The organism is Streptomyces sp. SID9727, from assembly GCF_010550605.1.
Taxonomy (GTDB): domain Bacteria; phylum Actinomycetota; class Actinomycetes; order Streptomycetales; family Streptomycetaceae; genus Streptomyces.
This window is the reverse complement of the sequence record NZ_JAAGNI010000245.1, coordinates 1-57190: the sequence shown is the minus strand read 5'-3', so window position 1 is coordinate 57190 and position 57190 is coordinate 1. Positions and strand designations below refer to the sequence as shown.

Below are 57190 nucleotides of genomic sequence, written 5' to 3'. Positions count from 1 at the left end.
CCAGGCCGCCGTGGTGGGCGCGGCGACGGCGACGAGCGAGTACGTGGAGGGCGACCTCGACACGGCCAAGCGGGCCCAGGACGCCGCCAAGTCCGTCCGCCTGGACGTGCTCAAGGACATACAGGCGGGCAAGTGAGCGAGAACGAGGCGGTCACCCCGTCCGGCATACCGGTCTTCACCGGCAACCTCGCCCTGCTGGACACCAGCGTGGCCACGCTGACGAAGAGTGCGGCGTCGACCGCCACCGCCGCCGGTGACGTCCACAGCAGCTTCGGCGGCCTCCAGGCGTTCTACAAGGCGCCGGAGGCCGACCAGCTGTTCGCGACGACGCAACCGGTCGCGGACCGGGGGACCTCCCTGAAGTCGGAGCTGGAGACGATCACGGCCGCGCTCTCCACGTACGCGTCGGACGCCGCCCCGCTGGTCGACAAGCTGAGGGAGCTCAAGCGCGAGGCCGAGTCCTTCGTCGTCCGGATCAAGGACGACGACAAGTGGCGCGAGGACGGGGACCTGGTCGAGGAGAACAACCGCCGCCACGACGAGATCGCCGAGACCTGGGCGGCGTTCCAGGCCGTGGAGCGGACCTGCCACGACAAGATCGTCGCCCTGGTCGGCGGGCCCGCGCTGAAGACCGACGACGGCTCCGGCAAGAAGGGCACCTACGGTTACGACGCCGAGACCCTCAAGCACGCCGAGGGCCTGCCCTGGGGCGACCCGGTCCAGGAGTCCAAGCCCTGGTGGCAACTGCACGAACACGTTTGGGACTTCGCCAAGGGGTTCTTCGTCGACGGCGTCTGGGGCACGATCAAGGGCCTGGGCACCCTGGTCGGCACCGACGGCTGGGACTCCGCCAAGCAGGCGTGGTCGGGCCTGGGGAAGCTCGCCACAGGCGTGGTGATCTCCGCCACCCCGTTGGCCGGCCTGTACTGGGGGCTGCCGGACGACCAGCTCCCCGCCTATCTGCGGGACTCCCGCAAGGCGATGAAGGAGACCGGCAAGGCGCTCCTGGCCTGGGACCAGTGGAGCGAGAACCCGTCCCGGGCGCTGGGCGCGGTGTCGTTCAACGTCGTCACGACGGTGTTCACCGGCGGTACGGGCAGCGCGGCCTCCGGTGCGGGAAAGGCGGCCGTCGCGGCGAAGGCCCTGTCCACGGTGGGCAAGGTGGGCCGGGTCGTGGACCCGATGACGTACGTCTTCAAGGGCGCGGGCATGGGCCTGACGAAGATCGGCGACGGCCTGGCGGCGCTCAAGGGCCTGGGGCAGCTCGAGATACCCACCTTCCCCGAGGGCACGGTCACCCTCCCGGAGGGCGCGTTCAAGCTCCAGGACGGCACCCTGCACCTGCCGGAGGGCGCGGCGGTCCCGGAGGCCGCGTTCGAGGTCCCGGCCAACTCCTTCAAGCTCCCGGCCGGCGCGGAGATCCCCCCGGGAGCCCTGGACCTGGGCGACGGCGTGGTCCGCCTCCCGGAGGGCGTACACCCCCCGGAGGGCGCCCTCCGCATACCCGAGGGCGCGTTGAAACTCCCCGAGGGCACGACGGCCCTCCCGGAGGACGTGATCCCGGGCGTGGACAAGCACGGCAACACGGTCTACCTGGACCGCCCGGGCAACGTCCTCGCGGAGGACGGCACCCTCCTCCAGCACAACTCGGCGGCCCGGCAGGAGGGGGCGGGGGCGCGGGCTTCGGCCTCGCCGGAGGAGGCGCTGGCCGGGGCGGGACGGTCGTCGGACACGGCGACGCACCATGCGGGCGGGGCAGGGCACGCCGTCGACAGCGGCGGCCCGGGGCCGTCCCGGCATCCGGCCGGTTCCGGCTCAGGCGGTACGCCTCCCCTCGGCCACGGAGGCGCCGGCTCCGGCTCCGGCGGAACCTCGGGACCGGCGCGCCCACCGGTGCCGCGTCCCGCTTTCATGGCCGACGGCCCGAACCCGTACGGCAAACAGGGTTCGCTGACCCGGGAGCAGATCGAGGAGATCCAGGTCTATCGGGCGAACGAGGAGCCGGGGTACCGCGAGCACTATTACCGAAAGGACGGCACCCGCAGGGACACCGATGTCCTCGACGCGAGCGGATTCGCGCCTCCGCAGCTCACACAGCTGGTGGACAACGGCCCGTGGGTCCGCGCCAAGGACGCCCCCGCACCGCCGAAGCCCCGCTTCCTCGACCCCGAGTACATCCGCGTACGGGCGGACACGGTCACCAGTCGCGTAAGGCTCAGAATCCTTGATGTCGCGGCCCAGAAGCGATTCGCCGCCATTCAGCTCGACAACCTCATGGAGAAGTGGAAGGCAGAGGCCGGCAGCCTCCACGACACGCACAAAGATATTGAGTCCGATCAGCTTCTGAGAGAGTCGACCGACCTCTACAAGCAAACCCACAGGGACATGGGCGAAGCAGCTGAAGAGTTCGGGGAGGCGGCAGCTGAGCATCACTACATAGCGGAACGCTATCCGGACTTCAAACGGCAGGAACTGCGCGGTCCCGCGAATGGAAACGACCAGTTCGACCAGGTGTGGGTACACGAGGACGGCCGCGTGGTCGTCATCGAGGCGAAGAGCAGCACCGGTACGGAACTCGGTCAGCGCAAGCTGCCAGACGGATCGAAGGTCTCCCAAGGAAGCAAGGAGTACTTCGAGGACATCCTCAATCAAATGGAAAGGAGAAATGAGACAGTAGCGCTCGACGCCATCAGAAAAGCAGCGAAGAGCGGCGACCTTGAATATGTCGTAGTCAAGGGCGAGAGAAATTCGGGCCGGTACACTGGCTACCGGTATCGAAGGTTCGACATCAGCAAGGGGACTCTTTCATGACGGTAGTTGTTGCGCGCCACGACCTCCAGGGGGAGGCTGACACAGAGGCACTGGCCAACCGGCTGAGCGAGCGCCTGGTCGAGGAAATCAACGACTTGGAGGAGTCAGCAGCCCTGCTCGATTTCACGTTCGGTTCCTCCATTCTGGGGTTCCGTGCCCGCTGTGCCATCGATCCGCGGGCCTCCAAGGTGGAGACGTGGGAAGCCACGGTCAACGCCATGCAGGTCAGCTCAGCTCTGTTCGCCGCAAGCGCGGTGAACGAAGGAACCGTCGAGTGCCGGATCAACCGGAAGCTGCGCACCATCCCCGCCGCCGGCTCCATGGTCCTGGCCAACGCGGGTAACTGGCTGTCCGCCTTCTGGCTGGCCGTCATCTGCCGTGACCAGGAACGGATGACCCTGCTCAGCGAAATCCCGCTGGAGCGGCTGCGGTCGCCGCAGGGGCAGTACGACGAGTACATCTACCACTGGGTCGACGCCCTTCAGACCTGGTGGCTCCGTGGCCCCGGCCTCGCCGACAAACTGATCGCCACCATCGAGGCATCCGACCCGGCCGTCGCACGGATCGCCCCCCGAGACCTGATGGACGGCGTCCTCTACCCGCCCATCAACCTCTTCTACCACTACGTCCGCCAAGACCGAGACGGCTTCACTCCCGCCCTTGCCGACGCGCTGAAACTCCACAAGGCGTACTGGACCCTCACCGAGGACCGGACCACTGACATCGACGGCAGCGTCGCCCTCGGCCCCCTCGCCATCGCCTGCCTCGCCCACGACGCCGACTTCCCCCTCGACATCGAATCCGACTACCTCCCCCACCACCTCCTCCAGCGCACCTGGATCGGCGAATTCCCCACCTGAGGAAGCAAAGCGCGAACGCGCTATTCCCCGGGACGCCCGAAGAGTTCCGCTCCCGAACGCAGCGCGGCGACCATGTCCACCCGGTTCACGGGTCCGCTCGCCTTGTGGCCCGTGATCACGGCGCGGGGAAGGTAGTCGCTCTCCACGGCAGGGGTCCAGCCCCGGCGGCGGTACGCCAGTGCGGCGAGCGCCAGAGGTGTGAGCGGCAGGAGGGAGCTGGGGTGCGTACTGACTTCACCGAACGACCTGTACGTGAGAAGCAGTTGGCTCATCGCCGCGTCGAACCCCTCCCCGTCCCCGGCCGCAAGGGCGCGCAGCGCCAAGAGGGCGAGGTAATCGGTGCGCCCCCCGACGTCGCTCCCCAGTTCGGCGCCGAACGCGCGGATCCGGGCGAGCCCGCCGTCGAGCGCCGCGAGCACCTGCGCCTCCGTGGGCGGGTAGTCCGCGTCGTCGTCGCCCAGGTCCCCCAGTACGTACGCCATGAGGCCGTCGGCGAGCGCGTCCACGGGGAAGCGGGCCTCCTCCCGAGGCTTCCGCGCGTGGTAGAACGCCTCCCGGTGGCGCTCGACCGTATCCGTGAGCACCGCCAGGCAGAAGGCGTCGAGCCAGTCGGACGGCCCGAGGGAAACAGGGCTTCCGTCCGCACCCGCGTCGTAGGACACCCCGAAGTTCACGTAGTCCAGGGAGACCGTGAAGGGGTGGCCCGGGAAATACGCGGCGAAGGCTACGGCGCCCGTCGCCGCCTGCTCGGCGGCACGGAGGACGAATTCCGCCTGCGGGGTGTCGAGCGCGGGGTGAGTGACGGACAGCGCACCGAGATGGTCGAGGAACTCCCCCGCCAGCAGGGACCAGTCGTTGGCGGTCATCCGCTCGGAGGACAGGCTCCGCACGAGCCCGCCGATCCGCCCCTCGAATCCGTCCCGCGCAGCCGAGACGCGTGCCTCGTCGATTACATGCCGCTCGATGTGCACAGCTCCACCGTTTCGTCTCGCTCGTGTCCGGCCGGGCGCAGGTCGCGCATCACCCTACTGACCGACCGTCCCCGCGTGCTCAGCATCACCCTGGACAGCCCCGTGACCGCCGGGTAACTTTTAACCATGACTGAGCAAGCGCTTAGCCATGCCCCAGAAGACGTAGCACCAGAAGACGCAGAACTCGCAGCCGACCAGGGAGGCACCCCGTGCGCCGTACGGTATTCAACGAGGACCACGAGGCGTTCCGGGAGACCATCCGGGCGTTCATCGCGGCCGAGGTCGTGCCCGTGTACGAGGAGTGGTTCGCCGCCGGGCAGGCTCCGCGCGACTTCTACAAGCAGCTCGGTGAGCTGGGCGTCTTCGGGATCAACGTGGACGAGGAGTACGACGGGGCGGGCATCGACTCGCACAAGTACGAGGCCATCATCTACGAGGAGACCGCCCGGGCCGGCGTCTCCTTCGGCGGCTCCGGCGTGCACACGCTGCTCGGCCTGCCGTACATCAAGATGCTCGCCACCGACGAGCAGAAGAAGCGCTGGCTGCCGAAGTTCGTCACCGGCGAGGAGATGTGGGCCCTCGCGATGACCGAGCCGGGCACCGGGTCGGACGTCGCGGGCATGAAGACCACCGCGAAGCTCTCCGAGGACGGCACGCACTACGTCCTCAACGGCGCCAAGACGTTCATCACCGGCGGCGTCCACGCCGACCGCGTCATCGTCTGCGCCCGCACCTCCGCCCCGCGCGAGGACGACCGCCGCTTCGGCATCTCGCTGTTCGCCGTGGACACCAAGTCCGAGGGCTACTCCATCGGCCGCAAGCTCGACAAGCTGGGCCTGAAGGTCTCCGACACCGCCGAGCTGGCGTTCGTGGACGTCAAGGTGCCCGCCGAGGACCTCCTCGGCGAGGAGAACAAGGGCTTCGGCTACCTCGGGACCAACCTGGCCTCCGAGCGCTGGGGCATCGCCTTCGGCGCGTACGCCCAGGCCGCCGCCGCCGTGCGGTTCGCCAAGGAGTACGTCCAGGAGCGCACCGTCTTCGGCAAGACCGTCGCCTCGTTCCAGAACACCAAGTTCGAGCTGGCCGCCTGCCAGGCCGAGGTGGACGCGGCCCAGGCCGTCGCCGACCGCGCCCTGGAGGCGCTGGACGCCGGTGAGCTGACCGCCGCCGAGGCCGCCTCCGCGAAGCTGTTCTGCACCGAGGTCGCGCACCGCGTGATCGACCGCTGCCTCCAGCTGCACGGCGGCTACGGCTTCATGAACGAGTACCCGATCGCCCGCCTGTACGCGGACAACCGCGTCAACCGCATCTACGGCGGCACCAGCGAGGTCATGAAGTCGATCATCGCCAAGTCCATGGGCCTGTAGGGACCGCCTTCCTCCCATGAGCACCGCACTCGATTCCCTGCTCGATCTGCTCGACCTGGAGCGGATCGAGCAGGACATCTTCCGGGGCGCCAGCCGCTCGGCGGTCGTGCCCCGGGTCTTCGGCGGACAGGTCGCGGCCCAGGCGCTCGTCGCCGCGGGCCGCACCGTCCCCGTCGACAGGTCCGCCCACTCGCTGCACGCGTACTTCCTGCGCATGGGCGACCCGGGCGCGCCGATCGTCTACACCGTGGACCGCATCCGCGACGGCCGCTCCTTCGCCACCCGCCGGGTCGTCGCCGTCCAGCACGGGCAGCCGATCTTCCACCTCTCCGCGTCCTTCCAGACGTACGAGGACGGTCTTGAGCACCAGGCGGACATGCCGCCCGCCCCGGACCCGGAGACGCTGCCCACCGCCGCCGAGATGCTGCCCCGCTACGCCGACCGGTTCAGCGAGCCGGGCATGGTGGACCGGCTGGTCGAGGCCCGGGCCGCGGTCGATCTGCGGTACGTGGACGCGCCGCCGTTCGGCACGGCGGGCGAACCCCGCGAGCCCCGGTCGCAGGTGTGGTTCCGTACCAACGGCAAGCTGGCCGACGACCCGCTGCTGCACGTCTGCATGGCGACGTACGTCTCCGACATGACGCTGCTCGACTCCGTGCTCCTCGCCCACGGGCGCGGCGGCTGGGCGGTCGGGGACGTCGTCGGGGCCAGCCTGGACCACGCGATGTGGTTCCACCGGCCGTTCCGGGCCGACGAGTGGCTGCTGTACGACCAGGAGTCGCCGTCCGCTTCCGGCGGGCGCGGCCTCGGCCAGGCCCGCATCTACACCCAGGACGGCCGTCTCGCGATCACCGTCATCCAGGAGGGTGTGGTCCGGGTCCCCCGGTGACCGGCCGCGCGTCGGACATGAGCGGGCCGTGCGCGGACATACTCACCGGCATGACTGACGCGAAAAGCAGTGGCGGGGGGTCCACGTTCACCGTCGTCGTCGCGGCGCTGGCCAATCTCGGCATCGCCGTGGCGAAGGCGGTCGCCGGGCTGATCAGCGGGTCGAGCGCGATGCTCTCCGAGGCGGCCCACTCCGTCGCCGACACCGTCACGGAGGTCCTGCTGCTCACCGCGCTCAAGCGCAGCGAGAAGCCGGCCGACGACGACCACCCGCTGGGGTACGGCCCCGAGCGGTACATCTGGGCGCTGCTGGCCTCCGTCGCCACGTTCGTCGGCGGCGCGGTCTTCTCGATCTACGACGGGGTGCACACGCTGCTCGCGGGCGAGGACCTGGGTTCGCCGCTGCTCTCGTACCTGGTACTGGTGGTGGCGTTCCTGCTGGAGGGCTTCTCGCTGCGGACCGGGCTCAAACAGGTCCGCGAGGAGGCCGAGGAACTGGGCGCGCCCGCCCGGCACTACTTCCGGCGCACCCCGGACACCGCCGTCAAGGCCGTCGTGATGGAGGACTCGGCGGCCCTGCTCGGCCTGCTGCTCGCGGCGGGCGGGCTGCTCGGCGGCCAGCTGACCGGGTCCGGGGTGTGGGACGGCATCGCCTCACTGCTGATCGGGGCGCTGCTGGTGTACGTGGCGTGGGTGCTCGGCAAGTCCAACATCCAGCTGCTGATCGGGCGGCCGGTGTCGCGGCCGATGCGGGACGGCATCCGGGAGGAGCTGCTCGGCGTCGAGCACCTCATCTCCGTACTGGAGCTGACCACGCTCATCCAGGGACCGGACGAGATCCTGGTCGCCGCGAAGGTCGACTTCCGGGACACCGTCACCGCCGAGGAGGTCGAGACGGCGTGCGAGGAGGCCGAGCGCCGGCTGCGGCAGCGCTACGCGTCCATCAAACGGGTGTACCTGGACCCCACGTCGGGGCGCGAGGCACGCCGCCGGGCGCGGGCGGCGGCGGAGGATGAGGAGGGGTCCTGACGCCTCAGAGCAGCCCCGCCGCGTCCAGCAGGTAGTCCGTCATCGGGTCGTAGAAGCGCGGGTCGAGGACGTGGTCGTCCAGCGGGACCGCCACCTGGAGGGTGCCCTCGGACTCGCCGAGGAAGAGCGCGGGGTCGTTGCAGTCCGCGTAGCCGATGGCGTCCAGGCCGCGCTGGGCGGCGCACCCGGCCCAGCCGTGGTCGGCGACGACGAGGTCGGGCAGCGGGCGTCCCTCGCGCTCCAGACCGTCGAGGATGGCCGCCATCGGGGCCGGGGAGTGGGTGTGCCAGAGCGTCGCGCCGCGCTCCTGGACGGCGACGTCCGCGAACTGGAAGACCATGCCCTCGTCGGCCATCAGCCCGCCGGGGATGCGGACGATCTCGCAGCCCGCCGCCCGCAGCGCCTGCGCGGTCTGCCGGTGGACGTCCAGCAGGCCGCCGGGGTGGCCGGTGGCGAAGAGGACCCGCTCGGCGCCCTCGACGGCCTTGCGGAGCCGGGCGGCGGCCCGCTCCAGGGCGTCCACGGTCAGCTCGGGGTCGATGGTGTCCTGGCCGAACCGGTGCTCCGGGTCGTCGCTGACCCCGCACCGCTCGGCCATCACGGCCAGCACGTCCTGCTCGTCGCGCCACCGGTCGCCCAGCTCCAGGCCCAGCCAGTAGTGCCGGTCCCCGTTGGCCAGGCTGCGGTAGTGGGCCAGGTTGTTGTCGCGCGGGGTGGCGACGTCCCCCGCGATGCGCGTACGGACGAGGTGTTCGACGAGGGCGGCGCGGCTGGGTATCGGCATGGGGCCATTGTGCCGTGGCGCGTGCCCGGCGTCCCGGGCGTCCGGGGGCCGGTCAGTCCCGGCCGGACTCCGGCCGGTCCCCCGCCGCCGCGAACGCGCCCCGGGCCAGCCGGTGCAGCAGCGCGGCCGTCTCGGTGCGGCCGGGCAGCGCGCCGGGACTCCGGACAGACCCCAGGTGCGGGGTGGAGTTGAGCAGGCCGAAGACCGCGTGGACGGCGGCGCGGGCCTCGTGCTCCGGGAGGTCCGGGTAGAGGTCGCGGACGACGGCGACCCAGACCTCGACGTACTGCCGCTGGAGCCGGCGCACCCGCTTGCGGTCGGTGTCCCGCAGGCGGTCCAGCTCCCGGTCGTGCAGGGTGATCAGGGGGCGGTCGTCGAGGGCGAAGTCGATGTGGCCCTCGATGAGCGCGTCCAGCAGGGCCTCGGGCGACCCGTCGCCGGAGGCGGCGTCCTCGGAGACCCGGAGCTCGCCGCCGGCCAGCAGCCGCTCGCTGATGCCGACGAGGAGCTCGGCGAGCATCGCGTCCTTGCCGGGGAAGTGGCGGTAGAGGCCGGGGCCGCTGATGCCGACGGCGGCCCCTATCTCGTCTACGCCGACCCCGTGGAAGCCGCGCTCGGCGAAGAGCCGGGCGGCCTCCCGGAGGATCTGCTCGCGGCGGGTGGGGGCCGCGACGCGGGCGGCGGCATGGGTGCTCATGAGCAGCCATTCTAGACAGGCGGGTTAGCGCTCGTTAACCTGTAGCCACGTTAACGCTCATTAACACGGTGGCGTTGGCGATCGGAACGGCGCGGTACGGGCAAGGGGGCTCGACACGATGCAGCAGGCACCGGTGCTGACGAGCGCGGCGGATCCCGCCTCGGCGGCCTGGCAGGCCAACGAGGCGGCGCACCACGCGCTCGCCGACGAGCTGCGCAAGCGGCTCGCCACGGCCAGGCTCGGCGGAGGTGAGAGGGCCCGCGCCCGGCATGTGGCGCGCGGCAAGCTGCTGCCCAGGGAGCGGGTGGACACCCTGCTCGACCCGGGCTCGCCCTTCCTGGAGCTGGCCCCGCTGGCGGCCGAGGGGCTCTACGGGGGCGCGGCGCCGGCCGCCGGGGTGATCGCCGGGATCGGCCGGGTCAGCGGCCGGGAGTGCGTGGTCGTCGCCAACGACGCGACCGTCAAGGGCGGCACGTACTACCCGATGACCGTGAAGAAGCACCTGCGGGCCCAGGAGGTGGCGCTGGAGAACCGTCTCCCCTGCCTGTACCTGGTGGACTCGGGCGGCGCCTTCCTGCCGATGCAGGACGAGGTCTTCCCGGACCGCGAGCACTTCGGCCGGATCTTCTACAACCAGGCCCGGATGTCGGGCGCCGGCGTCCCGCAGATCGCGGCGGTCCTCGGCTCCTGCACGGCCGGCGGGGCGTACGTCCCGGCGATGAGCGACGAGGCCGTCATCGTCCGGAACCAGGGCACGATCTTCCTGGGCGGCCCGCCGCTGGTGAAGGCCGCCACCGGCGAGGTGGTCACGGCCGAGGAGCTGGGCGGCGGCGAGGTGCACTCCCGTACGTCGGGCGTCACCGACCACCTCGCGGAGGACGACGCGCACGCACTGCGCATCGTGCGGAACATCGTGGCCACGCTGCCGGACCGGGGCGCGCTGCCCTGGTCGGTGCGGCCGGTCGAGGAGCCGAAGGTGGACCCGGCCGGGCTGTACGGCGTGGTCCCGGTCGACTCGCGCACGCCGTACGACGTGCGCGAGGTGATCGCCCGGGTGGTCGACGGCTCCCGGTTCGCCGAGTTCAAGGCGGAGTACGGCACGACGCTGATCACCGGCTTCGCGCACATCCACGGCCACCCGGTCGGGATCGTCGCCAACAACGGCATCCTGTTCTCCGAGTCCGCCCAGAAGGGCGCCCACTTCATCGAGCTGTGCGACCAGCGCGGCATCCCACTGGTCTTCCTGCAGAACATCTCGGGGTTCATGGTCGGCCGGGACTACGAGGCCGGCGGCATCGCCAAGCACGGCGCGAAGATGGTCACCGCCGTCGCCTGCACCCGGGTGCCGAAGCTGACCGTCGTCGTCGGCGGCTCCTACGGCGCGGGCAACTACTCCATGTGCGGCCGGGCCTACAGCCCCCGGTTCCTGTGGATGTGGCCCAACGCCAAGATCTCCGTCATGGGCGGCGAGCAGGCCGCGTCCGTCCTCGCCACGGTCAAGCGCGACCAGCTGGGCGACGACTGGAGCGCCGAGGACGAGGAAGCCTTCAAGGCCCCGATCCGCGAGCAGTACGAGACCCAGGGCAACGCGTACTACGCCACCGCCCGGCTCTGGGACGACGGGGTGATCGACCCGCTGGAGACCCGGCAGGTGCTGGGGCTCGCCCTGACCGCGTGCGCCAACGCGCCCTTGGGCGACGCCGGCTTCGGCGTCTTCCGGATGTGAGGAAGAGATGACGATGTTCGACACGGTCCTCGTCGCCAACCGCGGCGAGATCGCGGTCCGGGTCATCCGGACCCTGCGCGAGCTGGGCGTGCGCTCGGTCGCCGTCTTCAGCGACGCGGACGCCGACGCGCGGCACGTACGGGAAGCCGACACGGCGGTCCGGATCGGCCCCGCGCCCGCCTCCGAGAGCTACCTCGACGCCGACCGCCTCCTGGAGGCCGCCCGCCGCACCGGCGCGCAGGCGGTCCACCCCGGCTACGGCTTCCTGGCGGAGAACGCGGCGTTCGCCCGGGCGTGCACGGAGGCGGGGCTGGTCTTCATCGGGCCGCCCGCCGCCGCGATCTCGCTGATGGGCGACAAGATCCGGGCCAAGGAGACGGTCGCCGCGGCGGGCGTCCCCGTCGTGCCCGGCTCCTCCGGGAGCGGGCTGAGCGACGCCGAGCTGGCGGAGGCGGCGGCCGGGATCGGCATGCCCGTGCTGCTGAAGCCCTCGGCGGGCGGCGGCGGCAAGGGCATGCGGCTGGTCCGGGACGCGGCGCTGCTCGCGGACGAGATCGCGGCGGCCCGGCGCGAGGCCCGCGCCTCCTTCGGCGACGACACGCTGCTGGTGGAGCGGTGGATCGACCGGCCACGCCACATCGAGATCCAGGTCCTGGCCGACGCGCACGGCAACGTGGTGCACCTGGGCGAGCGCGAGTGCTCGCTCCAGCGCCGCCACCAGAAGATCATCGAGGAGGCCCCGTCCGTCCTGCTGGACGAGGCGACCCGGGCCTCGATGGGCGAGGCGGCCGTCCAGGCGGCCCGCTCCTGCGGGTACGTCGGCGCGGGCACGGTGGAGTTCATCGTCCCCGGCAACGACCCGTCCTCGTACTACTTCATGGAGATGAACACCCGCCTCCAGGTCGAGCACCCGGTGACCGAGCTGATCACCGGACTCGACCTGGTGGAGTGGCAGCTGCGCGTCGCCGCCGGCGAGCCGCTGCCGTACGGGCAGGAGGACATCACACTCACCGGGCACGCCGTGGAGGCCCGGGTCTGCGCCGAGGACCCGGCCCGCGGCTTCCTGCCCTCGGGCGGTACGGTGCTCGCGCTGCGCGAGCCGCAGGGCGGCGGGGTCCGCACCGACTCGGGGCTCGCCGAGGGCGGCGAGGTCGGCAGCCTGTACGACCCGATGCTGTCCAAGGTCATCGCGTACGGCCCCGACCGGGCGACCGCCCTGCGCAGGCTGCGGGTGGCCCTCGCGGACACCGTCGTCCTCGGCGTCCCGGTCAACGCGGGCTTCCTGCGCCGGCTGCTGGCCCACCCGGCCGTCGTGGCGGGCGAGCTGGACACCGGCCTGGTGGAGCGGGAGGTGTCCGCGCTGGTCCCGGACGGCGTGCCGGAGGAGGTGTACGCGGCGGCCGCGCTGCTGCGGCAGCACACCGCGTCCGCCGCCGCCCGCCCCGCCCCCGGCGCCTGGGCCGACCCGTTCTCCGCCGGGAACGGCTGGCGGCTCGGCGGCGCCCCGGCCCGGACGGTGCTCGACTTCCACATCCCGGGCCACGAGCCGGTCCAGGTGGGCCTGCGGCCGTGCGGCGGCGGGGACACGGAGCTGACCTTCGGCCATGTCGGCGAGGGCGCGGGCCCGCCCACCCCGGAATCGGGCTCCTGCGGACCGCTGGGACCGCTGCCCGGCACGGCGGAGAAGGCCAGGACCCTGTCGGCCGGTGACGGCCGGATCGCGTTCGAGCTCGCCGGGGTCACCCATGTGTTCGCGTACGCGGTCTCCCCGGAGGGGCACTGGCTCGGCCGGGACGGCGACAGCTGGCACGTCCGCGACCACGACCCGGTCGAGGCGTCGCTGACCGGTGCCGCCCGCTCCGGCGCGGACACGCTCGCCGCGCCCATGCCCGGGACGGTGACCGTGGTGAAGGTGGCCATCGGGGACGAGGTGGCCGCCGGGCAGAGCCTGCTGGTGGTGGAGGCGATGAAGATGGAGCACGTCATCTCCGCGCCGCACGCCGGCACCGTGACCGAACTCGACGTGACCGCCGGGACCACGGTGGCCATGGACCAGGTGCTCGCCGTGGTCGTGCCCGCCGCCGGCGCCGGGGAGGAAGCGTGACCACCACCACCCGTGCCCTGCCGATGACCGTGCCCGCCGAGGGGCTGCCCGCCCGGGTCCGCATCCACGAGGTCGGCGCCCGTGACGGCCTGCAGAACGAGAAGGAGGTCGTCCCGACCGAGGTGAAGGCGGAGTTCATCCGCCGGCTCGCGGTCGCCGGGCTGACCACCATCGAGGCCACCAGCTTCGTGCACCCCAAGTGGGTTCCCCAACTGGCCGACGCCGAGCGGCTGTTCCCGATGCTCGGCGACATCGCGGACGTCGGCGACGTGGCGCTGCCGGTCCTCGTGCCGAACGAACGCGGGCTGGACCGGGCGCTGGCGCTCGGGGCCCGCGGGATCGCGGTGTTCGGCTCGGCGACGGAGACGTTCGCCGCCCGCAACCTGAACCGCACGGTGGACGAGTCGCTGGCGATGTTCGCGCCGGTGGTGGCCCGGGCCAAGGCAGAGTCGGCGCACGTGCGCGGCTACCTGTCGATGTGCTTCGGCGACCCCTGGGAGGGCGCCGTGCCCGTCCCGCAGGTCGTCCGGGTCGCCAGGGCGCTGATGGACCTCGGCTGCGACGAGCTGTCCCTCGGCGACACCATCGGCGTCGCCACCCCCGGCCACGTGACCGCGCTGCTGACCGCGCTGAACGAGGCGGGGGTGGCCACCGACGTGATCGGGGTGCACTTCCACGACACGTACGGGCAGGCCCTGTCCAACACCCTGGCCGCGCTGCGGCACGGCGTGTCCACGGTGGACGCGTCGGCCGGCGGCCTCGGCGGCTGCCCGTACGCGAAGAGCGCGACCGGAAACCTCGCCACCGAGGATCTCGTGTGGATGCTCGACGGCCTCGGCATCGAAACCGGGGTCGACCTCGACGAGCTCACCGCCACCAGCGTGTGGCTCGCCGGACACCTGGGCCGACCCAGCCCTTCCCGCACCGTCCGCGCACTCGCGGCGCAGTGAACGCCCACAAGGAGAACGTTTCCATGTCCCTGGACCACCGGCTGACCGCCGAGCACGAGGAACTGCGCCGTACCGTCGAGGAGTTCGCGCACGACGTCGTCGCCCCGAAGATCGGCGACTTCTACGAGCGGCACGAGTTCCCGTACGAGATCGTGCGCGAGATGGGGCGGATGGGCCTGTTCGGGCTGCCCTTCCCGGAGGAGTACGGCGGGATGGGCGGCGACTACCTCGCGCTCGGCATCGCCCTGGAGGAGCTGGCCCGGGTCGACTCCTCGGTCGCGATCACGCTGGAGGCCGGGGTCTCGCTGGGCGCGATGCCGGTGTACCGCTTCGGCACCGAGGAGCAGAAGCGGCGGTGGCTGCCGAAGCTCTGCTCGGGCGAGGCGCTGGGCGCGTTCGGCCTGACCGAGCCGGACGGCGGTTCGGACGCGGGCGGCACCCGGACGACCGCCGTGCGCGACGAGGCCACGGGCGAGTGGGTGATCAACGGCTCCAAGTGCTTCATCACCAACTCCGGTACGGACATCACGGAGTTGGTGACGGTCACGGCGGTGACCGGCCGCAAGGAGAACGGCGCCCCGCTGATCTCCTCGATCATCGTCCCCTCCGGCACCCCCGGCTTCACGGTGGCCGCCCCCTACTCCAAGGTCGGCTGGAACGCCTCGGACACCCGCGAGCTGTCCTTCGCCGACGTGCGCGTCCCGCTGGAGAACCTGCTCGGCGAGGAGGGCCGGGGCTACGCGCAGTTCCTGCGCATCCTGGACGAGGGCCGCATCGCCATCGCGGCGCTCTCGACGGGCCTGGCGCAGGGCTGTGTGGACGAGTCGGTGAAGTACGCCGCCGAGCGGCACGCCTTCGGGAAGCCGATCGGCGCCAACCAGGCCATCCAGTTCAAGATCGCGGACATGGAGATGCGGGCCCACATGGCCCGCATCGGCTGGCGCGACGCGGCCTCCCGCCTGCTGGCGGAGGAGCCGTTCAAGAAGGAGGCGGCCATCGCCAAGCTGTACTCCTCGACGGTGGCCGTGGACAACGCCCGCGAGGCGACCCAGATCCACGGCGGCTACGGCTTCATGAACGAGTACCCGGTGGCCCGGATGTGGCGCGACTCCAAGATCCTGGAGATCGGCGAGGGCACCAGCGAGGTCCAGCGCATGCTGATCGCCCGCGAGCTGGGGCTGCAGGCCTGAACCCACGAGGCCGGGCGCGCCACGGGGCCGCCCGGCCGAAGGACCTTCAGTCCGTCCCTCCCGAATCGCTCCGTTGACCGGGACTCCCGTGGGGATGGCCGGAGCTCCAGGTCTGAGGCACTCCGCACGGTCCGGCCCGCGTGCGATGCGTAAAACGCACCTAGGGCGTGTTTCGAAAGTCCCACCTGTCCGGCGACGCCTGGCACGCACGCTCGCCGCGTTGTCGGGATCACCCCGATACACCCAGTATCGGGGCGACCCTCCGCCTTGCGATCGCACGCACCAGACGCCGCCGGACCCGCCCTCCGGGCGGACGGCGCTACGTTCGAAACACGCCCTAGCCCGCAGGGGGCTCGATGGCCAATGATCGGAGCATGCGCGCACAGGACAAGCAGGACGCCGCCCCTCGCCCGGTCCGTACGGAGCCCGCTGCCGCGCGCTCGGCCGCCGCCGCGGGTCCGGCCGTGGTCTCCGGGGCCGTGGGGCCGTCCGGACCGGTCGGCCTGGTCGGGATGGCCGGTCTCACCGGTCCTACGGACGCGGTCGGCTCCGGAGGCGCGGTGCCCGGGGGCCGGCTGGGGGCGTTGCAGCGCTCCCTGGGCAACGCCGCCGTCGTCCGGGCGCTGGAGGGGCAGTGGCAGGCCGACTGCCGCGTCCCCGGTCTCCCTCACGGGCACGGCCAGTCGGCGCCCGTACAGCGCCATGAGCATGGGCCGTCCTGCGGGCGCGGCGAGCCGGCTCCCGTACAGCGCTCGTCCGTGCCGGACGTGCTGCGTGGCCCCGGGCGGCCGCTGGGCGAGGCCGTGCGTACGGAGATGGAGGCACGGCTCGGCGCCGACTTCTCCGACGTGCGGCTGCACACCGGGCCGGCCGCCCAGCGCTCGGCGGCCGAGGTCGGGGCCCGCGCCTACACCTCGGGCGCCCATGTCGTCATCGGTTCCGGCGGCGCGGACCGGCACACGCTGGCCCATGAGCTGACGCACGTCATCCAGCAGCGCCAGGGGCCGGTCGCGGGCACCGACAACGGGTCGGGGCTCCGGATCTCGGACCCCTCCGACCGCTTCGAGCGAGCGGCGGAGGAGAACGCCCGCCGGGTTCTGGCCGGTCCCGCGCCCACCGGGGCGGCGTCCGTGCAGCGGACGGCGGACGGCCCGGCCCGTACCGGCGGGAAGGTCGCCGTACAGCGCGTGAGGGAGGGCGAGGTGCCCTTCGACCACGCCCAGTACTACGCGCACACGGACTGGCAGGCGTCGGCCGAGCAGTTCGAGCAGCGGCTCGGCGGGTACGCCTTCCGGCATCCGAAGGCGCTCGCGGCGGCGCGCAAGACGGTGAACCGGCTCAAGCAACTGCTCATCAAGTACAGCCGTATCGAGCACAAGGACTCCGCGCTCGCCAACAAGTCGTTCTTCAAGGACGACCGGACGAGCGCCGGGCAGGTGGGCGAGAAGATGACCACCGCCCAGATCAACGACTTCTTCTCCCGGGACGGCAACGTCCGTGAGCTGATCACGGCCGTCTACAACGCCGCCTACTACAACAAGGGCGCCGAGCTGTCGCTCAAGAACATCCTCAACAGCATCATCGGGCCCAAGCCGCAGCTGGCGTCGACCCTCGGCATGAATCAGGAGGAGCTGAAGAAGCACTCCGCGTTCCTCAACGGCTGGTCCCGGCTGCCCCTGTGGGCCGGGGCGAGCGCCGTCGGCAAGGGGTACAACTACGAGAAGGACCCGTATGCCCTGGGCGGCCTGCTGTGGCAGTCGGACTCGGAGACCGTGGCCGGCGACACCCGCGAGATGATCAGCAGCCAGGGGCCGCGCAAGGAGCGCAGCGCGGCCGGAAAACTGGCCAACCGCAAGACCCCCCGTGACTACGAGACCCGCGGCGCCCCGCTCAGCGCGCGCGAGCTGGAGTTCGCGGGAAAGCCGGGGCCCGACGACAAGCTGCCCTGGAACGAGGGCGCGGCCTACTGGGAGATCCAGCAGAACGAAAGCTGGCCGAAGGCGAACGCCGAGCGAGGCATCCCGATCGTCGCCGGCATGTCCGGCACCACGACCCGGATGCTCAAGACCTTCCAGTGGATCAACGTGCCCGGGGTGGACGCCTTCGACTACCGGATGGCGCTGATGGGCTGGATGCTGCCGTCCTGGGACCACTCCCTCTACGAGATCCTGCGCGGCTCCTGGGCGGCCGGGGTCAAGGGACCGGGCGAGACAGCCGCCCGGGCGGGCAAGGGCGCGGCGCTGATGTACCAGACGATCGCGCCCTTCACGGAGGAGGAGCTGCGGGAGAACGTCTGCGTCGACGGGCAGTTCCCGCACGAACTGATGTATCTCGCGCAGGCCAACACGGCCCGTGCGGTCGACCCCGCGGCGAGCGGCTTCATGGAGCCCGGCCAGGTCACAGCCGGTGAAGTACCGGGCAGATACGCCGACTTCCTCGCGGGAGACACGACGCCCACGCCGGAGATCGCCGATTGGAAGGCGCGGAACAACGGCGCCTCCACCGAGACCCTCGCGAAGCGGCTCAAGCCCGCCCACGCGACCGCGCTGATGGCCTACACCGGGGGCGCGCACCAGATGATCAACTCAGTGGTGCGCAGCCGGCTGCTGCCCGAGGGGTACGCGCCGTACGGCACCACCGGCCTGGCCGCCGCAGGTGCCGAAGCGCTCTCACTGCAACAGATCAAGAGGCAGCTCAAGTGGGCCGCGCAGGACCCCGGTGCCGAGGAGGTGAACACCCTCGACGAGGACCCGGTGATCGCGCCGCAGCTCGCGGCCGCCCGGGGCGCGGACCCGGCGGCCAAGAAGGCGGCCGTCGCCGTCATCGACGCGCGCGTCGACCTTCTCGCGCCCGTGCTCTTCGAGGAGATGAAGGCGCACGCCGACATGACGATGGAGGCGCTGAAGCGGCTTCCTCCCGTCACCGGCACCGTCTTCCGCGGCGACTGGAACGCGGGCGGCGACGAGTCGGTGTACCGGCTCGGCAAGCAGGCGGCGCTGAACTACCGGCCGGGATCCGTCTTCACCACCTCCTTCGACAGCACCAGCCGGGACGAGCCCGTGGCCATGGACTTCATGCGCGGCCAGAAGGTCTCCGGCAAGACGACGCACCGCATTCTGCTGGAGCTGACGCTGACCGGGAAGTACGGCCGCGACGTCGAGCCCTTCCACCGCTACCAGGCCACCGAGGCGGAGGTCCTGCTCATGCCGGGCGCGAACTTCAAGGTGACCAGGAGCGAGTGGAAGCAGGATCCGCACCACGACGCGACGAAGGGCGGCAGCGCCTGGTACGAGCATGTCTGGGCGACGGAGGCATGAGGGCGGCGCCCCGTCCACAGGGCCGGACCCGGTAGACAGGTCGACAAACACTGAGGTTAGGCTAGCCTTCCTTCGAACGTGTCACCGGCCGGTCTCCGGCTCGTACGAAAGCGGACTCCGTCATGAGCACAACCAGAGCGTTCCGTCCCACCCGTCGCGGCCTGCTGGCCATGGGCGGCGCCGTCGGTCTCGGCGCCGTACTGGCGGCCTGCGGCGGCGGCGACGCCGAGGACTCCGCCGGATCGGGTCCCAAGAGCACCGACACCGGGCCGTGGAAGTTCAAGGACGACCGGGGCCAGGTCGCCGAGGCGAAGTCCGTCCCGAAGAACATCGTCGCCTTCACCGGTGTCGCCGCCGCCCTCCACGACTACGGCGTCGAGGTCAAGGCGGTCTTCGGCCCGACCAAGGGCAAGGACGGCAAGCCGGACGTGCAGGCCGGCGACCTGGACATCAGCAAGGTCGAGATCCTCGGCAACGTCTGGGGCGAGTTCAACGTCGAGAAGTACGCGGAGCTCGGCCCGGAGCTGCTGGTGACGGCGATGTGGGAGAAGGACGCCCTCTGGTACGTGCCGGACCAGTCCAAGGACAAGATCCTGAAGCTGGCCCCGAGCGTCGCCCTGTGGGCGGCCGAGACCACCATCCCCAAGGCGATCCAGCGCCACGAGGACCTGGCGGCCTCGCTCGGCGCCGATGTGAAGTCCGCGAAGGCCACCGCCGCGAAGACGCGGTTCGAGAAGGCGGCGGCCCGGCTGCGCGCCGCCGCGAAGTCGAAGCCGGAGATCAAGGTCATGGTCGGCTCGGCCAGCCAGGACCTGTTCTACGTCTCGCTCGCCAAGATGTCCGCCGACACCCTGTACTTCCAGGAGCTGGGTGTGAGGTTCGTGGAGCCGAAGGTGAACGCGGCGGGCTTCTTCGAGGAGCTGAGCTGGGAGAACGTCGACAAGTACGGCGCCGACGTGATCATGATGGACAACCGCTCGTCGGCCCTCCAGCCCGAGGCGCTGACCTCCAAGCCGACCTGGGCGCAGCTCCCGGCGGTCAAGGCGGGCCAGGTCGTTCCGCGTACCACGGAGCCGATCTACAGCTACGACAAGTGCGCGCCGATCCTGGAGGACCTGGCGAAGGCCATCGAGAACGCCAAGAAGGTCGCCTGACGCGGCCGTTCACCGCCCCGCCGCCCGGAAGCCCGGCCGGCGGGGCGGTGCCGCCTCACTTGCCGCCGGTCTCCGAAGCGGGCCACGGGACCTGGGGCGAGCGGTAGTAGTCGATGCCCTGGGCGGTGAACCGCTCCCCGAGCGCCGCCAGCCGCAGCTTGTACGTGTCCCAGTCGTGCGTCGACGCCGGCGACCAGGCCAGCTCGGCGGCGCCGGGCAGCCTCGGGAAGGCCATCGCGTCGATGTCGTCGCTGTCGGTCAGGGTCTCGGCCCAGATCGGCGCCTCCACGCCGAGCACGGAGCTCTCCGGGGCGCCGGCGAGGTACGTCCCCGGGTCCCAGTCGTAGCTGCGCTGGACCTCGACCGTGCCGGCCCACTTGAGGCCCAGCACGGTCTCGTCGTTGTACTTCATGTCGAGGTACACGCGGTCCGCCGGCGACAGCACCAGCTTCGTGCCGTTCTTCGCGGCGTCCGCCACCTGCTGCCGGTCGGCGGCGCTGGTCTTGTCGTAGCCCCAGTACTGGGCGACGGCGCCCTTCACCGGGTGGGCGCCGGTCAGCTGGTGCCAGCCCATCACGGTCTTGCCGTACTTCCCGACGATCGCCTGGGCCCGGTCCATGATCTCCACGTAGTCCTCGTGGGTGGTGGAGTGGGCCTCGTCGCCGCCGATGTGGACATAGCGGCCGGGCGTGAGCGCGGCCACCTCGCCGACGACGTCGTCGATGAAGTCGTACGTGACGTCCTTGCCGGCGCACAGCGTGCTGAACCCGACCTTGATGCCGGTGTAGAGCGGTGGCGCGACGCCGTCGCAGTTCAGCTCGGCGTACGAGGCGAGCGCGGCGTTGGTGTGGCTCGGCATGTCGATCTCCGGGACCACCTCCAGGTAGCGGGAGGCCGCGTACCGCACGATCTCCTTGTACTGCTCCTTGGTGTAGTAACCGCCGGGCCCGCCGCCGACCTCGGTGGAGCCGCCGTACGTGGCCAGCCTCGGCCAGGAGTCGACGGCGATGCGCCAGCCCTGGTCGTCGGAGAGGTGGATGTGGAAGGTGTTGATCTTGTACTGGGCGACCTGGTCGATGTAGCGCTTGACCTCGTCCACCGAGAAGAAGTGGCGCGCGACGTCGAGCATCGCGCCCCGGTAGGCGTAGCGCGGGGTGTCGGTGATGGAGCCGCCGGAGACCCGCCAGGGGCCCTTCTGGCGGGTGTCGCGCTCCACCTGGGCCGGAAGCAGCTGGCGCAGCGTCTGGACGCCGTGGAAGAGCCCCGCGGGCTGCCTGGCGGTGATGGTGACGTTGTGGCGCCCGGAGGTGAGCGTGTAGCCCTCCGCGCCCAGCTTGCCGGCGCGGGGGTCGAGCCTGAGCCGGATGCCGTCGGCGCCGTCCTTGGTGGTGACCGGCAGCGCGAAACCGGTGGAGGGGCGCAGCAGGCCCGCCAGGTAGTCGCCGATCTTCCGGGCCTCGCCGGAGGCGCCGACGGTCCGGATCCGGGTGGAGCCGTTGAGCTGGTAGGGCTCGCCGCCGGGTCTCACCGAGGCGGGGGCGGGCACCACCTGGCCGAGCGGCCTGGGCGCCCAGGCCACCCGGGTGGCGCCCGCGGCGGATGCCTGCGGGGCGGCGCACGCGCTGGAGACACCGGCCGCCGCGACGAGAAGCAGCGAGCCGAGGAGCCGGGGAAGAGTACGGGGAAGAGCACTGCGGCCTACCGTGTGCAGTCTCACAAGCCGGGTCCCTTTCTGGGGGTCACTCTGCTGGGTCTCCTGACCTTTCTCCGTCGCCATGCGTACCGCGCGTCTCACGGGTGGTCAAGGTGTAGACCACTTACCGGCGTTGGTCACCCAGGCGCCCTGATGAGCTTTTGCGGCTTATGTGCACATTCACCCCTTCAGCTCCGACCACTTCCTCGCCGACCCCTCCCCCACCCCCTGCGGCACCCCGCACAAAATCCACCCAAGCCAGAAAAAGGGGGTCAGTATCGCGCTTCCCTGCCCGATAACGGGCAGGATTGTTGCGCTCAGCCTCCTTCCGCCGCAGTATCGACGGGTGCTCGAACGCCTCTCGTCGTACGACGACCTCATTGACCACGTGGTGCGCAGCACCACGCTGCCCCGCGGCGAAGCCGCCCGGGTGATCCTCGACGTGCTGGCGTACTTCGACGAGACGACCGAGGTCTTCGTCCGCCGCCGCCACCGCGAACTGCAGGCCGGCGGCCTGGTGAACACGGAGATCTTCGAGCGGATCGCGGCCGAACTGCCGCACCGCGCGGTCGCGCCGCCGGAGCTCTCGCTCCGCCAGCTGCGCCGGATCGTCTACGGCTGAGGCCGCCTCACGGCCGGGCACCCCTTAACTTGTTCGTCGTCGGAGGACAGAACGCTCTATGTGCGGAATCGTCGGTTACATCGGAAAGCGTGACGTGGCCCCGCTGCTGCTGGAGGGCCTGCAGCGGCTGGAGTACCGGGGTTACGACTCCGCCGGGATCGTGATCACCGGGAAGCCCGCGGCCGGGAAGCCCGCCGCGCTGAAGTCGGTCAAGGCCAAGGGCCGGGTCCGCGAGCTGGAGTCCCGGGTCCCCAAGCGCTTCGCCGGCACGACCGGCATCGCCCACACCCGCTGGGCGACCCACGGCGCCCCCAGCGACGAGAACGCCCACCCGCACCTGGACGCGGAGGGCAAGGTCGCCGTCGTCCACAACGGGATCATCGACAACGCCGCCGAGCTGCGCACCCGGCTGACCGCCGAGGGCGTCGTCTTCCTCTCCGAGACCGACACCGAGGTGCTGGTCCACCTGATCGCCCGCTCGGACGCCGGGACCCTGGAGGAGAAGGTCCGCGAGGCCCTGCGCTCCGTCGAGGGCACCTACGGCATCGCCGTCCTGCACGCCGACTTCAACGACCGCATCGTGGTCGCCCGCAACGGCTCCCCGGTCGTCCTCGGCATCGGCGAGAAGGAGATGTTCGTCGCGTCCGACGTCGCCGCCCTGGTCGCCCACACCCGCCAGGTCGTCACCCTGGACGACGGCGAGATGGCCACCCTGAAGGCCGACGACTTCCGTACGTACACCACGGAGGGCTCGACCACGACGGCCACGCCGACCACCGTGGAGTGGGAGGCCGAGTCGTACGACATGGGCGGCCACGACACGTACATGCACAAGGAGATCTCGGAGCAGGCGGACGCCGTCGACCGGGTGCTGCGCGGACGGATCGACGACCGGTTCTCCACGGTGCACCTGGGCGGCCTCAACCTGGACGCCCGCGAGGCGCGCGGGGTCCGCCGGATCAAGATCCTGGGCTGCGGCACCTCGTACCACGCGGGCCAGATCGGCGCCCAGCTGATCGAGGAGCTGGCCCGCATCCCCGCGGACGCCGAGCCCGCCTCCGAGTTCCGCTACCGCAACCCGGTCGTGGACCCCGACACGCTGTACGTCGCGGTCTCGCAGTCCGGTGAGACGTACGACGTGCTGGCCGCCGTCCAGGAGCTGAAGCGCAAGGGCGCCCGGGTCCTCGGTGTGGTCAACGTGGTCGGCTCGGCGATCGCCCGGGAGGCGGACGGCGGCACGTACGTGCACGCGGGCCCCGAGGTGTGCGTGGTCTCCACCAAGTGCTTCACCAACACCGTGGTCGCCTTCGCGCTGCTCGCCCTGCACCTGGGCCGCATCCGGGACCTGTCGGTCGCCGACGGCAAGCGGATCATCGAGGGCCTGCGCAGGCTGCCCGCCCAGATCAGCGAGATCCTGGCGGGCGAGGACGAGATCAAGCGGCTGGCCGCCGAATACGCGGACGCGAAGTCGATGATGTTCATCGGCCGGGTGCGCGGATACCCCGTGGCCCGCGAGGCGTCGCTGAAGCTCAAGGAGGTCTCGTACATCCACGCCGAGGCCTACCCCGCCTCCGAGCTGAAGCACGGCCCCCTCGCCCTGATCGAGCCCGCGATGCCGACCGTGGCGATCGTGCCGGACGACGACCTGCTGGAGAAGAACCGCGCCGCCATGGAGGAGATCAAGGCCCGCAGCGGCCGCATCCTCGCGGTGGCCCACCAGGTCCAGGAGAAGGCCGACCACACCATCGTGGTGCCGAAGAACGAGAACGAGCTGGACCCGATCCTCATGGGCATCCCGCTCCAGCTCTTCGCCTACCACACGGCACTGGCCATGGGCCGGGACATCGACAAGCCCCGCAACCTGGCCAAGTCGGTCACCGTCGAGTAGTCACGTTCCGAAGACGAGGCCCCGCGGTCGGTGACCGCGGGGCCTTCGGCGTACGGCCCGGAATCGGCCCCGGGGCGGCCGGGAAGGGCCCACGCGGCGTTTTCCACAGGCGAGTTGACGCCACGGGCCCGGGGAGTCGCCCGGACGGCTACGGGATGACCACGACCGGCCGCTGGGCGCGGCGGGCCAGCCGGCCGGCCACCGAGCCGAAGATCTTGCCCACCAGGCCGTGGGTGGAGCCCACCACGATGGCGTCCGCCGAGTACTCCCGGCCGACCTCCTCCAACTCGTGGCAGATGTCACCGCCGCGCTCCACGAGCACCCAGGGCACCTCGGCGAGGTAGTCCGCGCAGGCGAGCTCCAGGCCCAGGACCTCGGTGCGGTGGTCCGGCACGTCGACGAAGACGGGGGGCTCGCAGCCCGCCCAGACCGTGGTCGGCAGCCGGTTGGCGACATGGACGATGATCAGACCGGAGCCCGTCCTGCGGGACATGCCGATCGCATAGGCGAGGGCCCGCTCGCTGGACGTCGAGCCGTCGAAGCCGACGACGACCCCATGCCGGAAGGCGGGATCGCACGGACGGCGCGCTTGTTCGGCCGCCAGCGGGTCCGACAAGGCGTCGGCTACCTGCTTGCGGTCCGCGGGTTCGGGGATTTCGTGACCGGCCATCGGTGTCTCGGCGAAGAGAGTCCTCGTGAGGAGAGCGGCGTGGGAAGGTGCGTCAGCGGGGCGGTGTCGTGGTGTCCGGGAATCATCTTCCCAACCCCTTACCCCCAAGGGTACGGCGCCACTCCTCCATTGCCCGCCCCGCGCACGGCGCGTGCGGCGTTTTCCGGAGCATGCCCGAGACCGGGCCCCGATGGCAATGCCGGTTGCCCTCTACACAGACGTACCGGCCACCGCTACGGCCCCTTGCGGCGCTTGGCGGAACCGTCCCGGAGGGGCTCGCGCCGACGGTCCTGGGGCGTCGCCCGCGAGGAGCGGAACCCACCCTTCCGGGGGAGTCGGCCGACTCTCGGGGTCCGTCCGGAACCCACCGCGCGGTCTGCTCCCGGGGCGGCCGGTAGAGCGGTATTCGGCTGCCCGCCCGGACCGGTCCCCGGCCGGGCGCGCCGGCCCCGCCGCAGGGGCCGCCGATCCCTGCGCGGGGGCGCGCAGAGGCGGACGGGCGCCCCGGGTTGTGCGCCGGTAGAACGACTGATTTCCGCACACGCGACCGTACATTTTCAGCCAACTTCAAGGACCGGTCCATTCCTTGTCGAAATGGCCGATCAACCCCCTTGCCACCAGGCAGGAAGAGACCGCCCGGTACGCTTCCGCCCAATGGGGACGGGCCATCAACGCCGGACGCACTTCCCTGCACGAGCCGCGAGTGAAACGCTTCGTGATCGAACGCTTCCCGCCAGGTTGCCTTGTCGACAATGAGCCGGTTGGTGAACTTGTCACGACGGCACCACGGGACGCAGTAGATTCGATCTTGGGCGTCGAAGGCCGGGGACTCGTGCACGACCGAGGGGACATGTGCAGGTGCGACAGGCCCGTAAGGACCAGGAAGACGCGAACACCGAGGGGGGCTTAGCGTCATGAGCCAGGACTCCGCCACCGCAACGGAGGCTGTAAGGAAGCTGGGCGGAAGACGACGCCGGGAAGTCGTCGCCGTCCTGCTCTTCAGCGGTGGCCCCATCTTCGAGAGCTCCATTCCGCTGTCGGTGTTCGGAATCGACCGCCAGGACGCGGGAGTTCCGCGCTACCGGTTGCTCGTGTGCAGCGGCGAAGAGGGACCGCTGCGCACCACCGGAGGACTCGAACTGACCGCGCCCTACGGGCTGGAGGCGATCAGCAGGGCCGGCACCGTCGTGGTGCCCGCCTGGCGCTCGATCACCTCCCCGCCGCCCGTCGAGGCGCTGGACGCCCTGCGCCGCGCCCATGAGGAGGGCGCCCGCATCGTCGGCCTGTGCACGGGGGCCTTCGTGCTCGCCGCCGCCGGGCTGCTGGACGGCCGCCCGGCCACCACCCACTGGATGTACGCACCGACGCTGGCCAAGCGCTATCCGTCGGTGCACGTCGACCCACGCGAACTGTTCGTGGACGACGGCGACGTGCTGACCTCCGCCGGGACGGCGGCCGGCATCGACCTGTGTCTGCACATAGTCCGCTCGGACCACGGCACGGAGGCCGCCGGGGCACTCGCCCGCCGGCTCGTCGTGCCGCCCCGGCGCAGTGGCGGTCAGGAGCGCTACCTCGACAGGTCTTTACCTGAAGAGATCGGCTCCGACCCGCTCGCCGAGGTCGTCGCCTGGGCGCTGGAGCATCTGCACGAGCAGTTCGACGTGGAGACGCTGGCCGCGCGCGCCTACATGAGCCGGCGGACCTTCGACCGGAGGTTCCGCTCGCTGACGGGCAGCGCACCGCTCCAGTGGCTGATCACCCAGCGGGTGCTGCAGGCGCAGCGCCTCCTGGAGACGTCGGACTACTCGGTGGACGAGGTCGCGGGCCGCTGCGGCTTCCGCTCGCCGGTCGCGCTGCGCGGGCACTTCCGCCGCCAGCTCGGCTCCTCCCCCGCCGCGTACCGGGCCGCCTACCGAACCCGCCGTCCGCAGGGCGGGGCACCGGAGCCGGTCATGGTGACGGAGGTGGCGGTGCCCAGCCAGGGCACCGCCCAGAGCCGCCGTCCCGCCGTCCCCGGCCCGTCCGGCGCCGCACCCGCGGCGCTGGAGACGAAGGCGGGCACCGACGTCTTCGCCCCGGGGCGCCCGGCCCTGCCCGGGCAGCGGAGCGCCCCGTAGACAGGGCCTGTCCGACAATTCCCGTCTGCCGCCCCGGCCCGTCCTCCGGGCGGACGACGGGAACTTTCAGACAGGCCCTAGGGTGGAGGCCATGAACGACCGCATGGTGTGGATCGACTGCGAGATGACCGGGCTCTCGTTGGCGGAAGACGCACTCATCGAGGTGGCCGCGCTGGTCACCGACTCGGAGCTGAACGTGCTCGGCGAAGGGGTGGACATCGTGATCCGCCCGCCGGACGCGGCGCTGGAGACCATGCCCGAGGTGGTGCGGCAGATGCACACCGCCTCGGGCCTCCTCGACGAACTGGCCGGCGGCACGACGCTGGCCGACGCCGAGGAGCAGGTCCTCGCCTACGTGCGCGAGCACGTGAAGGAGCCCGGCAGGGCGCCCCTGTGCGGGAACTCGGTCGGCACCGACCGCGGCTTCCTGTCCCGGGACATGCCCCTCCTGGAGGGTTACCTCCACTACCGGATCGTGGACGTCTCCTCCATCAAGGAGCTGTCCCGCCGCTGGTACCCGAGGGCGTACTTCAACAGTCCGGAGAAGAACGGCAACCACCGGGCGCTCGCCGACATCCGCGACTCGATCACGGAGCTGCGGTACTACCGCGAGGCGGTCTTCGTCCCGCAGCCCGGCCCGGACTCCGAGCAGGCGAGGGCGGCCGCCGCGCGGGTCTCCCGGCCGCGCCCCTGAAGGCGCTGGTCACGGCCCTCCCGGGGGCCGCGGCCCCCCGCCGGGAAATGAGTGCGCGAGCACCCTCCCAGACCCTGTACACTTTTTCTCGGCCGGTCGGAAACGCCCGGACGCGGTGGGTATAGCTCAGATGGTAGAGCACCTGGTTGTGGTCCAGGATGTCGCGGGTTCGAGTCCCGTTACTCACCCTCTCAGGAGAAGCCCCTGACCTGCGGAAGCACAGGTCAGGGGCTTCTTCGTGCTCCGGGTGCGGTCAACGCGTCCCCAGGGACATCCGTCCGATCAACACCGTCATGCCTTTGGCCTGGCCGGGGAAAGCGCGGACGTCGGCGCCCGTCGCGGAGATGTCGCCGAGCGCGTCGGTGAGGGTCGACGCGAGGGTGCAGTGGGGAACGTACTCCGCCGGCTCACCGTTCCGGATCATCCTTCCGCTCGCGGCGGCCGAGAAGCTGCCGCGCAGCGGGTCGGTCCCGGCCGCCAGCCCACTGATGCTCTGCACGAGGAACCCGTGCGACACCCCGGCGATCAGCGCGGAGCGGTCGAGGCCGCCCGGCATCAGGCTGAGCGCCCTGGCCGCGGCGCGCGGCAGACTCTTGTAACCGGCCCGTACGGCGGCGCCGTTGGACGCCGCTCCCGCCCGCCCGGCGCTCGACGAATCGTGCAGCCGATGGGCCGCCCGCCCCCGGTCGATGAGGATGTTGCGCCGCGTGGCCATGCCCTCCGCGTCGTACCGGGCCGCCCCGAAACTCAGCGGGTCCGTCGGGTCGTCCACGAGCGTGACGTGCGGGGAGGCCACCGGCGCGCCGGGTTCCTCCGCCCCGAAGGCCTGCCCCCGTCCTCGGACCGGCCGGCGGTGCAGGACGTCGCACACCACGGTGAGGAACGCCGCCGTGACGGCCGGGTCGAACAGGACGGGCAGCACCTGGGAACGCGGCAGCCCGGACACGGACAGCGGCAGCGCGCCCAGCGCCTCCCGGGCCGCGCCGGGGAGGTCGAGCCCGGCCGGCGCGCGTGCGACGGTGTGCCCCGTCGCGGTGCTCGTCCCTCCGGTCTCCACCGTGCCCAGGACATAGGTGGACAGGAAGCAGGACGTCCGCCGCGAGTAGCTCGCCACCCCCTCCGTCGACACCACCGCGGACTCGGCCGCCGCGTCTCCCCAGCGCACCGACTTCACGCCGCGCACCGCGGGCGAGGCCGTGACGAGGCGCTCCAGCTCACGGCAGAGGGCGACCTTCGTCCCGAACCCAGTCTCCACGCAGTCCTGGCTCCACAGATCGATGTCGGCGGCGGCCGTGCCGTCCGGGCCCGGGAGCCCCACCGGACCCTGTCTGTCGGTGTGCCGGGCGTTGTCCCTCGCGTCGGCGACCACCTGGGCCAGCGCGGCGCGTCCGAACCCGCTGGTGTGCGCGAAGCCCACCCGGCCGTCGACGACGACCCGTACGCCCACACCGCCGCTGTCGGAGTGGGTCACCGCTTCCACGGTCTGTTCCCGGACGATGATCTGGGAGTCGGTACCTCTCGCCACGAACGCCTCGACCTGCTCGCCCGGCAACGCGTGCTCGACGGCCTCGCGTCCGATGCGCAGCACGGCGCCGTCCGCCCGCCCGCTCACAGGGCGGTCCCCCCGACCCGCAGTCCGCGCCGCACCCGCAGGGTGGGCTGCCCGTACCCCACGGGCAGCGCCTGGCCGTCCTTGCCGCAGATGCCGGGCGGCCCCAGGGCGAAGTCGGTGCCGATGGCATCGATCTCACGCAGCACCTCGGGTCCGGTGCCGATCAGGCTGCAGTCGGCCAGCGGCTCGCAGAGCCGCCCCCGGCGGATCGCGTACGTCTCCTTCGCGGCGAAGACGAAGGCCCCCGTCGCGGTGTTCACCCGGCCGTCCCCCAGCCGCGCCACGTAAATGCCGTGCGGAGTGTCGGCGATGATGTCCTGCGGTGCGGTACCGCCCGCCAGGACCAGCAGGTTCGACATCCTGGGCATGGGCTGGCACTGGTAGTTCTGGCGCCTGCCGTTGGCGGGCACGGCGCCCGGCTCGGCGCGGGCGTGGGACCGGTCCCACAGGTAGTCGACCAGCACCCCGTCCTCGATCAGTACCGTGCGGCGCCCCGGCTGCCCCTCGTCGTCGTACGCGTAGCTGCCCCACGCCCCGTCGACCGATGCGTCGTCCACCAGCGTCAGGCCGGCAGGACCGAGCCGCCGGCCGAGCAGGCCGTGGAAGACGGAGCTGCGGCGGGCCAGGTGATCGGCCTCCAGGCCGTGCCCGCACGCCTCGTGGATGAGGACGGCTCCGGTGCCGGGCGCGAGGATCACCGGCATCTCGCCGACCGGAGCGGGGGAGGCCGAGGCGCGTGCGCGCGCTCTGCGCAGTGCCTCGCCGACGGTCGCGCGCACGTCGGCCTGACCGAGGCGCGCACCGAGGCCGTTGAGCCCGATGGAGGCCCGGGCGGCGACCGGTTCCGTACGCGGCCCCACCACCGCGGTGACGGCCAAGCGCTCACGGCCGGTCCGGTGCACCGCGTGCCCGCCCGCGGAGTCCGCGATCCGCACGACGCGCCGCTCGCCGCGCAGGACGGCGGATACGGAGACGAGCCGGTCGCCGCCGTCCCCGGCCAGGTCCGCGACGGAACGCAGCAGTCCGGCGTGCCGGAGGCGCGTGTCCCCGGTCCCGTCCTCCTCGGTCCAGCCGTCCTCCGGCCGGCCGGAGGCGTCCGCCGGTCCGCAGTCCACGGGGTACTCCGCCGGAGCCCCGCCCGTTTCCGGCACGACGGTCGCCCGATGGGAGGCAGGAGAGGCCAGCGAAGCCAGCGCCTGGCGGGTGACTTCCAGGACCGACGCGGGGGCGAGGTCCGACGTGTGGCCGAAGCCATACGTCGCGCCGCGTCGCGCGCGGACCCCGAGGCCCTCTTCCCGGCCGGAGACCGAATCGACGATCTTGTCACCTCGGGCCGTCATCGCCGAGGTGGCCACCCGTTCGGCGAAGATCTCCATGAAGTCGGCCCGCCGGCCCCGCCGCTCACGAAAAACCGATGCCGACAAGTCCGGATCGAACAAGTTTCACACCCCACGATCTTTACCCGTCGAATCCGCCGACCACACCCTACATGCGCAAGAAATAAGCCATGCCTGTCTCGAAGCATCCATCGGACAAGACCGGCGGAGCGGACAAATTCCGCGCAAACAGCCCCCGTGAAAGCGGTGAAAAAGCGGCCAATGCATCGTCCACGGAAAGATCGCGCCGACCGGCCGCATGGGGTTGTGGGCGCGTAGTCGACCAACTACGGTCGCTCGTGGCGGGTCGGGGGCCCTTTTGGTTCGGATTCCCCGCCCGGCACTTATCCATCCGCCAATCGGAAGGAATGCCATGGACCAGGAACAGAACATCGACAACTCGTTCTTCCTCGACGAGGAGACCACTGAGCGCTTCTCGATGCTCGTCAACGACGAGGGAGTCATGCGCGCCGGGTTCGTCGCCCACGAGGCCAACAACCTCAACGAGGCCTGAGTCACCGCATAAGCGGTGACAGCGGGGAGGTCCGCTCGTCGGACCTCCCCGTGGGGACGGTGACCGGACCGGGCGGAAAGTTGGCCACCTTGCATCGAATGACCTCCAGTCTGCGTGAATGCTCTCTGGAAGAAACCCTGAAGAAGGCGCGGGCCGTGGCGCCGCTGCTCGGAATCACCAGGGTCACTGATACCACGTGGCTCGACCGCGTCGGCATCCCTGTGTACGCGAGCATCCGCCCCGGCGCCCAGCGCGGCTCCCTGTGCGTGAATGCCGGAAAAGGTCTGCGCCCCGACGAGGCGCGGGCGGGCGCTTACATGGAGGCGATCGAATTCGCCGCCGCGGAGTTCTCGCCCGATAAGTGGGACATCACCTGCCTGACCCCGGCGCAGATCACCGCACAGGACGGGGCACTCTTCGAATTCATTGAACTCTGCCCGATTCTGGGCCGAACCATGGACAAGGACGACAGGCTGCCCTGCGTCGAAGCCAGGGATCTGGCCGCCGGAAAGCCTGTCTCGATCCCCGCCGAACTGGTTTTCTCACCCTTTTCCTGGCCCACCGGCCCCCGTATGTTCGGCAGCAGCACGAACGGTCTGAGCTCCGGCAACACCCTGCTCGAAGCCACCGTCCACGGTGTCGCCGAACTCCTGGAACGCGATGTGCACGCCTTCCATCTGATCCGGGACACCTCGCTGCCCGTCCGGACCGACAGCCTCACCGGCCACCCGGCCGAACTCGTGCGGCGGGCCGAGGACGCCGGCCTCGACGTGGCCCTGCGGACGACGCCCAACCCCTTCGGCCTCCCGTACTTCCACGCCTACCTGCTGGAGCCGGAGGACACCGCCCCGGTGGCCATCTCCTTCGGCGCCGGCCTCCACGTGAACCAGGAGATCGCCGCCGTGCGGGCCCTGTCCGAAGCGGCGCAGTCACGGCTCTCCCACATCCACGGCGGCCGCGACGACATCATCGACCGTCACGACTACTTCGACGCGGCCGCCCGCGACGCCGAACTCCGGGCCACGGCCGAACTGCGCCGCCGCGTCCGCGACCCCGCCGGCATGGTGCCGATGTCCGCACTGCCCGACTTCAGCCACGAGGTCGACACGCTCACCGACGCGCTGGACCTGCTCCTCGACCGCGCACGGGCCGTCGGCGTACGCCAGGTACTGACCGTGGACCTGACCCCGGTGCCCGACGCGGGCCTCCACGTGGTCCGGGTCGTCGCACCCCGGCTGGAGTCGTTTCAGCCGTCACTGCAACGCGTCGGACGGCGCCTCGCCGCCCACGGCGCCACACCGGAGATCGCGGTGGCCCCATGACCTGCACCCACCTGTTCGTCGGCCCCACCGCCCATGGCCTGGGCAAGCCCATTCCCCAGGACGTACGCACCCACGCGCCCGCGCGCCGGGGCGACATCGACCGGCTCCTCGCGGACCATCCGGCCCCCGGCGTCATCCTGCTCGCCGACGGCACCTTCCACAGCTACCCCTCGGTCGGCCACCGCGAGCTGCGCGACGCCCTGACCGCCGGCTGGCGCGTCTGGGGGCTGTGCTCCATGGGCGCAATCCGCGCCGCCGAGATGCACCCCCTGGGCATGCGCGGCTACGGAGCCGTCCATCAACGGTTCGCCGACGACCCCGACTTCGCCGACGACGAGGTCGCCCTGGTCCATGGTCTGGAGCCCCCCTTCCACGCGGTCTCCGAACCCCTCGTCCACATCCGGGCCTATCTCGACCACCTGCGGCTTCTGGGAACGCTCCCCGCGGCCCGCCTGGACGAGGTACTCGCCGACTACAAGAACCGCTGGTACGGAGACCGCACCCTGCCGTCGCTGGCCCGGCGCCTCCAGGAGCTCGGCCATCCGACCGCACGAGACGACATGAAGGACTTCGACCGCTTCCGGCTGAAGACGCGCGACCTGGAAGCCTTTCTCGCCGAACGCCCGTGGGACGAGGCGGAGTAGGGGGACACGAACATGGACCACCGGACACTGCTCACCGAGATCGGCGGCGTGCCGTTCATCGACGAGGCGTTCAAACCCAAGGCGCTCCTGACCGCCGTGGCCCTGGTACGCCGCAGCGCCGAACCCACGGCGTTCCCCGCGCTCGGCGCCTACCTCGACCCGGAGAACGCCAAGAGCATCTTCGACCGCCACGCCACCTCCAAGGTGAGCGACGTCGCCTGGGAGGAACTCGGCGCGGCCGAGGCCGAGGACGTGGCGCACGCCACCGGGCTCGTCGTCGGGTCGATGCCCGCATGGCAGGGCCTCTTCACGCTGCCCAAGCGGTACCGGCGCATGCCGACCAGCACCAGCAGCACCTCCGTGCTCGTCCCGCAGACCATCTACCTCGGCCCCGGCGCCTTCCGGGACGAGGAGACGCTGCGCGAGACCCTCATCCACGAACACGCCCATATCTGGCTCAACTTCATCGCCGAGGTGTACGACCTCCAGGTCCCCGACGCCCCCAACGACTACGTCCTGCCCTCCGGTACCTCGGGCAAGACGTACCGGGGCGTCATGTTCGCCGCTCACTTCGCCGCCGCCGCGGCGTCGGCCCTGCGCCGGCGCCACCTCGACGGGGAGACCCACGTGCGCGAGCGGCTGCACTACCTCACCGGGTACCTCGACGGCTGCCTCACGGCCATGGACGAGCGGCCGTACGGCAGCCCGGCCGGCGACCTGGTCAAGCACACGCTGGCCGGGCGGCTCGACGATCTCACCCGGCACTTCCACGATCCAGCGATCCCCGGTGGCCACCTTGCCCGCTGACAGCACCGACGCACTCGAACCACCCGGCACCGGTGTCCGGGACTTCGCCCTCCTCCAGACCGCCGCGTTCTGCGGCACCATCGCCACACGGTGCGTGGAGATCGCCCTGGCCTGGTGGGTCCTGGACCGGACGGGCGACGAAGCACTGCTCGGAGTCCTGATCGCGCTCGGGATCGCCACCGACATCCTGTCGCGCGGCGCCCTGGCCTGGCTCGGGGACCGTTTCCCGCCCGGCCGGGTCATCCAGTGCTGCTTCATCGGCTCGGCCCTGGTCAGCGGCCTGCTCACCTGGCTCGCCTACCGGGGCGTGTACGAACTGTGGACCATCGTGGCCGGCATCATGCTGCTCGGCGTCAGCCTCGGCGTCCGCGAACCGCTCCTCATGTCGACGATCCGCGGCCTGCTCAGCACCACCTCGGTCGCCGGCGCCGTCCGCGTCCGGTCCACCGTCATGTCGCTCTCCTCCTTCGCGGGGCCCGTGGCGGCGGGCGTCCTCGTCGGGACCCTCGGGTACGCCGCCGTCCTGGCCACCGCGTTCGGCGTCGTCGGTGTGTCCACGATCCTCGTCGTCGCCCTGCGGGCACCCGCACCCGAACCCGGAAACCGGCCCACCGGCGTCGGCGGCTTCACCGCCTGGGCGTCGGGTACCCGCGCCGGCTTCCGGGCGATCCGCCGCGTACACCCCGAGTGGCGCCTGGCCATGCTCACCATGGTGGTGAACTTCGCGCTCTACCCCGTCTTCAACGTGATCGTGCCCGTTCTGGTGGCCCAGCGCTTCCCGCACCGCACCTGGGTCCTGAGCGTCGTCGAATCGGCCTTCGCGGTCGGACTCATCGTCGGCAGCGCCTTCCTGGTGGGGCTGAGCGACCGGCTCCTCGGCCGACGCCGCACCGTCCTGGCCGGCTTCGCCGTGCTCGGCGCCGGTTTCGCCGGGACCGGCCTCGTCGTCGGCGGCCTGGACCTGGACGGCACGGTGGCCTTCACCGCGACCGCCTCCCTGCTGCTGATGCTCTCCGGCGTCGGGCTGTGCATGATCACCACCAACACCGGAACGGTCCGGCTGCTGGCCACCCCGGCCGCGTACCGGAACCGGATGGTCGCCGCCGCCTCCTTCCTCTCCGGCGTCGTCATGCCGCTCGGCTCCGTCACCAGCGGCGTCGTCTCCCGCACCTCCGGCGAACTGTGGGCCCTGGCCGTCCTGGGTGTGCTCATCTGCCTGTGCGCCGTCGTCGCCGCCCGCGACCGGGTTCTCACCACCTACCTCGACCTGCCCGACGACGCGCTCGACGACATCTACGCCCGCGACTACCCCCAGGCCTTCGCGGTCGAGCCCCACGAGGAGAAGGCGGCGAGCCGATGAAGGAATCCACCCTCGCGCTGCTGCGCTGTCCGAACGACCACTGCGGGACCGCGCCGCTCACCGCCGACGTCTGGGCGCGGACCGTCCTGGACACCGGCGAGACGGAGCTCGTCGAAGGCGTGGTGGCGTGCGCTTCCTGCGGCGGCGCCTACCCGGTCGTGTCGGGCGTGCTGATCCTCGTCGAGGATCTCGCCGCCTACCTGCGCGACCACCTCGGAGTCATCACCGGCCTCGCCGCCCACGGGCCGTCCGAGGCCATGGCGGGCTGGCTCGGTTCCCGGGCCCCCGCCGCCGTCGATCCCCGCCACGTCAACCGCAGCATGAAGCTTGAGGACCGCTATGTGAACGCGTTCCTCGGTGCCCATTTCGACCACCGCGCCACGGATGTGGATGCCGACCCGCTCATCGCCGATCTCCTCGCGGCGAACGCCGACCGGGACCTGTGGGCCACCGCGACGACCCTGTTCGACCGGACCCGGCCCCTCACGGCCCTGGACGTCGGCAGCAGCGTCGGCGGCCTGTCGGCTCTGCTGTCCCGGCGCCGGTGCGCCACGGTGGGCGTCGACACGTCGTTCCTGTCGGTCCTCGTAGCCCGCCGCGCTCTGCTCTCCTCGCCCGGTCCGCTGGACGGCTACCGCGTCTACCGCGAGGGCGATCTCTACGACGAACGGCCGCTGACCGTCGCGGGAGACCCGCGCCACGTGGACTTCATCGTGGGATCCGGACTGACCCGGCTGGTGCGCGGCCCCGTCGAACTGACCTGTGCGGTCAACCTCATCGACCTCGTCCCCGACCCGGCCCGCCTGCTGGATACGCTGATCTCCCAGACCGCGGAGGACGGCCACCTGCTGGTCACCTCACCCTACGGCTGGTCCGGTGTCCCCAGGAGCCGCTGGCTCGGCGGCACCTCGAACGAGACCTCCCCGGCCGCTCTGCGTGCGGCGGGCGCCGCTCGCGGTCTGAAGGTGGTCTGGGAGAACGAGCGCGTTCCCTGGCTGTGGCGCGACTACTCCCGCTTCTGGAGGCTCTACTCCGTGGACGTCGTCCTCTTCAGGCGTACCTGAAGGCCGTCGCGGGTGCGGGTGGCGACGACGGCCGGCCGGTCGACGGCGCCGACGAACGCCGACCACGCGGCCGGGCCGAAGGCGAGCGCCGGGCGGGACGGGTTCTTGGAGTCGCGCAGGCACACCACCGGGGCGGGGCCGGGGACCGACGCCACTTCCACGCAGTCGGGGCCCGCCGAGTCGCAGTAGCTGGACCTCGTCCAGTGCAGGGGCATGGTTCTCCTCCGCTCGCCCGGCCGCCCGGCGGCGGGCCTCACGTCGCTCCGTAGCCGTCGGGCCGGTGGACCGGGAGCGCCGAGACACCGAGATCCCGGCGCATGGTCTGCCGCACCTCGTACAGGCCCTCCGAGGCGCGTTCCAGCCGTTCCCTGATGTCGTCCAGGGACTCCTCGGCCGTGTCCCCCCGCTCGTGCGGGCCGAGCAGGGCGTGGATGCGGTGCAGCTGGTGCACGACGCCGCCCGCGACGGACAGCACGGCGTCGCTGACCACCATCTGCGCCTCGGCGTACACGTCGCGCAGGACCTGGCGGGTCTCCTCCCGCTCCCGGCCCTGTCCGGGGCGCGCCTCCCCGGCGGCGAGGGCGAAGTAGTCCTTCGACAGGACCGAGTGGAACTGGCGCAGGCGCTGGTTGAACACCGCGTAGGTGGCCCGGCGCGCGGCCAGGGCCTCGCGGCGTTCGTCCGCCAGCAGCTCCTCCCGCCGCAGCCGCTCCGCACGGTCGAGCTCCACCGTCTTGGCCCGCAGGGCGCCGCGGTGCGCCATCACGCCGGACATCAGGGTGCCCGCCACCCCCACCACGGCGACGACCAGAGCGGTCAGAGAAGGGTCCACGGCTCCGAAGCTACTCGAAGTGGGCGCCGGTCGAACCGAGTTGCGGCAACCCGGCGTCACGAGGAGTCGCGGACCACCAGCTCGGTCGGCAGCACGATCTGCGCCCGGTCCGCGTTCTCGCCGGCGATCATGTCGAGCAGGACCCTGGTCATCGCGCGGCCCATCTCCTCGATCGGCTGGCGCACGCTGGTGAGGGCCGGGTCCATGTGGCGGGCCACGGCCGAGTCGTCGAAGCCGATGAGGGCGACGTCGTCCGGGATGCGGCGGCCGGCCTCGCGCAGGACCTGGCGGGCACCGGCGGCCATCACGTCGGACGCGGCGAAGACCGCGTCCACGTCGGGGCGGCGGGCGAGCAGGTCGCGCATCGCCCGGGCGCCGCCCTCCTCGGTGAAGTCGGCGGGGGCGATCAGCCGCTCGTCGGGCTCCAGGCCCGCTTCGCGGACGGCCTGGCGGTAACCGTCCAGGCGGCTCTGCGAGGCGTAGACGTCGAGCCGGCCGGTGATCGTGGCGATGGAGCGGCGGCCTCGCGAGGCGAGGTGTTCCACGGCGCCGCGGGCGCCCTCGAAGTTGTCCGAGTCGACGGAGGAGAGGGTCTCGGCGGCGGATCTGCGGCCGTTCATCACGGCGGGCATGCCGAGCTGTTCCAGCAGGTCGGGCAGCGGGTCGTCGGCGTGCACGGAGACCAGCAGCACGCCGTCCACGCGGTGCGCGGTGAGGTACTGCGCGAGCCGGCGGCGCTCGCGGTCGCTGCCGACGAGGGTGAGCAGCAGCTGCATCTCCGTATCGGCGAGGGCGGCGCCGACCCCGCGCACGATGTCGGAGAAGTACGGCTCCGCGAAGAAGCGGCTCTCCGACTCGGGCACGACGAGCGCGACGGCGTCCGTGCGGTTGCCGGCCAGCGCGCGGGCCGCGCGGTTGGGCACGTAACCCAGCTCGGCGACGGCGGCTTCGACCGCCTCCCTGGTGTGGGCGCTGACCCGGGGCGACCCGTTGATGACACGCGAGGCCGTGCCCCGCCCGACCCCCGCCCGCGCCGCGACCTCTTCGAGCGTGGGCCGGCCCCCGCTCCGTACTCGCGCTGCCGTCATGGCTGCCTCCCGTTCGCGGTCAATTTCTCACAGTCGGATAACCAAACCAAGTCCTGGCGTTGGTTCCCTTGACACTCTGCGGGACCGGTCGGCCGCTCCCCCGCTCCATTTATGGGAGCGCTCCCACTCTACGCGCGTGGTCAAGCGGAACGCGCAGGCCGGGGGGCGAACGGCCGAGACCCGGCACGGATGCCGGGTCTCGGGGGATGCGGCGGTACGGACAGGGCGTACCGGAGGGGATCAGGCGAGGTCCTCCAGCGGCGGGAGGGCGTGGCGGCGGATCACGTCGGCGTACCAGTGGGCACTGGCCTTCGGGATGCGGCGCTGGGAGGCGTAGTCCACGTACACCGCGCCGAACCGCTTCGAATAGCCGTACGCCCACTCGAAGTTGTCCATCAGGGACCAGAGGAAGTAGCCGCGCACGTCCGCGCCGTCGGCGACCGCGCGCTGCACGGCGTCGAGGTGGCCGTGCAGGTAGGCGATGCGCTCGGGGTCCTGGACCCGGCCCTCGGGCGAGACGTAGTCGTCGAAGGCGGCGCCGTTCTCGGTGACCATCAGCGGGATGCCGGGGTGGTCGCGGGTGACGTCCATGAGCAGGTTGTAGAGCCCGTTGGGGTCGATCGACCAGTTCATGGCGGTGGTCGGCTTGCCGTCGGCGAGGTGGAAGGCGACGTGCTCCGAGCCGGGCCACGGGGAGTAGTCGCTCGCGCCGTGGCCGTCGTTGCGGGTGTCGCCGGAGCCCTCGGCGGGCGTGGAGACCAGGGTCGGCGTGTAGTAGTTGATGCCGAGGACGTCGACCGGGCGCGCGATGGCCTCCAGGTCGCCGTCCCGCACCAGCTTCGACCAGTCCACCACGTGCGCGGTGTCCGTGAGCAGGTCCTCCGGGTAGGCACCGTGCAGCATCGGGCCGGTGAAGACCCGGTTGCCGACCGCGTCGATGCGGCGCGCGGCGTCCACGTCCTCGGGGCTCGGGGTCAGCGGGCGGACCTGGTGGAGATTGAGGGTGACCGAGGTCTGCGCGGTAGCGGGGAGTTGACCGCGCAGAACCTCGATCGCCCGGCCATGGGCGAGGTTGAGGTGGTGGGCCGCCCGCAGGGCGGACGCGGCCTCGGTACGGCCGGGGGCGTGCACCCCGGAGCCGTAGCCGAGGAAGGCCGAGCACCACGGCTCGTTGAAGGTGGTCCACGTGGCGACGCGGTCGCCGAGGGCGCCGGCCATGATCGCGGTGTAGTCCGCGAACCGCTCGGCGGTCGCGCGCTCCGGCCAGCCGCCCGCGTCCTCCAGCTCCTGGGGCAGGTCCCAGTGGTAGAGGGTGGCGACGGGCTTGATGCCGGCCTCGAGGAGCTCGTCGACCAGCTTGCGGTAGAAGTCGAGCCCGCGCTCGACGGCGGGGCCGCGGCCGGTGGGCTGGACCCGGGACCAGGAGATGGAGAAGCGGTACGCCTTGAGCCCCAGCTGCTTCATCAGCGCCACGTCGTCGCGGTAGCGGTGGTAGTGGTCGGCGGCGATGTCGCCGGTGTCGCCGTTGCGCACCTTGCCGGGGGTGCGGCTGAAGGTGTCCCAGATGGAGGGCGTGCGCCCGTCCTCGGCGGCGGCACCCTCGACCTGGTAGGCGGCGGTGGCCGCTCCCCAGACGAAGCCCGTCGGGAACGTGGTGGTGGCCTCGGGCACCGGCTTCGGGGCGATGTCAGGTCGTACGGCAGTCATGCGGGAGCGCTCCCAGGGGTGTGAAGGACAGGGGCGTTGACGGGGTGGGGCTACGGGGCCGTACGGTCCGCGGGGCGGGCGGGGACCGTACGGCTCCGTGACGGAGAAGCGGCGAGCGGGTGGTCAGCCCTTGACGGCGCCGGACATGATGCCGCCGACGATCTGCTTGCCGAAGATCACGAACACCACGAGCAGCGGCAGGGTGCTGATCAGCGCGCCGGCCATCACGATGCTGGTGTCGGGGGTGTACGAGGCGCTGAGCTGGCCGAGCGCCACCTGAAGGGTGGGGTTCTGCTGGTTCAGGGCGAGGTAGGGCCAGAAGAAGTCGTTCCACGCCTGGACGAAGGTGAGCATGCCGAGCACCATCATCGCGGGACGGGCCACCGGCAGCACCACGCTCAGCACGATGCGGAAGTTGTTCGCGCCGTCGATCTTGGCGGCCTCGATCAGCTCGTACGGCAGCGCCTCGCTCAGGTACTGGCGCATGAAGAAGACACCGAAGGCGCTGACCAGGGTCGGGAAGATGACCGCTTCCAGGTCGCCGCCCCAGCCGATGTCGGACATCATCATGAACAGCGGGACGACGCTGAGCTGCGGCGGGATCGTCAGGGTCAGGATGACCCCGGTCATCAGGGCGTTCCGGCCGCGGAAGCGCATCTTGGCGAAGGCGTAGCCGGCCAGGGTGCAGAAGAAGAGCGTCGCCACGGTGATGCAGCCGGCCACGATGACGGTGTTGACGATCGCCTTGCCCAGATGGGCCTGGTTCCACGCGGCGTCGAGGTTGTGCAGGAGGCGGCCGCCCGGCAGGAACGGCGGGGTGGTGGCCAGCACTTCGTCCTGGGTGTGGGACGCGGCCACGAGGGTCCAGTACAGCGGCAGCAGCGAGCCGATGCCGACGACGGCCAGGGCGATGTAGGCGAACGGGCCGCCGTTCAGCTGCTGCCCGGCACCGGGCTTGAAGCGGCTGGCGCGCTTCGGTGCGCGGTGGACGGAACGCGCCGGGAGGCCGGGCTCCGAGACTTTGGTGGGGCTGGTCATGGTCATTGGATTTCGCTCCCGGTCAGACCGCGGATTTGCGTACGAAGCGGCCGATGAGCCAGTTGACCGCGGCGATGATCAGCAGGAGGGCGAGCATCGCCCAGGCCACTGCGGCGGCCGGACCGAGGTGCCCGAGGTTCCAGCCGTAGTTGTAGAGGTAGACGCTGAGCGTCTCGTACTGATTCTCGTTGCCGCCGGTCGCGCCGAGCGTGCCGCCCTCCAGGAGCATGGGCTCACCGAACAGCTGCATGGAGCCGATGGTCGAGATGACGATCGTGAAGAGGATGGTGGGCCGCAGCGAGGGGATGGTCACCTTGCGGAACTGCTGCCAGCGCGAGGCGCCGTCGAGCGAGGCCGCCTCGTACAGGTCGGACGGCACCGCCTGCATCGCGGCGAGGTAGATCAGGGTGTTGTAGCCGGTCCAGCGCCAGATCACGATGACCGAGATGGCGATCTTGGACGTCCAGTGGCCGTTGGCCCAGTTGGTGTCGCCGAGGCCGACGAAGTGCAGCGCCCAGTTCAGCAGGCCGCCGTCGGCCCGGAAGACCAGGGCGAAGACGAGGGCGGCGGAGGCCACGGAGGTGGCGTACGGGGTAAGGATGATGGTGCGCCAGAAGGTGCTGGCCCGCAGCTTGTAGTTGAGCAGGTGAGCCAGGCCGAGCGCCACGAGCAGCTGCGGGACCGTCGACATCACACCGATCAGGAAGGTGTTGCTGACGGCCGTCCAGAACTCGGCGTCGTGCAGGATCTTGTCGAAGTTGTCCCAGCCGACCCACTCCATCTGGTTCATGCCGGTCATCTCGACCCGGTGCAGGGCGATCCAGCCGGTGTAGATCAGCGGGTAGAGCCCGAAGGCGCCGAAGACGAGGAAGAACGGGGCTATGTAGGCGTACGGCGACGCCTTGTCGTCGAACCGCCAGAGCCGGCTGCGCCAGTTCTGCCGGCGTGCGTTCACCGGTTTGTGCTGGGAGCCGCGGGGTGGCGGCGCGTATGCGTCCCGGGTGGGAGTCGAGGTGGCCACGAGCGGGATGTCCTTCCCTGGATTTTGCTTGGGTTACCCGGGTACGGGGATGGCTGGGCCGTTACGCCGCACCCCTCAGGAACACGCGGGTGCGGGCGGCCCTGGGAGGGCCGCCCGCGCCCGGGCGGGTCCGGCGGATCAGGCCGGACGCGCCCGGCGAACGTCAGCCGATCACCTTGTCGATGGCCTTGGTCGCGGCGTCCCAGGCGTCGTCGGGCTTGGTGCCGCGCTGCTCCATGTTGTTGATCTGGGTGGAGATGGTGTCCTTGATGGCCGCGTCCTTCGGGCCGAGGATCGTCTCGGGGATGGACTTGGCCTCATCGGCGTAGATCTGGCCGATCGGGGCGTCGTTGAAGTACGGCAGGGTCGCGTTCTTCACGTCCGGGAGCTCGTACGCGCCCGTGTTGGACGGGAAGGAGCCGATCGCCTTGAAGACGGCGGCCTGCTGCTCGGGGGCGGTCAGCCACTTGACGAGCTTGGTGGCCTCGTCGACGTGCTTGCCGGACTTCGGGACACCGAGGAAGGAGCCGCCCCAGTTGGCCGCGGTGCTGCCGGGCGCGGTGGTGATGTCCCACTTGCCCTTGTTGGCGTCACCGGCGTTCACGGATATCTGGCCGGCCATCCAGGCGGGGCAGGCGACGGTGGCCATGGTGCTCTTGCGGAGCGCGGCCTTCCACGGGTCGCTGAACTGGGCGAGGCCCTGGGTCAGCTTCTTGTCCGCGGCCTCGGCGGCCAGGTTCCAGCCCTGCTGGACGCTGGGGCTCTCCTTGTAGATCGCCTTGCCGCTCTCGTCGTAGTACTGCTTCGCGTTGGAGCTGACGACGGCGTTGAACATGGCGCTGGCGGAGTCCATGAAGTACGTGCCCGCGGGCGCCTTCTTCTTGTACTCCTCACCGAGCTTGAGGTAGTCCTCCCAGCCACCGGCGATCTTGGCGGCGACCTCCTTGCGGTCGGTCGGCAGACCGGCCTTCTTGAACAGCTCGGTGTTGTAGCAGAGCGACATCGGACCGATGTCGGTACCCGCGCCGATCACCTTGCCGTCAGCCGTGGTGGCCTGCTTCTCCTTCCACGACACGAACTCCTTGACGTCGATGACCTTGCTCAGGTCGGCGAACTGGTCCGCCTTGGTGTCGACGAGCTCCTTGATGCGGCCGACCTCAAGACCCTGGACGTCGGCGAGGCCGCTGCCCGAGTTCAGCTGCTGGAGCAGCTTCGGGTAGTAGACCTTCTCATCGGCGGTGGTGTCTTCCTTCACCGTGATGTTCGGGTGCAGCTCGTGGTACTTGGCGAAAAGACCGGCTTCCTTGTAACCGAACTGGCCGTAGTCGGCGACGGTCAGCGTGATCTTCCCGTTCGACTCGGAGGACTCGTTCGAGTCGGAATCGTCGCTGCTGCAGCCGGTCAGCAGCAGCGCCGAAGCGGTCAGGCCCGTGGTGGCCAGGACCGCGACTCTGCGGCTCCGGCCGGCGACGGTGCGGGTGATACGCATTCCACTACTCCTTGTTCCAGGGTGGGACTGGCTCACTGCGTGGCATACGCACTGGTGAGTGCGGGTGCCGAAGGGTGTTGGGGGGAGTACACGGGCAGTGCCGTTCACTCGGGGAAAACCCCGTGCGATGTGGGAGCGCTCCCATGCGTCGATGTCGGAAGATTGCTGCCTACGGGGGGTGGGTGTCAAGAGTTGAAGACGCTTCCGTTGCGCGAGCGTGTCCTGCAAGTCACGAGACCGTGTCCGGCCGAGGGCTTGCCAAAGCGGTTCACCGCGTTGCGACGCCAGGCGGTTTTTCGAATTCCCGCAGGTGGGAGGCGGGTTGGCGGGTGACCTTGGCCAACCCCCCGCAAAAAACCGGCCGGGGTGCCCGTTTTTCGACACGGCCCGGAAACGGTCCGCCGGAGCCCCGGGGACCCCGCCGGGAAGTGAACGGGGTGCGGCGCGCAGGGGGCGCGGATCCGGACCCGCGCGTTCTTTGCCCGAACCCGGGCGCCCGCCCGGCGCCTTCAGGCCCGGCCGGGGCACCGCTCCGGAGTCATGCCCCGCGCAGCCGGGCGAGCGTCGCTTCCAACTCCTCCTGGGCCGTGCGCGCCGCCGCCTCCGGGTCGCCCGAGACGATGGCCGTGACGAGGGCGCGGTGGCCCGCGTGGCCGTGCTGGGGGTCCTGGCGGCGCAGGCCCAGGAGGTCCACGAGGTCGATGAGGCCCTGGCGGAGGGCCGGGACGAACTCGGCGAAGAGGTCGGTGAGGACCGGGTTGTGCGCGGCGGCCACCACCGCCCGGTGCACCGCGATGTCCGCGTCCACGAAGTCCGCGTCGTCGAGGCCGGCGCCCGCCCTCAACCGGGCGGTGAGCGCCGCGTCGAGGGCGGTCAGGTCCTCGTCGGTGCGGCGGCGGGCGGCGAGGCGGGCGGCCTGGACCTCGATGAGCATGCGGACCTCGTAGACGTCGGTGACCGAAGCCCTGCGCAGCCGTACCGGCCAGTCCTCCGTGACGTGGTCGGCGACGACGAAGACGCCGGCGCCCTGACGGGACTGGAGGAGGCCGAGTGTCGCGAGCGTGCGGACCGCCTCACGGACCGTGGAGCGGCCCACGCCCAGTTCGCGGGCGAGGGTGGTCTCGCCCGGGAGCTTCGTGCCGACCGGCCAGTGCCCCTCGGTGATCTGCGCGCGCAGATGGCTGGTCGCCTGTTCTACGAGGGGGCTGGGGCGGAGGGGGCCGAGCGGGGACACGTCGTTCACCTGTCAGGTTGTCTGAGGGGTTGCGTTCTGGTTACTGTACCGCCCATGACGTACCGCGGTCTCCTCCTTCTCGGCTGCCGCGGCGGGGCCTGAAGCGATCGGCACCCCGCCGCGGGGTGCCGTGCTGTGCCGGTCGCATCCGGCGATGCGAGAAGAGACACCGTTCATGCCCGAGTCCATGTCCGCGGCCACGTCCGACGCCCGGTCCCCGATGCACAGCTTCCCCACCATCTGCACGCCGCGCGGCCCGGTCCCCCAGGCGGCGCCCCGCTGGAACCCGCAACGCTCCAGCTCCATGCCCTCGCACCGCTACCGCTCCGCGTACGACCGGGTCGCGGTCCCGCTGACCGGGCGGAGCTGGCCGCAGGCCCGTATCCAACGTCCCCCGCTCTGGGTGCCGGTCGACCTGCGGGACGGCAACCAGGCGCTGGCGGAGCCGATGGACACCCCGCGCAAGCGGCGGATGTTCGACCTGCTGGTCGCGATGGGCTTCAAGGAGATCGAGGTCGGCTACCCGTCCGCGAGCCGCACCGACTTCGACTTCGTACGGCACCTGGCGACGAGCGGGGCCGTCCCCGACGACGTCACCGTGGTCGTCTTCACCCCCGCCAGGGCCGACCTGATCGACCGCACCTTCGAGTCCGTGGCCGGCCTGGACCGCGTCGTCGTCCACCTCTACATCGCGACCGCCCCCGTCTGGCGCGAGGTGGTCCTGGGCCGCGACCGGGCCGACGTGCACGGCGTGGTGCTGGACGCGGCCCGGCGGATGGACCGGCTGGCCCGGGCCAGGCCCGGCGCGGACATCCGGTTCCAGTTCTCGCCCGAGGTCTTCAACCTGACCGAGCCCGACTACGTCCTGGCAATCTGCGACAGTCTCACCGAGCTGTGGGACGCCTCGCCGGACCGGCCGGTCGTCCACAACCTGCCGGCCACCGTCGAGATCGCCACGCCCAACGTGTACGCGGACCAGATCGAGTACATGCACCGCCACCTGGCCCGGCGCGACTCGGTCATCCTCTCCGTCCACCCGCACAACGACCGGGGCACGGGCGTGGCCTGCGCGGAGCTGGCAGTGCTGGCGGGCGCCCAGCGGGTGGAGGGCTGCCTGTTCGGCAACGGGGAGCGCACCGGCAACGTCGACCTGGTCAACCTGGCGCTCAACCTGCACGCGCAGGGCGTCGACCCGATGATCGACTTCTCGGACATCGACGAGATCCGCCGCACGGTCGAGCACTGCAACCGGCTGCCGGTCCCGCCGCGCCATCCGTACGGCGGGGACCTGGTGTACACCGCGTTCTCCGGCACCCATCAGGACGCCATCAGCAAGGGCTTCGCCCGCCGCGCGACCAGTGCGTCGGAGCTGTGGGAGGTGCCCTACCTGCCGATCGACCCGGCCGACGTGGGGCGTACCTACGAGGCCGTCATCCGGGTCAACTCGCAGTCGGGCAAGGGCGGCATCGCCCATCTGCTGCGCACCGGCCACGGGGTGGACCTGCCGGCCGGGATGCGGGCGGAGTTCTCCCGCACCGTCCAGGAGGCGACCGACGACAGCGGTGCGGAGGCCACCCCGAAGGACCTGTGGAACCTGTTCGAGGCGGCGTACCTGGTCCCCGGGCGGGACGGCGGCGTCGCCCTCACCTCCTGGTCGGCGCAGACCGGCCCGGCCGGTGAGCACCGCTTCGTCTGCACCTTGCGGGTGGACGAGCGGGAGGGCGACTACGAGGGGGCGGGCAGCGGCCCGGTCACGGCGTTCGCGGACGCGCTGGCGGCGGCCGGGGTGGAGGCGGCCGTCCTGGAACTGCCGGAGCAGCACCCGGACGGGGCCGGGACCACGACCGCGTACGCGCGCTGCCGGGTCGGCGGCGAGGAACGCTGGGGCGCGGGGCGGGACGCCTCGGGCGTGGCCGCGTCCGTGGCGGCGGTGCTGTCGGCGGTGAACCGGGCGCGGGGGTAGCTCCACGCGGACCGGGGTGCGCCCCCGGCCAGGAGGAAGGGGGGGTGCTCGTCCCGGCCGGGGGCAGTGGGGCGCGCACCCCGGCCGGGGTGGGGGGAAGGGGGCCGGGCCGGGGTGCGCGGAGGGGGTGTGGTCCTGGGTGCCGGTCCTACTTGTACGCGCCGAACGCCTTGGTGAAGGCGAGCGGTTCCTGGGCGATCGAGCTGCACGAGGCGTCCGCGGTGGGCTTGGCGCCGCCCGCGCACTCCTTGTCCCGGGTGCCCGACCACATCGCGAGCCAGGCGAGGCCCTTCTCCTTCGCGAAGGCGACGAGCTGGGTGGCGTCCTCGACCTTGAAGACCTCGGTGCTGACGTCGTTGACGCCGATCATCGGGGTGACGGCGACGGCCTTCCACGCCTCGGCGTCGGAGAGCCCGAGCACGCCCTTGATCTGGGCCTGGGTGGCGGTGGCGGCCTGGACGGCGTACGTGCCCATGTCGCCGCTGTAGGAGGCGCCGTAGTCCATCGCCATGATGTTGACGGCACCGATGTCCACACCGTTCCTCTTCGCGTCCGCGATCAGGTCGACGCCGGGCTGGGTCAGGCCCTCGGGCATCACGGGCAGCGTGAAGGACACGTCCAGGCCGGGGTGCGCCTTCTGGAGCCGGGCGATGGCCTGCGAGCGGCGGGTGTTGGCGGCGGTGTCGGGGAGCGCGCCGCCCTCGATGTCGAAGTCGACCTTGGTCAGCTTGTACGTGTCGACCACCTCGCCGTACGCGGCGGCGAGGTCGGCCGCCGAGGCGCAGCGCAGGGCCAGTTCGGAGCCGGCGGCCCCGCCGAAGGAGACCCGGACGTCGCCGCCTGCCCCGCGCAGGGCGCTGATCTGGGAGGCGACGTGGTCGTCGCGCAGGCCGGTGACCCCGCCCCAGAGCGGGGCGCAGCTGCCGCCGGAGGTGATGAAGGCGAGGTTGAACTGCTTGACCCCGGTCCTGTTCGCGGTGTCGACCAGGTCGTACGCGGGGTAGAGCGAGGTGTCCACGTACGGGGCGAAGCGGGCGCCCGCCGCGGTGGAGCCGCCGTCGTCGGTCTTCGTGGGGGTGGGGGTCGGCGTGGGGGGCGCCGTTTCGGTGGGCTTCCCGGTGGGGGTGGCCGTGGGGGACGGGGGCGCGGACCCGGTGGGGCGGCCGCTGGGCTCGGGGGTGGCGCCGGGGTCCACGGAGCAGGTGGCGCCGTCGATCAGGCAGCCGGTGGGGTCGGCCGCCGTGCCGTCGGACGCGGCGACGAAGCCGACGGTGACGGACTGCCCGGCGGCCAGCTGCTTGTTCCAGGCCGCGGGGCGGACCGTGACGTGGTTCCCGCTGACGGTGTGGTCGCCGTTCCACAGCGAGCTGAGCTTCGTGCCCGCCGGGAGGTCGAACTCCAGCGTCCAGCCGGACTTCGCCGAGGCGGTGTCGTTGGTGACGACGTACTGCCCGGTGTAGCCACCGGTCCAGCCGCTGGTACGGGTGTACGCGGCGCCGACCGACGATGCCTGCGCCGTGCCGGTGAGGGCGAACACCGTCCCTCCGACCACCGCGGCCGCGACGACCGAGCCGATCACCTTGGTCCTGGTGCCCATCGTGCGCCGGTGCGTACTGGTGCCCATCGCGTGCCTGCCTCGTCGTGCGGGAGTGGGGATGCGGGAGCACGCTAGCGGCTGCGGAACGGGCAAATGGGGCGAGCCGGACCGGGGTCGAGGTTCTTAGGACTGCCTTAAGGAGCGCATCGGCCAGGCTAAAGGTTCGGGCGTCCGACGCCCCGGCGCCGCCGCTGCCGCCCCACCCGGTGGCCCCGCCCGCCACCCCGCGGGCGCTGTCCGTCGAGCCCGATCCAGACCCGGACCTCCGTGCCGCCCAGTACCGAGCGGCCGATGCGCACGTCGCCGCCGGTGGACTCGGCGACCCGTCGCACGATGTCGAGCCCGAGCCCGGTCGAGCCCACCGCGTCCCGGGCCCCGCCGCGCGCCAGGGCCGCCTTGGGGTCGGCGATCCCGCCGCCCGCGTCCGAGACCAGCACGATCACCGCGTCACCGCTGTGGTGCACGTCGACCGCGAAGGCGGTGCCCTCCGGGGTGTGCCGGAAGACGTTGCCGAGCAACGCGTCGAGCGCCGCCGCCAGTTCGGGCCGGGCGACCGGGATGCGCACCGTACGGTCCACCCCGGCGAGCCGCACCTCGCGGCCCTCGTCCTCGGCCAGGGCGGACCAGAAGGCCATCCGCTCGCGGATCACCTCGGAGGCGTCGCACCCGGCGCCCGGCCCGCCCGGCTGGGTCTGCGGGCGCTGCTCCCGGGCGGTCCGGATGATCGTGTCCACCTCGCGCTCCAGCTGTTCGACGGCCGCCCGGGTCTGCTCGGCCGCGGGTCCCTCGCCGAGCGAGGCGGCGTTCAGCCGGAGAACGGTGAGCGGGGTGCGCAGCCGGTGCGAGAGGTCGGCGGCCAGTTCGCGTTCGTTGGCGAGGAGCTGGACGACCTGGTCGGCCATGGAGTTGAACGCGACGGCGGCGGAGCGCAGTTCGTCGGGGCCCTCCTCGGGGACACGGGTGCCGAGCCGCCCCTCCCCCAGGTCGTGGGCGGCGCCCGCGAGACGCCGTGCGGGCCCGACCATGCGGATGCCGAGGCGGTCGGCCACGGCGACCGAGCCGACGATCAGCGCGACGCCGACGCCCGCCAGCATCAGCCAGGCGGTGGTGACCCCGTGGGACACGGCGGCCTCGGGGACGAACACCTCGACCACCGCGATGTCCCGGGGTCCCACCGCGGTCGGCTGGAGCAGCACGGAGCCGCCGGCGACCCCGGTGATCGTGGCGCGGCCCGAGACGCGTACGGCCTCCAGCTCCCCGGGGGTGGCGCGGCCCCTGCCGATGTCGGCCGCGATGCCGTCGGGCTCGCCGGAGGCCGGGATGTGGACGGCCATCCGGCCGGCGGCGCCCGGTTCGGTGGTGAGGACGGCCTTCTCCAGCTGGGTCCGGTCCGTGGTGATGGAGAGGGTCGGGCCGATCGTCGCGGCCTGCCGTTCGGCGTCGGAGAACGCGCGGTCGCGGGCCATCTCCTTGACGACGAGCCCCAGGGGCACGGCGAACGCGATGACGACCATGGCGGTGACGGCCAGGCAGACCTTGACCAGCGCCCATCTCATGCCGGTCGCTCCGGCGCCGGGGGCTGGAGCTTCACGCCGACGCCGCGCAGGGTGTGCAGGTAGCGCGGCCGGGCCGCGGTCTCGCCCAGTTTGCGGCGCAGCCAGGAGAGGTGGACGTCGATGGTCTGGTCGTCGCCGTAGGACTGCTGCCAGACCTCGGCGAGGAGTTCCCGGCGGGGGACGACGACGCCGGGGCGCCCGGCCAGGAAGGCCAGCAGGTCGAACTCGCGGCGGGTGAGGTCGAGCGCGGTGCCGTCGAGTTCGGCCTGCCGTCGCAGCGGGTCCACGCAGAGTCCGCCGACCTGGATGACGCGCGGGGGCGGCGCCTCGCCTCCGGCGGCCCGGGCCCGGCGGAGCACGGCGGCCATCCGGGCCGACAGGTGCTCCACGGAGAACGGCTTGATGAGGTAGTCGTCGGCGCCGTCGTTGAGCAGCCGCACGATCTCGCTCTCGTCGTCCCGGGCGGTCGCGATGATGACGGGCACGTCGGTGATGCCGCGCAGCATCTTCAGGGCCTCGGAACCGTCGAGATCGGGCAGCCCGAGATCGAGAATGACCACGTCGAACCGGAAATGGGCGACTTCGCGCAGCGCTTCGAGAGCGGTGCCGACACTCCGTACGGTGTGACCGGCCTCCGTCAGGTGCCGGATGAGGGCGGAACGTACAAACTGGTCGTCCTCGACCACGAGCACACTGGGCATGGGCGGCACCGTACGCCATCCGATCTGCCCGGGTGTCATGTCCACCTGGTTCGTGGTGCAGGATGTTGATGATGCAACGAGCTCTGGTACACGCGCTGGCGTGGTCGCTCGCCACCGGCGCGGCGGTCACGGTCTCGTGGTGGGGTGTCCACGCCGTGCTCGCCGGCACGGTGTACGACCCACCGCGCGCGGTGCCGGTGGCGCCGCCGACCACGGAGAGCCTGACCTCCTCGACGCACCGCCCCGCCCCCTCGCCGTCACCAGAGCCCCGGACCACCGCCCCGAAGCCGCCCGCGCCCCCTTCCCGCAAGCCGTCCCCGTCCCGCACCCCGGCGCCCAACACCCCGCGTCCGGCGTCGGGGACGGCCACCGCGGCCGGGAAGGCGCGGAGTTACGCCACCGACGGCGGCCGGGTCGTCTTCGAGATCGGGGCCGCCTCGGCGGAGCTGGTCTCGGCGACCCCGGAACCGGGCTGGTCCATGCGGGTGTGGTCCAACACGACGTGGATACGGGTCGATTTCGCCCGGGACGACGGCACCACGGTCTCCGTCTTCTGCACGTGGAACGACCACGCGCCCCAGGTGGACATCGTCAACTCGTAGTCCGTACGGGAAAGAAGCCACCCGTACGCGAAGAACTCAGCGGAACGCGTCCGGGGGCGGCGGCGGTGACGGACGGGCCTCCGCGTCGCGCACCGGGGCCGCGCCGCCGGTGAAGTCCGTGAGGGCGCGGCCGTGTTCGACGCGTCCGGCGTGCGGGTCGGTCGCGACGCGGCGGGTCAGCTGGGCGATCTCCGGCACGGTGTCGGAGGCGAGCAGGACGGCGTTGCCGAAGCGGCGGCCCCGCCACACCGCGGGGTCGGCGGCCAGCGCGAGTGCGGGGAAGACCGTGGCGGCGGTGGCGATCTGGCCGCGCAGGTGGGCCAGCGGCGGCCCGTCCGCGAGGTTGGCGACGTAACTCCCGCCGGGCTTCAGGACCCGGCGCACCTCGGCGAGGAACTCGGTGGTGGTCAGGTGCGCCGGGGTGCGGGCGCCGCTGAAGACGTCCGCGATGACGAGGTCGGCCCAGCCGTCCTGGATCCTCCCCAGCCCCGCGCGGGCGTCGGTGGACCTGACCCGGATCCTGGCCTGCGGGTCCAGCGGCAGTTCGCGGCGGACCAGCCGCACGAGCGCCTCGTCCACCTCGATGACCTGCTGGGTGGACCGGGGGCGGGTGGCGGCGATGTACCGGGCGAGCGTGAAGGCCCCGCCCCCCAGGTGCACCACGTGCAGCGGCTGCCCGGCGGGGGCGACGAGGTCCGCGATGTGGCCGATGCGGCGCTGGTACTCGAAGGAGAGGTACGTGGGGTCGTCCAGGTCGACGTGCGACTGCGGGGCCCCGTCGATCGTCAGCGTCCAGGCACGCCGGCGCTCCCGGTCGGGCACGAGTTCGGCGAGTCCGCCGTCCACGGGCTCGGAGACGTTGCCCTCCGGGGCTCCGCGACCCGCGCGCCCCTTGCGGTCGCCGCCGGCCGCTCCTCGACGTGCCACTGCTTCTCGCCCCTGCCCGCTGCTCACCGTGTCCGGGACGGGCCGATCCGCACGGCCCGCCGTCCCGCCATTATCGGTGCGACGCGGGCGGACGGCTCAGCGGCAGTTGTCGGCGGCCTCGATCAGCCGGGCCGCCTGGTCGAGCGCGACGCGCAGCACGGCCGGGTCGGTGACCGGGGTGTCCGCGGCGGGCGGCAGCAGCCAGCCGCTGCCGGAGACCGGCGGCTCGGCGGGGATGCGCAGCCCCCGGCCGTCGGTCCGCGTACAGGCGCTGCCCGGTACGTCCCAGCCCTGCGCGGTGCCCGGCGGCACCAGGAAACCGAGGGTGTCGCAGGCTCCGTCGTGGATGACCGGGCCCACGACGTCCCGCGCCGCGCCCCGGCGCAGGATGTCCACGGCCTCCAGGCCCTGCCGGGCGGGCACGGTCACCAGATCACAGGGTTCGCCGGCGGCCGCGCCGCCGTCCGCCAGGTCGGTGTGCAACAAGGGACCTCTCCTCTCATCGCCGGGGGCGGAGCCGCGCTCCGTACTCCCTCTCCGTGAGGACCAACGCGCCGACCGCGTCAAGGGCTACGGTGCGACACCGCCGCAAAGGGTGGCAGTTCATGGCGGATCGCGACCGAGATGCCCGCTTCATCCGCAAACGCTGTGTGTGCACCCCGTCACGGACGGTACGTTCTTGCTCCGCCGGGACACCGGAAACAGCGCCCGGCTCGCACCGAGAGGGCCATGCCATGGTGTCGACACGGGCAGTTCCCAACCTCGCCTTCCGGCGGCTGCGCGGCCCGCGCTCCGCCGGGGAGTTCGCTGCCGCGGTACGCAGGTCCGCTCGCGAGATCGGCGAGCAGGTCGCGTGCGACGCCCGGTACATCGGACGCGTGGAGTCCGGCGAGATCCGCTGTCCCAACTACGCGTACGAGCGGGTCTTCCTGCACATGTTCCCCGGGACGACCCTGGAGGACCTGGGCTTCTCGCCCCGCGCTTCCGTACGCGGGCGGGCGGCCAGGCCCGCCGCGGACGCCCCGCCCCCGACTGCCCCGCCGCCGGAGCCCGGCGGCGACGACGAGGAGAGCGACGTGCTGCGTCGCGTGTTCATGACGAGCGGCACCACCGCGGTGGCGGCCGTCTCCCTGGGGCTGGGCCTCGGCGGCCCGGCCGCAGCCCTGCCCCTGCAACGCCGGGTCGGCGATACGGAGGTGAGCGCCGTCGAGCGGGCGGTGCGGCAGATCCGGGTGCTGGACGACCGGCACGGCGGCGACTGGCTCTACCGGCGCGCCTCGCAACCCCTGCGGACGGCGTACGCGCTGCTCGACGCGGGCACCGTGAACCGGCGCTCCACGGCGGACCGGCTGCACTCCGGCGCCGGTGAGCTGGCCATCTCCGTGGGCTGGCTGGCCCATGACTCGGGCCGCTTCGAGGACGCCCGTTCGCATTACGCGGAGGCGCTGGCCACCGCGCGGGTCGCCGGTGACCCGGCGCTGGAGGCGCACGCGTTCTGCAACGTGTCGTTCCTGGCCCGGGACACCGGGCGGCCGCGTGAGGCGGTGCGGGCGGCGGAGGCCGGGCAGCGGGCCGCCGAGCCGCTGGGCTCGCCCCGGCTGCGGGCGCTGCTCGCACTGCGGGAGGCGGGTGGCCGGGCGGGGCTCGGGGACCGCACGGGCTGCGAACGGGCGCTCGGCCGGGCGCACTCCGCGTTCTCGCGGGGGGTGTCGGGGGCGGACCCGGAGTGGATGAGCTTCTTCCGCGAGGCGGAGCTGGAGATGCTGGAGGCCCAGTGCTGGGCCGCGCTCGGCGACTGGTCCCGGGCCGCGCGCCACGCGGAGCGGGCGGTCCGGCTCCAGGACCCCCACTTCACCCGCAACCTCGCGCTGTACCGCGCCGAGCTCACCTGGGACCTGGCCCGAGGGGGCCGCCCCGAGGAGGCGGCAGCGGCCGGCCATGCGGTCCTGGACCTGCTGGAGGACGTCCAGTCGTCGCGCATCCGGTCGATACTGCGCGACGCGGTGGGGGCCCTGGGGCCCCGGACGGGGGCGCCCTCCGCGGTACGCGACTTCCTGGACCGGGTCACCTCTTGCGCCTGAGGCCGCCCCCTGTCAACCGGGCCGGCCCCACCCCGTCCGGCGTTTGAGGACGGAAGCGTCGCGCACGGCCGCGGTGCCTGCCCCGGGGCCTTGACCCGAGGGCTGGGCGGATGCGCCCCGGACCGGGGCAGAGGGTTCCGTCCTCGAACGCCGGACGGGCCGGGTTTCACCGGCGCACCGGTTCCGCCCAGCGTGCCGGACGGGCTGAGGCGCACGCACCGCTCACCGCTCGAGGTGCCCCGTGTCGTTCCATTTCTGGATCGCCGGGGCGCCGTACGCCCAGCCCAGGACGGACAGCGACGTCGGGGCCAGCCAGATGCGCGCGCCGAAGGAGATGTCCTCGCCCAGCCACCGCGCGCCGAGCGCCCGCAGGATGTGGCCGTGGGCGAAGACCAGGACGTCCCGGTCGGCGGACCGCGCCCACTCCACGATCTCGTCGGCCCGGGCCGCCACCTCGGCGGTGCTCTCGCCCTCCGGCACCCCGTCGCGCCAGATGAACCAGTCAGGGCGGCCCGCCCTGATCTCGGCCGGCGTCATCCCCTCGTACGCCCCGTAGTCCCACTCCATCAGCGCGTCCCACGGCTCGGCGCGGTCGCCGAAGCCCGCGAGTGCGCAGGTCTCGGCGGCCCGGACGAGCGGGCTGGTGCGCACCTCCAGGCCGTGGAGGTCCGTCCACGGCCCCCGGTGCAGCCGCTCGCCGAGCAGCGCGGCCCCCTCGCGTCCGGCGTCCAGCAGCGGGATGTCCGTCCTGCCGGTGTGCCTGCCGTTGAGGGACCATTCCGTCTGCCCGTGACGGGCGAGCAGGATGCGCGGTGCCATATGAGGGTTCTCCCTGAAAAGCCAAGACCTTGTCCCCATCATCCCGTACCCGCCGATGAGGCAACCCGGCGGGCCGCGACGGCGTCCCCTTGACCACAGACGCATCGCAGCAGCTGGGGGGTGCCGACCGCACCCCCGGGGGAATCGCGCCCGACGCGCACCGTACGGTTGAACGCCCGCAGTCGGCCGCATGTACACGTGATGGAGAAGTTCCGGATGCCGCACGCCACCACCGCGCATGCTCCGCGCCACCGGCCCCGCTGGTGGACCGAGCTGCCGCTTCTGGCCCTGGTGTACGCGGCGTACTCCTGCGGCCGCCTCCTCGTACGCGGTGACGTGTCCACGGCCGTCGACCACGGCCTGAGCATCCTGCGCCTGGAGAAGGCGCTGTACCTGAACGCCGAGCACCCGCTCAACCGCCTCTTCACGGCGCACCCCTCCCTAGGGGTTCCGTCCGACTTCGCGTACGCCTCCCTGCACTACGTGGTCACCCCGGCCGTCCTGATCTGGATGTTCCGGCGCCACTCGGCCGCGTACCGCAGGGCCCGCACCTGGCTGATGACCTCCACGATGCTCGGTCTGATCGGCTTCACACTGATGCCGACGTGCCCGCCGAGGCTGCTGGACGCGAAGCACGGGTTCGTGGACACGATGGCGCAGTACAGCTCGTACGGCTGGTGGGGTGCGGAGGCGAGCGCGCCGCGCGGCATGGGCGGGATGACCAACCAGTACGCGGCCATGCCCAGCCTGCACGTGGGGTGGGCGCTGTGGTGCGGCATCCTGCTGTGGCGCCACGCCAAGCACCCCGCGCTGCGCGCCGCGGGCGTCGCCTACCCGCTGATCACCACGTTCATCGTGATGGGCACCGCCAACCACTATCTGCTCGACGCGGTCGCCGGCTGCGCCGTGATGGGCGTCGGGGCGCTGCTCGCCCGGCCCGTGATGCGCCTCGCCGACCGGGTCAGGGCCTCGGTCCTGACCCGCTTCCCGGGAGCTTCCGCCGCGACGGGGTCCCCGGATGTCAGTGCCGGGTGCGAGACTTCGGCGGGTGAGCGAATCCCCGGCCAGCGGACCTCCTCCGCAGAACCATCCGACGCGGCAGCAGCGGCCGGTCCGCCTGCCCGGGCCGACGGCGCCGACGGGTCAGGGCGCGCCCCCGACGGGGACCCTGCGGCAGCGACTCGCTGAGCTGAGAGGCCCGGCGGTCGCCCCGCGCCCGCTGGACGCCCGCGCGCTCGCCGCCCTCGCCGCCAATCCGGGCTGCAAACGCCGTGCCCTGCTCGACGGGGCCGGGGTCGACAAGGGCGCGCTCGCCGCCGCGCTGGGCTCACCGGCCCCGTTCGGCCAGTCCCAGTTCGCCTTCATGCGGGGCAACGCCTTCGAGGCCCGGGTCAAGGCCGACGGCGGTACGGAGCTGATGCGCCTGCTGCACGAGCGGCTCGGCGGCTCCGGTGAACCGCCGAGCGAGGTGGCGGCGCCCGATCTGACGGCCGCCGGGCCCGAGGGCCGCGCGGCCAGGACCGCGCTCGCGCTGCGGGAGGCGACGGAGGCGGGCGGCTGGGCGCTGCTCGACCACCCGATGCTGGCCCTGGAGGTGGCGGGCTCCCCCGCCTATCTGGAGCCGGACGCGGTCGTGGTGCACCCGGACGGCACCTGGACCGTGGTCGAGATCAAGTCCTTCCCCATGATCGACGGCTCGGCGGACGCCGCGAAGGTGGGCGCCGCCGCCCGCCAGTCCGCGGTGTACGTGCTGGCGCTCGAACGGGTCGCGGAGGTCACCGACGGGGCCCGGGTGGGGCACCGGGTGCTGCTGGTGTGCCCGAAGGACTTCTCGAACCTGCCGGCCGCCTCCGTCGTGGACGTACGCAAGCAGCGCGCCGTCACCCGCCGCCAGCTGACCCGGCTCACCCGCGTCGAGGAGATCGCGGCGGCCCTCCCCGAGGGCGCCTCCTTCGACCCGGAGCGCTCCTGCGAGGACCTGGAGTCGGCGGTCGAGTCGGTCGCCGCGGCCTACGCGCCGGAGTGCCTGTCCGCCTGCGAGCTGGCGTTCCACTGCCGGGCCCGGGCGCGCGCCGAGGGGGCGGTGGAGGCGCTGGGGCGCGGGGTGCGGGGCGAACTGGGCGGACTGACGACGGTCGCCGGGGTGCTGGCGGCGGCCGCGGGCAAGGAGGGTGATCCGGCCGATCCGGCGGTCGCCGCCCTGCGCCGCGCGGCGGCCCTGCGCGCCGAGGCGCTGGAGGGGCGGGCCGTATGTCGCTGATCACCGCGCTGGCCCGGCTGGAGGCCGTGGAGAGCGGCCGGGCG

Annotated in this window: 48 protein-coding genes and 1 tRNA gene (1 of these 49 cut by a window edge); 28 read left to right on the top strand and 21 right to left on the bottom strand. The window is 71.9% G+C overall.

Annotation, left to right across the window (positions count from 1 at the left end; translation table 11 throughout):
* The 3 genes in view from G3I41_RS15760 to G3I41_RS15750 are tightly spaced (each overlapping or abutting the next) and all read left to right on the top strand, a layout consistent with a single transcriptional unit that may run on beyond the window.
* Positions 1–136: the end of a DUF6507 family protein gene (locus G3I41_RS15760; RefSeq protein WP_164400833.1), read on the top strand. Its footprint begins 290 nt before the window's first position; 136 of the gene's 426 nt are visible here — the last part of the coding sequence; the start codon falls outside the window, past its left edge; its stop codon occupies positions 134–136.
* Positions 133–2811: a hypothetical protein gene (locus G3I41_RS15755; RefSeq protein ID WP_164400832.1), complete on the top strand. Its 2679-nt coding sequence runs from the start codon at positions 133–135 to the stop codon at positions 2809–2811. Before G3I41_RS15760 ends, G3I41_RS15755 begins: the two co-directional genes overlap by 4 nt.
* The gene (locus G3I41_RS15750; RefSeq protein WP_164400831.1) at positions 2808–3671 is read left to right on the top strand and encodes an immunity 49 family protein; all 864 of its coding nucleotides are present in this window, start codon (positions 2808–2810) and stop codon (positions 3669–3671) included. The genes G3I41_RS15755 and G3I41_RS15750 overlap by 4 nt, the downstream gene beginning before the upstream one ends.
* A gap of 20 nt (positions 3672–3691) precedes the next feature.
* On the opposite strand, the gene G3I41_RS15745 is transcribed toward G3I41_RS15750, so the two are convergent.
* Positions 3692–4642, bottom strand: a complete 951-nt coding sequence (locus G3I41_RS15745) for an Imm49 family immunity protein (RefSeq protein WP_343242139.1) — start codon at positions 4640–4642, stop codon at positions 3692–3694.
* A gap of 209 nt (positions 4643–4851) precedes the next feature.
* Between G3I41_RS15745 and G3I41_RS15740 the strand changes: the two genes are divergently transcribed.
* The 3 genes from G3I41_RS15740 to G3I41_RS15730 are packed head-to-tail and all read left to right on the top strand — an operon-like array spanning position 4852 to position 7926.
* The gene (locus tag G3I41_RS15740; protein WP_164400830.1) at positions 4852–6009 is read left to right on the top strand and encodes an acyl-CoA dehydrogenase family protein; all 1158 of its coding nucleotides are present in this window, start codon (positions 4852–4854) and stop codon (positions 6007–6009) included.
* A gap of 16 nt (positions 6010–6025) precedes the next feature.
* Positions 6026–6898 carry an acyl-CoA thioesterase II gene (tesB, locus tag G3I41_RS15735; protein WP_164400829.1) on the top strand — a complete coding sequence of 291 codons (873 nt, stop codon included), beginning with the start codon at positions 6026–6028 and terminating at the stop codon, positions 6896–6898.
* A 50-nt stretch (positions 6899–6948) separates the two neighbouring features.
* Complete coding sequence (locus G3I41_RS15730) at positions 6949–7926, top strand: cation diffusion facilitator family transporter (RefSeq protein ID WP_203601131.1); 978 nt, start codon at positions 6949–6951, stop codon at positions 7924–7926.
* 4 nt (positions 7927–7930) lie between these two features.
* On the opposite strand, the gene G3I41_RS15725 is transcribed toward G3I41_RS15730, so the two are convergent.
* Both G3I41_RS15725 and G3I41_RS15720 read right to left on the bottom strand, forming a co-directional pair.
* Positions 7931–8710: a phosphatase gene (locus G3I41_RS15725; RefSeq protein ID WP_073965093.1), complete on the bottom strand. Its 780-nt coding sequence runs from the start codon at positions 8708–8710 to the stop codon at positions 7931–7933.
* 52 nt (positions 8711–8762) lie between these two features.
* The gene (locus G3I41_RS15720; RefSeq protein WP_164400827.1) at positions 8763–9407 is read right to left on the bottom strand and encodes a TetR/AcrR family transcriptional regulator; all 645 of its coding nucleotides are present in this window, start codon (positions 9405–9407) and stop codon (positions 8763–8765) included.
* 118 nt (positions 9408–9525) lie between these two features.
* Here G3I41_RS15720 and G3I41_RS15715 point away from each other — a divergent pair, with 118 nt between their 5' ends.
* The 6 genes from G3I41_RS15715 to G3I41_RS15690 all read left to right on the top strand — a co-directional run bounded on the left by G3I41_RS15715 (position 9526) and on the right by G3I41_RS15690 (position 19848).
* Positions 9526–11133: a carboxyl transferase domain-containing protein gene (locus tag G3I41_RS15715; protein WP_164400826.1), complete on the top strand. Its 1608-nt coding sequence runs from the start codon at positions 9526–9528 to the stop codon at positions 11131–11133.
* 7 nt (positions 11134–11140) lie between these two features.
* Positions 11141–13237 carry an acetyl/propionyl/methylcrotonyl-CoA carboxylase subunit alpha gene (locus G3I41_RS15710; RefSeq protein WP_164400825.1) on the top strand — a complete coding sequence of 699 codons (2097 nt, stop codon included), beginning with the start codon at positions 11141–11143 and terminating at the stop codon, positions 13235–13237.
* 23 nt (positions 13238–13260) lie between these two features.
* Positions 13261–14187 carry a hydroxymethylglutaryl-CoA lyase gene (locus G3I41_RS15705; RefSeq protein ID WP_164400848.1) on the top strand — a complete coding sequence of 309 codons (927 nt, stop codon included), beginning with the start codon at positions 13261–13263 and terminating at the stop codon, positions 14185–14187.
* A gap of 23 nt (positions 14188–14210) precedes the next feature.
* Positions 14211–15377: an acyl-CoA dehydrogenase family protein gene (locus G3I41_RS15700; RefSeq protein ID WP_164400824.1), complete on the top strand. Its 1167-nt coding sequence runs from the start codon at positions 14211–14213 to the stop codon at positions 15375–15377.
* A 374-nt stretch (positions 15378–15751) separates the two neighbouring features.
* Positions 15752–18694 (top strand): DUF4157 domain-containing protein, encoded by a 2943-nt coding sequence (locus tag G3I41_RS15695; protein WP_239081650.1) that lies wholly within the window; start codon positions 15752–15754, stop codon positions 18692–18694.
* A gap of 170 nt (positions 18695–18864) precedes the next feature.
* Positions 18865–19848 carry an ABC transporter substrate-binding protein gene (locus G3I41_RS15690; RefSeq protein WP_164400846.1) on the top strand — a complete coding sequence of 328 codons (984 nt, stop codon included), beginning with the start codon at positions 18865–18867 and terminating at the stop codon, positions 19846–19848.
* Positions 19849–19903: 55 nt separating this feature from the next.
* On the opposite strand, the gene G3I41_RS15685 is transcribed toward G3I41_RS15690, so the two are convergent.
* Positions 19904–21565, bottom strand: a complete 1662-nt coding sequence (locus G3I41_RS15685) for a beta-N-acetylhexosaminidase (protein ID WP_164400823.1) — start codon at positions 21563–21565, stop codon at positions 19904–19906.
* Between the two features lie 322 nt (positions 21566–21887).
* On the opposite strand from G3I41_RS15685, the gene G3I41_RS15680 reads away from it, so the two are divergent.
* Both G3I41_RS15680 and glmS read left to right on the top strand, forming a co-directional pair.
* Positions 21888–22163 carry a hypothetical protein gene (locus G3I41_RS15680; RefSeq protein ID WP_018105728.1) on the top strand — a complete coding sequence of 92 codons (276 nt, stop codon included), beginning with the start codon at positions 21888–21890 and terminating at the stop codon, positions 22161–22163.
* A 58-nt stretch (positions 22164–22221) separates the two neighbouring features.
* Positions 22222–24051 carry a glutamine--fructose-6-phosphate transaminase (isomerizing) gene (gene glmS, locus G3I41_RS15675; protein WP_164400822.1) on the top strand — a complete coding sequence of 610 codons (1830 nt, stop codon included), beginning with the start codon at positions 22222–22224 and terminating at the stop codon, positions 24049–24051.
* A gap of 148 nt (positions 24052–24199) precedes the next feature.
* Here glmS and G3I41_RS15670 read toward each other — a convergent pair whose 3' ends face one another.
* Positions 24200–24721: a universal stress protein gene (locus tag G3I41_RS15670; protein WP_164400821.1), complete on the bottom strand. Its 522-nt coding sequence runs from the start codon at positions 24719–24721 to the stop codon at positions 24200–24202.
* Positions 24722–25635: 914 nt separating this feature from the next.
* Here G3I41_RS15670 and G3I41_RS15665 point away from each other — a divergent pair.
* The 3 genes from G3I41_RS15665 (at position 25636) to G3I41_RS15655 (ending at position 27720) form a co-directional block, all read left to right on the top strand.
* On the top strand, positions 25636–26838 hold the full coding sequence (locus tag G3I41_RS15665; RefSeq protein ID WP_164400820.1) for a helix-turn-helix domain-containing protein: 1203 nt from the start codon (positions 25636–25638) through the stop codon (positions 26836–26838).
* Positions 26839–26929: 91 nt separating this feature from the next.
* A complete protein-coding gene (gene orn, locus G3I41_RS15660; protein WP_164400819.1) occupies positions 26930–27532 on the top strand; it encodes an oligoribonuclease in 603 nt (200 codons plus the stop codon).
* A 115-nt stretch (positions 27533–27647) separates the two neighbouring features.
* A tRNA-His gene (locus tag G3I41_RS15655) sits at positions 27648–27720 on the top strand.
* A 65-nt stretch (positions 27721–27785) separates the two neighbouring features.
* On the opposite strand, the gene G3I41_RS15650 is transcribed toward G3I41_RS15655, so the two are convergent.
* Positions 27786–29144, bottom strand: a complete 1359-nt coding sequence (locus G3I41_RS15650; protein WP_164400818.1) for a TldD/PmbA family protein — start codon at positions 29142–29144, stop codon at positions 27786–27788.
* A complete protein-coding gene (locus tag G3I41_RS15645) occupies positions 29141–30568 on the bottom strand; it encodes a TldD/PmbA family protein (protein WP_164400817.1) in 1428 nt (475 codons plus the stop codon). The genes G3I41_RS15650 and G3I41_RS15645 overlap by 4 nt, the downstream gene beginning before the upstream one ends.
* 325 nt (positions 30569–30893) lie before the next feature.
* On the opposite strand from G3I41_RS15645, the gene G3I41_RS15640 reads away from it, so the two are divergent.
* The 6 genes from G3I41_RS15640 to G3I41_RS15615 all read left to right on the top strand — a co-directional run bounded on the left by G3I41_RS15640 (position 30894) and on the right by G3I41_RS15615 (position 36231).
* On the top strand, positions 30894–31034 hold the full coding sequence (locus tag G3I41_RS15640; RefSeq protein WP_164400816.1) for a hypothetical protein: 141 nt from the start codon (positions 30894–30896) through the stop codon (positions 31032–31034).
* Between the two features lie 98 nt (positions 31035–31132).
* The gene (locus tag G3I41_RS15635; protein ID WP_164400815.1) at positions 31133–32356 is read left to right on the top strand and encodes a YcaO-like family protein; all 1224 of its coding nucleotides are present in this window, start codon (positions 31133–31135) and stop codon (positions 32354–32356) included.
* Complete coding sequence (locus G3I41_RS15630) at positions 32353–33000, top strand: TfuA-like protein (protein WP_164400814.1); 648 nt, start codon at positions 32353–32355, stop codon at positions 32998–33000. Before G3I41_RS15635 ends, G3I41_RS15630 begins: the two co-directional genes overlap by 4 nt.
* A gap of 12 nt (positions 33001–33012) precedes the next feature.
* The gene (locus tag G3I41_RS15625) at positions 33013–33807 is read left to right on the top strand and encodes an HEXXH motif-containing putative peptide modification protein (RefSeq protein WP_164400813.1); all 795 of its coding nucleotides are present in this window, start codon (positions 33013–33015) and stop codon (positions 33805–33807) included.
* On the top strand, positions 33797–35167 hold the full coding sequence (locus G3I41_RS15620; RefSeq protein ID WP_164400812.1) for an MFS transporter: 1371 nt from the start codon (positions 33797–33799) through the stop codon (positions 35165–35167). The genes G3I41_RS15625 and G3I41_RS15620 overlap by 11 nt, the downstream gene beginning before the upstream one ends.
* Positions 35164–36231 carry a methyltransferase domain-containing protein gene (locus G3I41_RS15615; RefSeq protein WP_164400811.1) on the top strand — a complete coding sequence of 356 codons (1068 nt, stop codon included), beginning with the start codon at positions 35164–35166 and terminating at the stop codon, positions 36229–36231. The genes G3I41_RS15620 and G3I41_RS15615 overlap by 4 nt, the downstream gene beginning before the upstream one ends.
* On the opposite strand, the gene G3I41_RS15610 is transcribed toward G3I41_RS15615, so the two are convergent.
* The 8 genes from G3I41_RS15610 to G3I41_RS15575 all read right to left on the bottom strand — a co-directional run bounded on the left by G3I41_RS15610 (position 36195) and on the right by G3I41_RS15575 (position 44640).
* Positions 36195–36446, bottom strand: a complete 252-nt coding sequence (locus tag G3I41_RS15610) for a DUF397 domain-containing protein (RefSeq protein WP_164400810.1) — start codon at positions 36444–36446, stop codon at positions 36195–36197. The genes G3I41_RS15615 and G3I41_RS15610 overlap by 37 nt on opposite strands.
* Positions 36447–36484: 38 nt before the next feature.
* A complete protein-coding gene (locus G3I41_RS15605; protein WP_164400809.1) occupies positions 36485–37063 on the bottom strand; it encodes a hypothetical protein in 579 nt (192 codons plus the stop codon).
* Positions 37064–37119: 56 nt separating this feature from the next.
* On the bottom strand, positions 37120–38151 hold the full coding sequence (locus G3I41_RS15600; protein WP_164400808.1) for a LacI family DNA-binding transcriptional regulator: 1032 nt from the start codon (positions 38149–38151) through the stop codon (positions 37120–37122).
* 240 nt (positions 38152–38391) lie between these two features.
* Positions 38392–39858 (bottom strand): GH1 family beta-glucosidase, encoded by a 1467-nt coding sequence (locus G3I41_RS15595; RefSeq protein ID WP_164400807.1) that lies wholly within the window; start codon positions 39856–39858, stop codon positions 38392–38394.
* Positions 39859–39981: 123 nt separating this feature from the next.
* Positions 39982–40902 carry a carbohydrate ABC transporter permease gene (locus tag G3I41_RS15590; RefSeq protein ID WP_164400806.1) on the bottom strand — a complete coding sequence of 307 codons (921 nt, stop codon included), beginning with the start codon at positions 40900–40902 and terminating at the stop codon, positions 39982–39984.
* Positions 40903–40918: 16 nt separating this feature from the next.
* Positions 40919–41917 (bottom strand): sugar ABC transporter permease, encoded by a 999-nt coding sequence (locus G3I41_RS15585; RefSeq protein WP_164400805.1) that lies wholly within the window; start codon positions 41915–41917, stop codon positions 40919–40921.
* A gap of 163 nt (positions 41918–42080) precedes the next feature.
* Entirely contained in the window at positions 42081–43406 is a 1326-nt protein-coding gene (locus tag G3I41_RS15580; protein ID WP_164400804.1) for an extracellular solute-binding protein, read from the bottom strand.
* A 538-nt stretch (positions 43407–43944) separates the two neighbouring features.
* Positions 43945–44640 (bottom strand): FCD domain-containing protein, encoded by a 696-nt coding sequence (locus tag G3I41_RS15575; protein WP_343242140.1) that lies wholly within the window; start codon positions 44638–44640, stop codon positions 43945–43947.
* Between the two features lie 175 nt (positions 44641–44815).
* Here G3I41_RS15575 and G3I41_RS15570 point away from each other — a divergent pair, with 175 nt between their 5' ends.
* Entirely contained in the window at positions 44816–46603 is a 1788-nt protein-coding gene (locus G3I41_RS15570) for a 2-isopropylmalate synthase (RefSeq protein WP_164400802.1), read from the top strand.
* A gap of 148 nt (positions 46604–46751) precedes the next feature.
* On the opposite strand, the gene G3I41_RS15565 is transcribed toward G3I41_RS15570, so the two are convergent.
* The 3 genes from G3I41_RS15565 to G3I41_RS15555 all read right to left on the bottom strand — a co-directional run bounded on the left by G3I41_RS15565 (position 46752) and on the right by G3I41_RS15555 (position 50457).
* Positions 46752–48227: a cellulose binding domain-containing protein gene (locus G3I41_RS15565; RefSeq protein WP_164400801.1), complete on the bottom strand. Its 1476-nt coding sequence runs from the start codon at positions 48225–48227 to the stop codon at positions 46752–46754.
* A 128-nt stretch (positions 48228–48355) separates the two neighbouring features.
* Positions 48356–49756: a HAMP domain-containing sensor histidine kinase gene (locus G3I41_RS15560; protein WP_164400800.1), complete on the bottom strand. Its 1401-nt coding sequence runs from the start codon at positions 49754–49756 to the stop codon at positions 48356–48358.
* A complete protein-coding gene (locus G3I41_RS15555) occupies positions 49753–50457 on the bottom strand; it encodes a response regulator transcription factor (protein WP_164400799.1) in 705 nt (234 codons plus the stop codon). The genes G3I41_RS15560 and G3I41_RS15555 overlap by 4 nt, the downstream gene beginning before the upstream one ends.
* A 68-nt stretch (positions 50458–50525) precedes the next feature.
* Between G3I41_RS15555 and G3I41_RS15550 the strand changes: the two genes are divergently transcribed.
* Complete coding sequence (locus tag G3I41_RS15550; protein WP_164400798.1) at positions 50526–51059, top strand: hypothetical protein; 534 nt, start codon at positions 50526–50528, stop codon at positions 51057–51059.
* Positions 51060–51095: 36 nt separating this feature from the next.
* Here the strand turns inward: G3I41_RS15550 and G3I41_RS15545 are convergent, their stop codons facing one another.
* Together G3I41_RS15545 and G3I41_RS15540 are read right to left on the bottom strand one after the other, a co-directional pair.
* The gene (locus G3I41_RS15545) at positions 51096–51986 is read right to left on the bottom strand and encodes a fused MFS/spermidine synthase (protein ID WP_343242138.1); all 891 of its coding nucleotides are present in this window, start codon (positions 51984–51986) and stop codon (positions 51096–51098) included.
* A gap of 96 nt (positions 51987–52082) precedes the next feature.
* The gene (locus G3I41_RS15540) at positions 52083–52469 is read right to left on the bottom strand and encodes a hypothetical protein (protein ID WP_164400844.1); all 387 of its coding nucleotides are present in this window, start codon (positions 52467–52469) and stop codon (positions 52083–52085) included.
* A gap of 251 nt (positions 52470–52720) precedes the next feature.
* Between G3I41_RS15540 and G3I41_RS15535 the strand changes: the two genes are divergently transcribed.
* Positions 52721–54067 (top strand): tetratricopeptide repeat protein, encoded by a 1347-nt coding sequence (locus G3I41_RS15535; RefSeq protein WP_164400797.1) that lies wholly within the window; start codon positions 52721–52723, stop codon positions 54065–54067.
* Positions 54068–54289: 222 nt separating this feature from the next.
* On the opposite strand, the gene G3I41_RS15530 is transcribed toward G3I41_RS15535, so the two are convergent.
* On the bottom strand, positions 54290–54886 hold the full coding sequence (locus G3I41_RS15530) for a histidine phosphatase family protein (protein WP_164400796.1): 597 nt from the start codon (positions 54884–54886) through the stop codon (positions 54290–54292).
* 216 nt (positions 54887–55102) lie between these two features.
* Between G3I41_RS15530 and G3I41_RS15525 the strand changes: the two genes are divergently transcribed.
* Positions 55103–56074, top strand: coding sequence for a phosphatase PAP2 family protein (locus G3I41_RS15525; RefSeq protein ID WP_203601133.1), 972 nt, complete (start codon positions 55103–55105; stop codon positions 56072–56074).
* On the top strand, positions 56004–57146 hold the full coding sequence (locus G3I41_RS15520; protein WP_239081651.1) for a hypothetical protein: 1143 nt from the start codon (positions 56004–56006) through the stop codon (positions 57144–57146). The genes G3I41_RS15525 and G3I41_RS15520 overlap by 71 nt, the downstream gene beginning before the upstream one ends.
* Positions 57147–57190 lie beyond the last annotated feature (44 nt).

Excerpts from the sequence above, each read along its gene's own strand:
- G3I41_RS15630 (WP_164400814.1), top strand. The coding sequence starts at position 32,353 with ATGACCTGCACCCACCTGTTCGTCGGCCCCACCGCCCATGGCCTGGGC.
- G3I41_RS15595 (WP_164400807.1), bottom strand. The coding sequence starts at position 39,858 with ATGACTGCCGTACGACCTGACATCGCCCCGAAGCCGGTGCCCGAGGCC.
- G3I41_RS15555 (WP_164400799.1), bottom strand. The coding sequence starts at position 50,457 with ATGCCCAGTGTGCTCGTGGTCGAGGACGACCAGTTTGTACGTTCCGCC.
- orn (WP_164400819.1), top strand. The coding sequence starts at position 26,930 with ATGAACGACCGCATGGTGTGGATCGACTGCGAGATGACCGGGCTCTCG.
- G3I41_RS15715 (WP_164400826.1), top strand. The coding sequence starts at position 9,526 with ATGCAGCAGGCACCGGTGCTGACGAGCGCGGCGGATCCCGCCTCGGCG.
- G3I41_RS15565 (WP_164400801.1), bottom strand. The coding sequence starts at position 48,227 with ATGGGCACCAGTACGCACCGGCGCACGATGGGCACCAGGACCAAGGTG.
- G3I41_RS15700 (WP_164400824.1), top strand. The coding sequence starts at position 14,211 with ATGTCCCTGGACCACCGGCTGACCGCCGAGCACGAGGAACTGCGCCGT.
- G3I41_RS15600 (WP_164400808.1), bottom strand. The coding sequence starts at position 38,151 with ATGACGGCAGCGCGAGTACGGAGCGGGGGCCGGCCCACGCTCGAAGAG.
- G3I41_RS15720 (WP_164400827.1), bottom strand. The coding sequence starts at position 9,407 with ATGAGCACCCATGCCGCCGCCCGCGTCGCGGCCCCCACCCGCCGCGAG.
- G3I41_RS15670 (WP_164400821.1), bottom strand. The coding sequence starts at position 24,721 with ATGGCCGGTCACGAAATCCCCGAACCCGCGGACCGCAAGCAGGTAGCC.
- G3I41_RS15525 (WP_203601133.1), top strand. The coding sequence starts at position 55,103 with ATGCCGCACGCCACCACCGCGCATGCTCCGCGCCACCGGCCCCGCTGG.
- tesB (WP_164400829.1), top strand. The coding sequence starts at position 6,026 with ATGAGCACCGCACTCGATTCCCTGCTCGATCTGCTCGACCTGGAGCGG.
- G3I41_RS15725 (WP_073965093.1), bottom strand. The coding sequence starts at position 8,710 with ATGCCGATACCCAGCCGCGCCGCCCTCGTCGAACACCTCGTCCGTACG.
- G3I41_RS15665 (WP_164400820.1), top strand. The coding sequence starts at position 25,636 with ATGAGCCAGGACTCCGCCACCGCAACGGAGGCTGTAAGGAAGCTGGGC.
- G3I41_RS15640 (WP_164400816.1), top strand. The coding sequence starts at position 30,894 with ATGGACCAGGAACAGAACATCGACAACTCGTTCTTCCTCGACGAGGAG.
- G3I41_RS15530 (WP_164400796.1), bottom strand. The coding sequence starts at position 54,886 with ATGGCACCGCGCATCCTGCTCGCCCGTCACGGGCAGACGGAATGGTCC.
- G3I41_RS15635 (WP_164400815.1), top strand. The coding sequence starts at position 31,133 with ATGACCTCCAGTCTGCGTGAATGCTCTCTGGAAGAAACCCTGAAGAAG.
- G3I41_RS15625 (WP_164400813.1), top strand. The coding sequence starts at position 33,013 with ATGGACCACCGGACACTGCTCACCGAGATCGGCGGCGTGCCGTTCATC.
- G3I41_RS15705 (WP_164400848.1), top strand. The coding sequence starts at position 13,261 with ATGACCGTGCCCGCCGAGGGGCTGCCCGCCCGGGTCCGCATCCACGAG.
- G3I41_RS15610 (WP_164400810.1), bottom strand. The coding sequence starts at position 36,446 with ATGCCCCTGCACTGGACGAGGTCCAGCTACTGCGACTCGGCGGGCCCC.
- G3I41_RS15535 (WP_164400797.1), top strand. The coding sequence starts at position 52,721 with ATGGTGTCGACACGGGCAGTTCCCAACCTCGCCTTCCGGCGGCTGCGC.
- G3I41_RS15750 (WP_164400831.1), top strand. The coding sequence starts at position 2,808 with ATGACGGTAGTTGTTGCGCGCCACGACCTCCAGGGGGAGGCTGACACA.
- G3I41_RS15550 (WP_164400798.1), top strand. The coding sequence starts at position 50,526 with ATGATGCAACGAGCTCTGGTACACGCGCTGGCGTGGTCGCTCGCCACC.
- G3I41_RS15710 (WP_164400825.1), top strand. The coding sequence starts at position 11,141 with ATGACGATGTTCGACACGGTCCTCGTCGCCAACCGCGGCGAGATCGCG.
- glmS (WP_164400822.1), top strand. The coding sequence starts at position 22,222 with ATGTGCGGAATCGTCGGTTACATCGGAAAGCGTGACGTGGCCCCGCTG.
- G3I41_RS15730 (WP_203601131.1), top strand. The coding sequence starts at position 6,949 with ATGACTGACGCGAAAAGCAGTGGCGGGGGGTCCACGTTCACCGTCGTC.
- G3I41_RS15590 (WP_164400806.1), bottom strand. The coding sequence starts at position 40,902 with ATGACCATGACCAGCCCCACCAAAGTCTCGGAGCCCGGCCTCCCGGCG.
- G3I41_RS15690 (WP_164400846.1), top strand. The coding sequence starts at position 18,865 with ATGGGCGGCGCCGTCGGTCTCGGCGCCGTACTGGCGGCCTGCGGCGGC.
- G3I41_RS15570 (WP_164400802.1), top strand. The coding sequence starts at position 44,816 with ATGCCCGAGTCCATGTCCGCGGCCACGTCCGACGCCCGGTCCCCGATG.
- G3I41_RS15580 (WP_164400804.1), bottom strand. The coding sequence starts at position 43,406 with ATGCGTATCACCCGCACCGTCGCCGGCCGGAGCCGCAGAGTCGCGGTC.
- G3I41_RS15615 (WP_164400811.1), top strand. The coding sequence starts at position 35,164 with ATGAAGGAATCCACCCTCGCGCTGCTGCGCTGTCCGAACGACCACTGC.
- G3I41_RS15695 (WP_239081650.1), top strand. The coding sequence starts at position 15,752 with ATGCGCGCACAGGACAAGCAGGACGCCGCCCCTCGCCCGGTCCGTACG.
- G3I41_RS15560 (WP_164400800.1), bottom strand. The coding sequence starts at position 49,756 with ATGAGATGGGCGCTGGTCAAGGTCTGCCTGGCCGTCACCGCCATGGTC.